Annotated in this window: 49 protein-coding genes and 1 other RNA gene (1 of these 50 running past the window's edge); 23 read left to right on the top strand and 27 right to left on the bottom strand. The window is 32.7% G+C overall.

Annotated elements, in window-relative coordinates; genetic code table 11:
• Positions 1-395, top strand: partial view of a hypothetical protein gene (locus BUB42_RS14900; protein WP_139257412.1) — the final stretch only. It extends 1,030 nt beyond the left edge of the window; 395 of the gene's 1,425 nt are visible here — the last part of the coding sequence; the start codon falls outside the window, past its left edge; its stop codon occupies positions 393-395.
• A 215-nt stretch (positions 396-610) separates the two neighbouring features.
• Here BUB42_RS14900 and BUB42_RS14895 read toward each other — a convergent pair whose 3' ends face one another.
• Positions 611-1,519 (bottom strand): SH3 domain-containing protein, encoded by a 909-nt coding sequence (locus tag BUB42_RS14895; RefSeq protein ID WP_073021788.1) that lies wholly within the window; start codon positions 1,517-1,519, stop codon positions 611-613.
• Positions 1,520-1,787: 268 nt separating this feature from the next.
• Here BUB42_RS14895 and BUB42_RS14890 point away from each other — a divergent pair, with 268 nt between their 5' ends.
• Positions 1,788-2,306: a GNAT family N-acetyltransferase gene (locus BUB42_RS14890; RefSeq protein ID WP_073021786.1), complete on the top strand. Its 519-nt coding sequence runs from the start codon at positions 1,788-1,790 to the stop codon at positions 2,304-2,306.
• 62 nt (positions 2,307-2,368) lie between these two features.
• Here the strand turns inward: BUB42_RS14890 and BUB42_RS14885 are convergent, their stop codons facing one another.
• The 3 genes from BUB42_RS14885 to BUB42_RS14875 all read right to left on the bottom strand — a co-directional run bounded on the left by BUB42_RS14885 (position 2,369) and on the right by BUB42_RS14875 (position 4,454).
• Entirely contained in the window at positions 2,369-2,752 is a 384-nt protein-coding gene (locus tag BUB42_RS14885) for a DUF3037 domain-containing protein (protein WP_073021784.1), read from the bottom strand.
• Complete coding sequence (locus BUB42_RS14880; protein ID WP_073021783.1) at positions 2,730-3,524, bottom strand: HipA family kinase; 795 nt, start codon at positions 3,522-3,524, stop codon at positions 2,730-2,732. The genes BUB42_RS14885 and BUB42_RS14880 overlap by 23 nt, the downstream gene beginning before the upstream one ends.
• 75 nt (positions 3,525-3,599) lie before the next feature.
• Positions 3,600-4,454 (bottom strand): NAD(P)H-hydrate dehydratase, encoded by an 855-nt coding sequence (locus BUB42_RS14875; RefSeq protein ID WP_073021781.1) that lies wholly within the window; start codon positions 4,452-4,454, stop codon positions 3,600-3,602.
• Positions 4,455-4,660: 206 nt separating this feature from the next.
• On the opposite strand from BUB42_RS14875, the gene BUB42_RS14865 reads away from it, so the two are divergent.
• The 3 genes from BUB42_RS14865 to BUB42_RS14855 all read left to right on the top strand — a co-directional run bounded on the left by BUB42_RS14865 (position 4,661) and on the right by BUB42_RS14855 (position 9,205).
• Positions 4,661-6,184 (top strand): S10 family peptidase, encoded by a 1,524-nt coding sequence (locus BUB42_RS14865; protein ID WP_073021796.1) that lies wholly within the window; start codon positions 4,661-4,663, stop codon positions 6,182-6,184.
• Between the two features lie 382 nt (positions 6,185-6,566).
• The gene (locus BUB42_RS14860; protein ID WP_073021777.1) at positions 6,567-6,746 is read left to right on the top strand and encodes a hypothetical protein; all 180 of its coding nucleotides are present in this window, start codon (positions 6,567-6,569) and stop codon (positions 6,744-6,746) included.
• A 164-nt stretch (positions 6,747-6,910) separates the two neighbouring features.
• Entirely contained in the window at positions 6,911-9,205 is a 2,295-nt protein-coding gene (locus BUB42_RS14855; protein WP_073021794.1) for a glycosyltransferase, read from the top strand.
• Between the two features lie 307 nt (positions 9,206-9,512).
• Here BUB42_RS14855 and BUB42_RS14850 read toward each other — a convergent pair whose 3' ends face one another.
• On the bottom strand, positions 9,513-11,132 hold the full coding sequence (locus BUB42_RS14850) for an ABC-F family ATP-binding cassette domain-containing protein (protein WP_073021776.1): 1,620 nt from the start codon (positions 11,130-11,132) through the stop codon (positions 9,513-9,515).
• Between the two features lie 573 nt (positions 11,133-11,705).
• Here BUB42_RS14850 and BUB42_RS14845 point away from each other — a divergent pair.
• Positions 11,706-13,175: an MFS transporter gene (locus BUB42_RS14845; protein WP_073021774.1), complete on the top strand. Its 1,470-nt coding sequence runs from the start codon at positions 11,706-11,708 to the stop codon at positions 13,173-13,175.
• Between the two features lie 88 nt (positions 13,176-13,263).
• On the opposite strand, the gene fsa is transcribed toward BUB42_RS14845, so the two are convergent.
• The 3 genes from fsa to ffs form a co-directional block, all read right to left on the bottom strand.
• Positions 13,264-13,920 (bottom strand): fructose-6-phosphate aldolase, encoded by a 657-nt coding sequence (fsa, locus tag BUB42_RS14840; protein ID WP_073021773.1) that lies wholly within the window; start codon positions 13,918-13,920, stop codon positions 13,264-13,266.
• 377 nt (positions 13,921-14,297) lie between these two features.
• Positions 14,298-15,101, bottom strand: coding sequence for an SDR family oxidoreductase (locus BUB42_RS14835; protein ID WP_073021771.1), 804 nt, complete (start codon positions 15,099-15,101; stop codon positions 14,298-14,300).
• 118 nt (positions 15,102-15,219) lie between these two features.
• Positions 15,220-15,317: signal recognition particle sRNA small type (gene ffs / locus BUB42_RS14830), an RNA gene on the bottom strand.
• An 88-nt stretch (positions 15,318-15,405) separates the two neighbouring features.
• Here ffs and BUB42_RS14825 point away from each other — a divergent pair.
• Together BUB42_RS14825 and hutI are read left to right on the top strand one after the other, a co-directional pair.
• Complete coding sequence (locus BUB42_RS14825; RefSeq protein WP_073021769.1) at positions 15,406-16,482, top strand: glutaminyl-peptide cyclotransferase; 1,077 nt, start codon at positions 15,406-15,408, stop codon at positions 16,480-16,482.
• A 12-nt stretch (positions 16,483-16,494) separates the two neighbouring features.
• Entirely contained in the window at positions 16,495-17,733 is a 1,239-nt protein-coding gene (gene hutI / locus BUB42_RS14820; RefSeq protein WP_073021767.1) for an imidazolonepropionase, read from the top strand.
• A 50-nt stretch (positions 17,734-17,783) separates the two neighbouring features.
• Here hutI and BUB42_RS14815 read toward each other — a convergent pair whose 3' ends face one another.
• Entirely contained in the window at positions 17,784-18,668 is an 885-nt protein-coding gene (locus BUB42_RS14815) for a hypothetical protein (protein ID WP_073021765.1), read from the bottom strand.
• Between the two features lie 92 nt (positions 18,669-18,760).
• On the opposite strand from BUB42_RS14815, the gene BUB42_RS14810 reads away from it, so the two are divergent.
• Together BUB42_RS14810 and BUB42_RS14805 are read left to right on the top strand one after the other, a co-directional pair.
• On the top strand, positions 18,761-19,801 hold the full coding sequence (locus tag BUB42_RS14810; RefSeq protein ID WP_073021763.1) for a formimidoylglutamase: 1,041 nt from the start codon (positions 18,761-18,763) through the stop codon (positions 19,799-19,801).
• Positions 19,802-19,928: 127 nt separating this feature from the next.
• Positions 19,929-21,182, top strand: coding sequence for a DEAD/DEAH box helicase (locus tag BUB42_RS14805; protein WP_073021762.1), 1,254 nt, complete (start codon positions 19,929-19,931; stop codon positions 21,180-21,182).
• Positions 21,183-21,324: 142 nt separating this feature from the next.
• Here BUB42_RS14805 and BUB42_RS14800 read toward each other — a convergent pair whose 3' ends face one another.
• The 3 genes from BUB42_RS14800 to aroC all read right to left on the bottom strand — a co-directional run bounded on the left by BUB42_RS14800 (position 21,325) and on the right by aroC (position 25,133).
• The gene (locus BUB42_RS14800; RefSeq protein ID WP_073021760.1) at positions 21,325-22,638 is read right to left on the bottom strand and encodes a dicarboxylate/amino acid:cation symporter; all 1,314 of its coding nucleotides are present in this window, start codon (positions 22,636-22,638) and stop codon (positions 21,325-21,327) included.
• Positions 22,639-22,785: 147 nt separating this feature from the next.
• Complete coding sequence (locus BUB42_RS14795; protein ID WP_073021758.1) at positions 22,786-24,075, bottom strand: dicarboxylate/amino acid:cation symporter; 1,290 nt, start codon at positions 24,073-24,075, stop codon at positions 22,786-22,788.
• Positions 24,072-25,133, bottom strand: coding sequence for a chorismate synthase (gene aroC / locus BUB42_RS14790; RefSeq protein WP_073021757.1), 1,062 nt, complete (start codon positions 25,131-25,133; stop codon positions 24,072-24,074). Before aroC ends, BUB42_RS14795 begins: the two co-directional genes overlap by 4 nt.
• Positions 25,134-25,414: 281 nt before the next feature.
• Here aroC and BUB42_RS14785 point away from each other — a divergent pair, with 281 nt between their 5' ends.
• Positions 25,415-25,927: a hypothetical protein gene (locus BUB42_RS14785; protein WP_073021755.1), complete on the top strand. Its 513-nt coding sequence runs from the start codon at positions 25,415-25,417 to the stop codon at positions 25,925-25,927.
• A gap of 58 nt (positions 25,928-25,985) precedes the next feature.
• Here BUB42_RS14785 and BUB42_RS14780 read toward each other — a convergent pair whose 3' ends face one another.
• The 9 genes from BUB42_RS14780 to BUB42_RS14740 all read right to left on the bottom strand — a co-directional run bounded on the left by BUB42_RS14780 (position 25,986) and on the right by BUB42_RS14740 (position 34,628).
• A complete protein-coding gene (locus tag BUB42_RS14780; RefSeq protein ID WP_073021753.1) occupies positions 25,986-26,414 on the bottom strand; it encodes a protease complex subunit PrcB family protein in 429 nt (142 codons plus the stop codon).
• 76 nt (positions 26,415-26,490) lie between these two features.
• On the bottom strand, positions 26,491-27,624 hold the full coding sequence (gene bshA / locus BUB42_RS14775; protein WP_073021752.1) for an N-acetyl-alpha-D-glucosaminyl L-malate synthase BshA: 1,134 nt from the start codon (positions 27,622-27,624) through the stop codon (positions 26,491-26,493).
• Positions 27,625-27,734: 110 nt separating this feature from the next.
• A complete protein-coding gene (locus BUB42_RS14770; RefSeq protein ID WP_073021750.1) occupies positions 27,735-28,352 on the bottom strand; it encodes a phosphatase PAP2 family protein in 618 nt (205 codons plus the stop codon).
• 209 nt (positions 28,353-28,561) lie between these two features.
• Complete coding sequence (locus BUB42_RS14765) at positions 28,562-29,044, bottom strand: ABC transporter ATPase (RefSeq protein WP_073021748.1); 483 nt, start codon at positions 29,042-29,044, stop codon at positions 28,562-28,564.
• A gap of 45 nt (positions 29,045-29,089) precedes the next feature.
• Positions 29,090-29,881 (bottom strand): (Fe-S)-binding protein, encoded by a 792-nt coding sequence (locus BUB42_RS14760; RefSeq protein WP_073021746.1) that lies wholly within the window; start codon positions 29,879-29,881, stop codon positions 29,090-29,092.
• 42 nt (positions 29,882-29,923) lie between these two features.
• On the bottom strand, positions 29,924-31,258 hold the full coding sequence (locus tag BUB42_RS14755) for a 4Fe-4S dicluster domain-containing protein (protein WP_073021744.1): 1,335 nt from the start codon (positions 31,256-31,258) through the stop codon (positions 29,924-29,926).
• Positions 31,259-31,263: 5 nt separating this feature from the next.
• The gene (locus BUB42_RS14750; protein WP_073021742.1) at positions 31,264-32,229 is read right to left on the bottom strand and encodes an MlaD family protein; all 966 of its coding nucleotides are present in this window, start codon (positions 32,227-32,229) and stop codon (positions 31,264-31,266) included.
• 50 nt (positions 32,230-32,279) lie between these two features.
• Positions 32,280-33,413 carry an N-acetylmuramoyl-L-alanine amidase family protein gene (locus BUB42_RS14745; protein ID WP_073021739.1) on the bottom strand — a complete coding sequence of 378 codons (1,134 nt, stop codon included), beginning with the start codon at positions 33,411-33,413 and terminating at the stop codon, positions 32,280-32,282.
• 48 nt (positions 33,414-33,461) lie between these two features.
• Complete coding sequence (locus BUB42_RS14740; protein ID WP_073021738.1) at positions 33,462-34,628, bottom strand: N-acetylmuramoyl-L-alanine amidase family protein; 1,167 nt, start codon at positions 34,626-34,628, stop codon at positions 33,462-33,464.
• A 133-nt stretch (positions 34,629-34,761) separates the two neighbouring features.
• On the opposite strand from BUB42_RS14740, the gene BUB42_RS14735 reads away from it, so the two are divergent.
• Together BUB42_RS14735 and BUB42_RS14730 are read left to right on the top strand one after the other, a co-directional pair.
• On the top strand, positions 34,762-37,461 hold the full coding sequence (locus BUB42_RS14735; RefSeq protein ID WP_244533943.1) for a putative LPS assembly protein LptD: 2,700 nt from the start codon (positions 34,762-34,764) through the stop codon (positions 37,459-37,461).
• A gap of 203 nt (positions 37,462-37,664) precedes the next feature.
• Positions 37,665-38,045 carry a Rid family detoxifying hydrolase gene (locus BUB42_RS14730; RefSeq protein ID WP_073021736.1) on the top strand — a complete coding sequence of 127 codons (381 nt, stop codon included), beginning with the start codon at positions 37,665-37,667 and terminating at the stop codon, positions 38,043-38,045.
• Positions 38,046-38,239: 194 nt separating this feature from the next.
• On the opposite strand, the gene BUB42_RS14725 is transcribed toward BUB42_RS14730, so the two are convergent.
• From BUB42_RS14725 to BUB42_RS14710, 4 genes are all read right to left on the bottom strand, one after another.
• On the bottom strand, positions 38,240-39,091 hold the full coding sequence (locus BUB42_RS14725) for a BadF/BadG/BcrA/BcrD ATPase family protein (RefSeq protein ID WP_073021734.1): 852 nt from the start codon (positions 39,089-39,091) through the stop codon (positions 38,240-38,242).
• A gap of 96 nt (positions 39,092-39,187) precedes the next feature.
• Complete coding sequence (gene gap / locus BUB42_RS14720; RefSeq protein WP_073021732.1) at positions 39,188-40,192, bottom strand: type I glyceraldehyde-3-phosphate dehydrogenase; 1,005 nt, start codon at positions 40,190-40,192, stop codon at positions 39,188-39,190.
• A 73-nt stretch (positions 40,193-40,265) separates the two neighbouring features.
• A complete protein-coding gene (pfkA, locus tag BUB42_RS14715; protein WP_073021730.1) occupies positions 40,266-41,252 on the bottom strand; it encodes a 6-phosphofructokinase in 987 nt (328 codons plus the stop codon).
• A gap of 359 nt (positions 41,253-41,611) precedes the next feature.
• Entirely contained in the window at positions 41,612-46,045 is a 4,434-nt protein-coding gene (locus BUB42_RS14710) for a translocation/assembly module TamB domain-containing protein (RefSeq protein WP_073021728.1), read from the bottom strand.
• 200 nt (positions 46,046-46,245) lie between these two features.
• Here BUB42_RS14710 and tsaD point away from each other — a divergent pair, with 200 nt between their 5' ends.
• The 7 genes from tsaD to BUB42_RS14675 all read left to right on the top strand — a co-directional run bounded on the left by tsaD (position 46,246) and on the right by BUB42_RS14675 (position 53,056).
• Positions 46,246-47,268 carry a tRNA (adenosine(37)-N6)-threonylcarbamoyltransferase complex transferase subunit TsaD gene (tsaD, locus tag BUB42_RS14705; protein WP_073021726.1) on the top strand — a complete coding sequence of 341 codons (1,023 nt, stop codon included), beginning with the start codon at positions 46,246-46,248 and terminating at the stop codon, positions 47,266-47,268.
• 3 nt (positions 47,269-47,271) lie between these two features.
• Positions 47,272-47,976: a 16S rRNA (uracil(1498)-N(3))-methyltransferase gene (locus BUB42_RS14700; RefSeq protein WP_073021724.1), complete on the top strand. Its 705-nt coding sequence runs from the start codon at positions 47,272-47,274 to the stop codon at positions 47,974-47,976.
• Positions 47,977-47,989: 13 nt separating this feature from the next.
• Positions 47,990-48,628: a DUF4159 domain-containing protein gene (locus BUB42_RS14695; RefSeq protein ID WP_073021722.1), complete on the top strand. Its 639-nt coding sequence runs from the start codon at positions 47,990-47,992 to the stop codon at positions 48,626-48,628.
• Between the two features lie 550 nt (positions 48,629-49,178).
• Positions 49,179-50,123 carry a zinc metalloprotease gene (locus BUB42_RS14690; RefSeq protein WP_073021721.1) on the top strand — a complete coding sequence of 315 codons (945 nt, stop codon included), beginning with the start codon at positions 49,179-49,181 and terminating at the stop codon, positions 50,121-50,123.
• Positions 50,124-50,208: 85 nt separating this feature from the next.
• The gene (locus BUB42_RS14685; RefSeq protein ID WP_073021719.1) at positions 50,209-51,300 is read left to right on the top strand and encodes an AI-2E family transporter; all 1,092 of its coding nucleotides are present in this window, start codon (positions 50,209-50,211) and stop codon (positions 51,298-51,300) included.
• A gap of 2 nt (positions 51,301-51,302) precedes the next feature.
• Positions 51,303-52,481, top strand: coding sequence for a THUMP-like domain-containing protein (locus tag BUB42_RS14680; protein ID WP_073021717.1), 1,179 nt, complete (start codon positions 51,303-51,305; stop codon positions 52,479-52,481).
• 5 nt (positions 52,482-52,486) lie between these two features.
• Positions 52,487-53,056 carry a hypothetical protein gene (locus tag BUB42_RS14675; protein ID WP_073021715.1) on the top strand — a complete coding sequence of 190 codons (570 nt, stop codon included), beginning with the start codon at positions 52,487-52,489 and terminating at the stop codon, positions 53,054-53,056.
• Here the strand turns inward: BUB42_RS14675 and BUB42_RS14670 are convergent.
• Positions 53,053-53,703 carry a M15 family metallopeptidase gene (locus tag BUB42_RS14670; RefSeq protein ID WP_084118357.1) on the bottom strand — a complete coding sequence of 217 codons (651 nt, stop codon included), beginning with the start codon at positions 53,701-53,703 and terminating at the stop codon, positions 53,053-53,055. The two genes, BUB42_RS14675 and BUB42_RS14670, sit on opposite strands and share 4 nt — an antisense overlap.
• A 107-nt stretch (positions 53,704-53,810) precedes the next feature.
• The gene (locus BUB42_RS14665) at positions 53,811-54,209 is read right to left on the bottom strand and encodes a DUF2452 domain-containing protein (RefSeq protein ID WP_073021703.1); all 399 of its coding nucleotides are present in this window, start codon (positions 54,207-54,209) and stop codon (positions 53,811-53,813) included.
• Between the two features lie 390 nt (positions 54,210-54,599).
• On the opposite strand from BUB42_RS14665, the gene BUB42_RS14660 reads away from it, so the two are divergent.
• Genes BUB42_RS14660 through BUB42_RS14650 form a run of 3 tightly spaced genes read left to right on the top strand, consistent with a single transcriptional unit; the run spans position 54,600 to position 57,535 of the window.
• On the top strand, positions 54,600-55,433 hold the full coding sequence (locus BUB42_RS14660) for an alpha/beta hydrolase (RefSeq protein ID WP_084118356.1): 834 nt from the start codon (positions 54,600-54,602) through the stop codon (positions 55,431-55,433).
• Between the two features lie 58 nt (positions 55,434-55,491).
• The gene (locus tag BUB42_RS14655) at positions 55,492-56,502 is read left to right on the top strand and encodes a dipeptide epimerase (RefSeq protein WP_073021702.1); all 1,011 of its coding nucleotides are present in this window, start codon (positions 55,492-55,494) and stop codon (positions 56,500-56,502) included.
• Positions 56,503-56,509: 7 nt separating this feature from the next.
• Positions 56,510-57,535 (top strand): aminotransferase class I/II-fold pyridoxal phosphate-dependent enzyme, encoded by a 1,026-nt coding sequence (locus tag BUB42_RS14650; RefSeq protein ID WP_073021700.1) that lies wholly within the window; start codon positions 56,510-56,512, stop codon positions 57,533-57,535.
• The last annotated feature ends 136 nt before the right edge of the window (positions 57,536-57,671 follow it).

Raw genomic sequence — 57,671 nt, 5'->3', positions numbered from 1 at the left:
AACAAATTGACAAAATTGGGCTTGATATCAATTTTCACAAACATAAAAATCACGGCATTGAGTTTAGAATGTTTGATTATTTTGAAGAAACGCATTTAAAAGAAGTATTACAATTTCTTATTTTCATTATGGATCATGCTTTAATGATTGAAGTTGATAATCCAATTTGCAATTTAGAATGGAATAACTTCACCTTTGAAGCCATTGTTCACGGCAAAGAAACAATTGTACCTCAAGATTTTATTGCGATTTTAGAAGATATTTTACATATAAAAATCGAATCGAATGATCCGATTGAAATCTACAACCAAATCTACCTCACTTTCCATGATACGTATTATGAAAACGGTTTTTGCAGCTCGTTACTAATTAAGAAAGATACAGTTTTAGCATAAACCGCAATAGTAAATAAAGTAAAAGACTTCTTTAGGATCATTTATCCCGAAGAAGTCTTTTTTTTTGTTCATTTATTATTAGTTTAAAGAAGTGCGTTTTAGCCATAAAGGCTCGAAGGCACAAATTTAAAATATGTTTTGAGAGTCTTTGCAGCAATTTTCATTAAAAAAGATTTATGTACAAATCTATAAATTATTGAAAATCAATTTACTCTTTAATCGTGATAGTAAAAAATAGCTGATGAATACCCTTTTTCAGGATCTTGATTTGCCCACCAATCTTTTCTTTCTTCTGCAAAATAGTTGTAATTGTCGTATCCCGCTTGTGATTGCAGCGGATAAATGACTTTACCATTTTCACGAAAAGCTTTGTGATCGTCCGTTTCTGGAACAACAACAACAATATGACCGGATTTATGAATTATAAAACGCTTTGCAGAAATAATTCCGACTCCACCATTTTCATTGACCATTTTTTGTAAAGTATCGACATCTTTTACTTTTTGCCATCCAAAATCGCTCGACGATTCTACATACCAATCATATAGATAATTAGAATAAAACGGTTTTACGGTATCGTCAAAAATTAGCGGAACTTCATTTCCCTTTTCTAACTCTACAATTGCTTTATCAGTCCATCGCAACCTTGGAATGTAAACCCTGTTAAAAAAGCAATAGTCAAAAGTGTAGACATTACAGTAGGTATCGGCTTCATCTTTCTCGTATCTAAAACTTTTTGAGACATCTAGAATGTCGATTATATTTTTTATCGTAGCAAGCCTGGAAGTTAGACTAGTTAAATCTCTGAATGGAATCTTAGGATTACCAATAGGTTTGTAGGTTTCAATTTTTGTATCTAAACTTGATAAAGGACTGGCTTCAAAATTAGGAATCTCGATATCAGAATTTTTTAAAGAATTTGAATCAAAAAGCTCTAAATCATCGGCAGCCACATATCCTTCCTTGTCAGTATTTAAAAGCTTCACTTTCCACCAAAGTGAGTTGGTTTTCTCCATTAATTTAACGGTATGCCTAAAAGGAATTTTGGTTAAAACTGTAGAATTATTCTTCGTGGGAGGAAAATCGATCAAATCGACAGACGAAGTTGCTACTCTATATTTCATATTAACTTAATTTAACATCTCAATTATATTTTGGCAAAATACTAAAAACAACTAAGAAAGTACTATTTCGTGCTGTATTTTTACAATAAAATTATAATTGAAAGCTTGCAAGTCGAATAATATGATTTTCTTTGCTAATGCAAAATCACCATTTCCTTATTCAAAAATAAAAGAACTACTAAAAATTTGATAGAAAACGTGCATTGAGGAACTTTCAATGTTCTTTTTTTACCTTTGAATATTCAAAATTATAATTTATTTCATTTTCATGATTACAAAAGCGCTATTACTCGACGTTGCCGAATTAAACAAACTAATCAATTCAGCTTATCGCGGAGAAACTTCAAAAAAAGGATGGACAACCGAAGCAAACTTACTAGAAGGACTGCGAACTACAGAGCAAGAATTAGAAGAAATAATTACAAATCCTAAAAATACGATACTAAAATTCCAGGAAAATAACGTTACTATTGGTTGTGTTTTATTAATTGAAAAAGAGGATCAATTGTATTTAGGAATGTTGACTGTTTCCCCTGAATTACAAAATAGTGGAATTGGAAAACAATTATTACTACACGCGGAAACATTAGCTTTAGCAAAAGGTTTGTTAAAAATTGTAATGACTGTCATTTCGGTTCGAGAGGAGCTTATTTCATGGTACAAACGCAATGGATATAAGGATACAGGAGAACGAGAGCTTTTCCCTGACAGCGATGTTCATATTCCAATTTCGACTATACCATTAGAATTTATTGTTTTAGAAAAAGTGCTAAATTCAGATAAGTAAGTTTATATTACATTTTTTGTAAATCATGGCACTGCTTTGCTAATTTTTCTCTTTCATCAATTTTACAACACCATTTCTTCAAATAGATGTTTTGCTGTTTGTTCTAAATCGATGCTCAATCCCGAATGTGGCCTTGATGTTTGAATCACAGAACTGCGCAAAGCAGTCAACCAACGGAAACGTTCTGGCATCTCAAATTGGGCTATTGGTCCGCCATCTTTGGCTCCATGTGCTATTTTCTGGAAGGAATCTAAGTTTAATTGTAGTTGTTCCAAATCTAATTCGCTCGAAAATAATCTCATTTTAGATTCTTCAATACAAAAAAGCATCTTTATAAATTTGGCTTTTTTACAAAAAAGTATAACACCCACATTTAGGAACTCTTCGCGCTCTACCATTGGCACAACTCGGATTACTGCATACTCATATAAGTGTTTTTCTTGCATTTTGTGCTTCATTTATAAAGATTTCGGAATGGTTTAATCGCATCAATAAAAACTGAAGATAGACTTCACGAATCATTTCGGGAGTATCATCGCTATCTTCCCAAACGAGCCATTCTTGAGGTATCAAATTAACAATAGATTGCAGGACCGTTATTGATAAAATGGCTTTAAATTCCGAATCTACTTCTTTCAAAGCTGATGCTTTAGGTAATAAAACATGATCTTTGATTAATGCAAAGGGACTTTGTGCGTGTTTTTCCCAGTTAGTCCACGAATGATGAAAATACAAACAGGCTCCATGATCGATGAGCCATAGTTCTTTGTGCCAAACCAACATATTAGTATTTCTAAAAGTTCGATCCACGTTAGTAATAAAAGCATCTAACCACACAATTTGCGACGCCAGTTTAGCATCAACAACAGTTACAACGGGGTCATAATTGATAGCTCCCGATAAATAATGCAAAGCCAAGTTAAGTCCTTGACTTCCTTGTAATAAATCTTGAATTTCTTCATCAGCCTCGGTGCGTCCAAAGGCTTCATCCAGATTTGCAAAAACGAGTTCTGGCATTTTAAATTTTAAAACCCGCGCCACTTCTCCACCAATAAGTTCAGCAATCAGCGCTTTTACACCATGACCTGCGCCTTTAAATTTTAAAACATATTTAAAATCGTCGTCGGCTTCCGCCAATGCAGGCAAAGAACCACCTTCGCGCAAAGGAGTAATATATCGAGTAACATTGACAGTTCTTAGATGGGGCTTATTTTCCATAACCTAATTTTAAAGGTGCTTTTTAGACCGCGACAAATTTACATATAACTAGGATTAATTTTATGACTCCCTGTGTTATTTCGTATTTATTTCTAATGTTAAAAACGCTTTTCCAATATTTTTGATAATATCAGAAGCAATAAAAGATTGAAACCCAGTTTCTGGCAGCGCAATATCAGCAGTCAAGCCGTGTAGATAAACTCCAATAATTGCTGCGTCTATAGCATCGTAGGATTGGGCTAATAAACTTGTAATCATTCCTGTCAAAACATCTCCACTTCCCGCTGTTGCGAGTGCGGCATTTCCTGTGCTATTTTCATAGACAGTTTCGGCATCAATAATATGAGTTGGAGCGCCTTTCATTACAATAATCAAATTATATTTTTTAGAAAAAGCAATGGTTTTACTAAATTTTTCTTCATCCGTTTTCCATTTACCAATTAATCTTTCCAGTTCTTTTGGATGCGGCGTTAGAATCGTTTTGGATTTTAATAATGAAAGCCACGACTTGTTCTGCGATAAAATATTTAAACCGTCAGCATCAATTACTAAATGAATTGCATTGGTTTGTAAAAATTGATGAAAGGCGTTTTGCGTGGCTAACTCCTGCCCCATTCCCGGTCCAATTCCAATAGCCTCAGGAATAATTTCAAATGTTATATTAGAAATACATTTAACCTCAACATCGGTCAAGACCATAACTTCTGGAATAGATGCTTGCACAATTTCGTAGCCACATTCGGGAATAAAAGCGGTCACTAAACCGCAACCTGTTTTTAAAGCAGCTTTAGCAGATAAACAAGCAGCACCTATTTTTCCATAACTTCCAGCTATGATCAGCGCATGACCTTGAATACCTTTATGCGTGAATTTGTCAATGGGTTTATAGCGTTTTAAAATGGCTTTTTGATCGATTTTAATGAATATCATAAGAACTTTATTTTTATTAAAATTACGTTTTTTAAAAGTAAAATGTATTCCTACCAGTTTTAATTTATTAGAAGATATTTTTGAAAATGAATACGAAACGTATATTATCCTTTATTTTCGAATAGATTTCCGTTCTTTCTTATTATTAATTGAAAAATCAATACTTTAGTATCATTATAACAAATTATAAAAAACACAATAAAAGCATGAAAAAAATATTCTTTTTATTATTGGTAACGGGAATTTTAAATCAATCTTATGGTCAAGAAACGAAAGACTCAAAGACTAATTCTAAAGAAATTGAATCCGCCTCTAATCTAGTATTTAATCCTGATCAAAGTGTTGTCACTCAGCATAACACTATAATCAAAGGACAAAAAGTTTCATATAAAGCAACCACCGGCACAATGCCTGTTTGGGACGAAGAAGGAAAAGCAATTGCGGGATTATTTTATACATATTACGAACGTTCTGATATTAAAGATCGTGCTTCAAGACCTCTGATAATCTCGTTTAATGGCGGTCCAGGATCAGCCTCAGTATGGATGCAAATTGCATATACAGGTCCAAGTTTGTTAAATGTAGATGATGAAGGTTATCCTTTGCAGCCATATAGCATAAAACAGAATCCATTTTCAATATTAGATGTTGCTGATATTGTTTTTGTAAATCCAGTGAACACCGCTTACTCAAGAGCTACGAGCAAAGAAGTTCCTAAAACAAAATTTTTTGGAACAAATGCGGATATAAAATATTTAGCTGACTGGATTGGCGGCTTTGTAACACGCACAAATCGATGGGCCTCTCCTAAGTATTTAATTGGCGAAAGCTATGGAACTACCCGCGTTTCTGGGTTGGCGCTGCAATTGCAAAATAATCAATGGATGTATTTAAACGGCGTTATTCTAGTTTCTCCAACTGAATTGGGAATTACCCGCGGAGTTGCCACCGATGGAGCTTTGAAACTTCCATATTTTGCTGCAACAGCATGGTATCATAAGATGTTAAGTCCCGATTTGCAAAACAAAGATTTGACAAATATGCTCCCAGAAGTAGAAGATTTTACAATGAATGAATTGTTGCCTTCCTTAAGTAAAGGCAGTTCACTTAGCGAGCAAAAAAGAAAAGAAATAGCCGCAAAAATTGCGCGATATTCTGGAATATCGGAGAAAGTGGTAATGCAAAATAATCTTGATGTCCCTTTTAATTATTTCTGGAAGGAGTTGCTGAGAGATCAAGGTTTTACTGTGGGTCGGTTAGACTCCCGGTATAAAGGAATTGATCGAAAAGATGCTGGAGAGAGACCTGATTTTAATGCCGAATTAACTTCGTGGTTGCATTCTTTTACTCCTGCTATTAATATGTATTTAAGGAATAATTTAAATTATAAAACTGATTTTAAATACAATATGTTTGGCTCTGTAAGCCCTTGGGATCGATCAAATGATTCTACGGGAGAGAATTTGCGTCAAGCGATGGCACAAAATCCCTATTTAAATGTAATGGTTCAGGCAGGGTATTACGACGGCGCCTGTGATTACTTTAATTCAAAGTATAATTTATGGCAAATGGATCCAAGCGGAAAATTAAAAGACAGAATGAGCTGGAAAGGATATAGAAGTGGACACATGATGTATCTAAGAAAACAAGATCTTGAAACAGCCAACGAGGACCTTAGAGAATTTATTAAAAATTCATTACCAAAAGAAGGTATGCCAGCAAAATATTAAATAGCATTAAACATATTACGAGAAAGACAAACCAAATTATTTTTGCTTTGTCTTTTTTTTATGTCTAAAAAGAAATTGTAATTTACCTTTTATTGAACTTTACCAAACAGTAAACATTACTCCAGCGCCTTTTTAAAAAACGACTCATTAAGATCTTAATTAGCAATTTAGTAGCTTCAAAAATAGTAGTGTTTGATTTTCAGTAAATTTTGCAAATCATACCATAAATTCTATAAATGTTTTTTAGTCTTTCTTTTTAATTTTGAAATAATCAATTTTTGTAATTGTTATGAAAGATTTAAAAGCCACAACGGATCGAAGCAAGGGCAAAAAATTATAAAAATTTAAATTAGGTGCAGCCTAATTATAAAATTGCAGCTTAATGAATTTTAGTTGCTTTTGCAAAACAAAAGGCGAAGATAAAGTTGCTAAAATTTTATCGGTAAAATTAGTCGAAGAAAAACAAACTGATGAAACGCAAAGTAAATCTGCTTGTGACTCAATTAATTTTAAAGCTGCTGCCAAAAATATGGGCAAAGAAAATGAAAATATTAATAAATAACTGATAAAAATAATATCTTAAATTAAAAAACAGGAATAAATGTGCAGGTCAGGGACCAAATTAAACCCTTGATAGGAGTTGATTAATTCTTGTTAAGGGTTTAAAAACGAATTACTAAATCATTTATGACTGAATGCTTACTAATAAACAAAAACACAAACAACATGATTACAGTACCAAACACTTCAAAAATCGTTTTCCTGTCTACTTTTCCTCCTACACAATGTGGTATTGCTACTTTTACCCAAGACACTATTAATGCTATCAATAAAATTTATGGTAAAAGTATTAGTTGTGAAATTTGCGAAGTCACTTTTAAAGGATCGCCAAGTCCAGATTCTACTTATCATTTGCCATCTAAAGATATTGACGCTTACAAAAAGGTTGCAGTTGCTATAAATAAAGATCCTGACGTAAAACTGGTTCATATTCAGCACGAATTTGGATTATTTGGCGGACAGTTTGGTAATTATTTATTAAATTTCTTAACTGAAATTAAAAAACCTGTTGCTTTTACTTTTCACAGTGTCATTCCTAATCCTGATTCTAATCTAAAAGCTTTAGTTCAATTAATGAGTAGCTATTCAAAAGCTATTTTCGTTATGACTAATAAGTCAAAGAAAATCCTCTTAGAAGATTATAATATCGATGAAGACAGTATCGCTTTTGTTCCGCACGGGACGCACTTGGTAGATTACGAAAATTCAGAAAAAGCAAAAGTTAAGTTGAAATTAGAGAATCGTTTAATTTTAACCACATTTGGACTTTTAGGTGAAGGGAAAAATATCGAAACTGGACTCAAAGCGCTTCCTAAAATAGTTAAAGAATTTCCAAACGTACTTTATTTAATCCTTGGAAAAACACATCCAAATACAATAGTTGACAATGTAGATGTTTATAGAAATTCATTAAAAGTAATAGTCGAAGATTTAAATTTGCAAAATAATGTTCGTTTTGTGAATGAATATCTGAAGGTGAACCAGTTAATAGATTATTTAAAAGCAACAGATGTTTATTTATTTACCTCTAAAGATCCAAACCAGGCAGTTAGTGGAACTTTTTCTTATGCAATGGGTTGTTCATGTCCTATTGTTGCTAGTAAAGTACCTCATACCCTTGAAAGTTTAACTCCTGATATTGGAATTTTAGCTGATATTCAAAATGTAGATCAATTTGCAAATGCGACACTAAAATTGCTCTCTAATCCAGAGCTTCGGACTTCAATGGCTTTAAACGCTTACGCAAAAACTACTAAGACCTCGTGGGAAAATACCGCTATAAAACATTTACGGGCTTATCAAAAAATTGCAAGTGATTTAGATATAGTTAAAATTACGTATCCCGAAATTAAAATGGATCATCAAAAAGCGATGACAACCAAATTAGGAATGATTCAATTCGCTAAAATCTCAGAGCCTGATTTAGATTCAGGATATACAGTAGACGATAATGCCAGAGCTCTAATTTCAATTTGTAAGCATTACCAATTAACAAATGATCAGTCTGACATTGACTACATGAAAACGTATGTGAATTTTATAGAAAGATGTCAACAAACCGAGGGAAATTTTATAAATTATGTTGACCAATATGATGTTGTAGAGCCGCGAAATATCGATGAAAATTTAGAAGATTCTAATGGTCGTGCGGTTTGGGCTCTTGGATATTTATTGACGTTGCATAACCATACGTTGCCGTTTTCGTTGATATATAAAGCTAATCTTTGCATTAATAAATCGTTAAATGCTGCAAAAAAATTGAGCTCGCCCAGATCCATCGGTTTTACTATTAAAGGATTATGTTACTTATACAGTTACATACCGTCAATGCCATTAAAAAATATTATCGACGAATTATCCGAAAAACTAAAAGTATTATATGTAGCTGAAAATTCTACAAACTGGAGATGGTTTGAAAATAAGTTGACTTATGCGAACAGCGTTCTACCAGAAGCGCTTCTTGCTTCATATTTAGTAACCGGCAAGGACAGCACAAAAAAAATAGCTATAGAATCAATGGATTTTTTGATTTCAAAAATGTTTGTCGATGATAAATTTAAGATAATTAGCAACAAAGGCTGGCTTAGCAAAGGTGCGATTGCGCATCAATACGGAGAACAGCCAATTGAAGCATGCTATATGATGAACGCGTTAGATCTATTTTATAAATCTTTTGGAGATCTAATCTATAAAAAATACTTACTGCTCGCATTTGACTGGTATTTAGGAAATAACCATTTAAATCATATTATGTACAATCCTATCACTGGCGGATGTTATGATGGTTTAGAAAAAGAAAATGTAAATTTAAATCAAGGAGCGGAGTCAACAGTTTGCTATTTATCGGCTCGACTTCTTGCAGAAACCTATATACCAAAAAAGAAAAACAGTTACATTACAAAAGTGAAAAGTTTTACTAATAGAAAAGAAATAGCTTCTTTTATTCAAATTATAAGTTAGATATTTCTTTAATTTGACTCAATTTTATTTAATCTTTAATACTAAAAATGTAGAATGTAAATTTTTTTGATAAAAAACCGCAAATCTAAGGTGAAAGAATAAATGGAAATTTAATTGCCCGTTTTTTACCTAACAGTGTAATTACACAAATTATTATACACACAGACTGTGAGTCTTGGATAAAAGGTAAAAATTTTATAATAAAAAAGAGCGATTAAATAAGATGTAATTCTTATTTAATCGCTCTTTAATAAATATTGAAGAAGAGGGAAATTTTTTATAAATCTTTGCTATTAATACCGTTTATTTAAACCGTGTACATTTTAACTCTTAATTCTTGTACTTTTTCATCGTCAAGGTAATCGTCAAATGTCATGTAGCGATCAATAGCTCCATTTGGCGTTAATTCTATAACTCTATTGGCAACAGTTTGTGAAAATTCATGATCGTGAGTAGTAAATATTACAGAACCCTTGAAGTTTTTTAATGAGTTATTAAAGGCAGTAATCGACTCTAAATCCAAGTGATTCGTTGGCTCATCCATCATTAAAATATTAGCTCTTTCCATCATCATTCTAGACAACATACAGCGCACTTTTTCTCCTCCTGATAATACTCGGCACGTTTTCAAAGCTTCCTCTCCTGAAAAAATCATTTTACCTAGGAAACTTCTAATGTTTACTTCATCTCGTTCCTCTTCTGTTTTTACCCATTGACGCAACCAGTCTACAAGTGTATCATCACTTTCAAAAAAGGAATGATTTTCTACCGGTAAGTAGGCCTGATTTGTGGTAACACCCCAATCGTAAGTTCCTGAATCTGCATTTTTATTTCCATTAAGTATTTCATAAAAAGCAGTTGTGGCGCGAGAATCTTTAGAAAATAGAACAATCTTATCTCCTTTTGCCATATTCAAATCTACATCTTTAAACAAAACCTCTCCTTCGATTGAAGTACATAAATTTTGAACATTTAATATTTGGTCTCCAGCCTCACGCTCTTGATCAAAAATTATTGCTGGGTAACGACGACTTGATGGTTTTATCTCAGAAATATTCAACTTACTAATCATCTTTTTACGTGAAGTAGCTTGCTTAGACTTAGCAACATTCGCAGAAAATCGACGAATAAATTCTTCTAATTCTTGTTTCTTTTCCTCGGCTTTCTTATTTTGTTGAGCACGCTGTTTTGCGGCTAATTGACTTGATTCATACCAGAAAGTGTAATTTCCAGAGTAGTGATTAATTTTACTATAATCAATATCAGAAATATGAGTACAAACTGAATCTAGAAAGTGTCTATCGTGCGAAACTACAATAACGGTATTTTCATAATTCGCTAAGAAATTTTCTAACCAAGCAATCGTTTCAAAATCCAAGTCATTTGTAGGCTCATCCATAATGAGTAAATCCGGATTTCCAAATAAAGCTTGCGCCAAAAGCACACGTACTTTAATTTTCCCCTCTAAATCACCCATTAAAGTATAATGATGTTCCTCTGTAATTCCAAGATTTGAAAGCATCGAGGCCGCATCTGAATCAGCGTTCCATCCATTCATTTCTTCAAACTGCACTTGCAACTCCCCTATTCTATCGGCATTAGAATCATTGTAATCTAAATACAAAGCATCCATTTCTTTTTTGATCGCATATAAGGTTTTATTACCCATCATTACGGTTTCAAGAACAGTGCTTTCGTCAAACATATTGTGGTTTTGGTTTAAAACCGACATGCGTTTTCCTGGTTCTAAATGGATGTGTCCCGAAGTAGGATCCATTTCACCTGCAATTATTTTAAGAAAAGTAGATTTTCCAGCGCCGTTAGCTCCAATAACTCCATAAATATTACCGTGTGTAAAGGTTGTATTTACTTCGTCAAATAAAATTCTTTTGCCAAACTGAACTGATAAATTATTTACTGTTAACATGAATATCTTTTTATAAAATTTTTGCAAAAGTACGAAAAAATTAGCGAAATATATTTACTTGGAAATACCTTAACAACTGCTAAATGCAACTAACAGATTATAATCATTTATTTTCCTAGATAACTATTTGCAATTTGTTAATTGAGCGAAAAGAAATCCCCATCAGATAATCGAAAAGGTTTTAGGAAAAGCGAGATACTAAATGACATTAATTTTTAAACAAAATTGTTACCTAAAGTCAATGTTGCAATTTACAAAAGCTGAATTAAATTAGTAAAATGTCTATTGTCTCTAATGGCCAACTATAACAATAAAAAAAGAGGCTAAAAATTAACAAGTAAAAAAGCTCAATTGTGTCAAATAAAATTTGGAATTAGGTACGATAATAATAAAACTAAGCAAATCAATTTGATATATTTAAGCTAAAACTGAGAAATAGTCAAATAAAGATGATGAATTGAAAAAAAAATGATTATTCTATAATTATAATCACATTTATTCTTTTTTATTTTTTTTTAGTTTAGTTAACAAATATATTTACGGTCTTCTATACAATATAACTAACGAATAATTATGAATTCAGAAAATTTGCAGACAAAATGGGGACAATTTATATCCCTAATTATAGTATTCTTCTTTTGGGGATTTGTTGGCTCTGCCAATGATATTTTAATTCCAGTATTTAAAAAAGTATTTACTTTATCACAACTTCAGTCTCAATTAGTTGCTTGGGCGTTTTATGTTGCTTATTTCGTAGGTTCACTAATATTTTTTCTGGTTTCATTAAAGTCGGATGTGTTACAAAAATTTGGTTACAAAAAAACATTATCAGCGGGATTGCTTCTTTCAGCAGTAGGCTCATTTTTATTTATTCCGGCTGCGACAATGGAAAGTTTTCCTTTCTTCTTGACTGCTTTATTTACCGTAGGTTTGGGATTTTCTATTCAGCAAATTGTTGCAAATCCTCTCGCTATAAAAATGGGAAGCCCAGAGACTGGTGCGCACCGATTAACTCTCGCAGGAGGTTTAAACTCTTTTGGAACTACAATGGGTGGTATTATCTTAGCTATCGCGCTGTTTGGGATGGGAGATAATAAAAAAACTAATCTATCACTAGAGGATATTAAATTACCGTTTATCATTTTAGGTTTAGCATTCATTGGAGTAGCAATCTTTATGTATTTTTCTAAAATTGAAGATCCAGCTAAACAAGAAGAGGCAAAAACCGACGATGCGCCAGCTACGTTTAGAATTTTTGATTATCCCCAATTGTATTTAGGAATGTTAGCCATCTTCATTTACGTAGGTACCGAAGTGACTATCATTAGTAATTTACCCGCACTACTTCACACGAGAGAATTTGGTGGAATCTTAGAAGATGCTATTTCGCCGTTTATTGCTTTATATTGGGGAAGTTTAATGATTGGGCGTTGGAATGGTGGAGTAAATGTCTTCAACACAACAAATTTAGTTAATACGGCATTAAAATTTATTGTTCCAGCGTTGGCATTTGGAGTCATTATAGGAGCTAATGTCTTTGCTGCACATGATGTTTCTGCTTTTTATATTTATCCTCTTTGGATTTTACTTTTTATTGCAGTCAGTTTTGTGGGTGGAAAAAATGCTGGGAAAACATTAATGCTTTTTGGAATCTCTGGTTTAGCAATGATGTTTGCTGGTTTAGTAGTCTCTGATACCGAAATTGCTAAATTTTTCTTTATTTCAGGTGGTTTATTCCTATCAATCATGTGGCCTTCAATTTTTGATTTAGCGATTGCTGGATTAGGCAAAAATACAGGAAAAGCATCTTCATTTTTAATTATGATGATTCTGGGTGGTGGTGTAATTCCTCTTGTTCAAGGAGCAATTTGCGATTTAGATTTAACAAACCCAAGCGGAATAGTGGGAATTTCATACACACATTTCTCTTACGTCGTACCACTCGCTGGTTTTGCCTATTTAGCATTTTATGGCTTTTACTGTCCTAAAATATTACAAAAGCAAGGAATATACCAAATTAAGAGTGAAGGTGGCGGACACTAATAATAAATAAACCAAAATCAAACCAAAAAAAAATCCGATTTGCGTAAAGGCAAATCGGATTTTTTTGTTGTAAGTAATAAAGTAGTACTTATTTATTTCCCTTTTCAAAATCGGCAACAAACTGCGCCAATCCTATATCAGTCAATGGGTGTTTCAACAATCCATAAATTGCTGAAAGTGGGCCAGTCATCACATCAGCACCAATTTTAGCGCAGTTCACAATGTGCATCGTGTGACGCACTGAAGCAGCAAGAATTTGAGTTTCGTAACCGTAATTGTCATAAATCAATCTTATTTCTTCAATTAAAGCAAGACCGTCAGTAGATACATCATCTAAACGACCGATGAACGGCGAAACATAAGTTGCACCAGCTTTTGCAGCTAATAAAGCCTGCCCCGCCGAAAACACCAAAGTAACATTAGTTTTAACACCTTTGTCCGAAAAGTATTTAGCAGCCATAACTCCTTCTTTCGTCATTGGTAGCTTCACAACAATTTGCTCGTGTAAGTCGGCTAATTCTTCTCCTTCTTTTATCATTCCGTCGTAATCTAAAGCATTTACTTCGGCACTTACATCGCCATCAACAAGATTACAAATGTCAACATAATGCTTCAAGATGCTGTTTTTACCTGTAATTCCCTCTTTGGCCATCAATGTCGGGTTTGTAGTAACGCCATCTAAAACGCCTAAAGCTTGTGCTTCTTTAATCTGAGCTAAATTAGCCGTGTCAATAAAAAATTTCATACTATATAATTTAATTGTGTGTGTTCTATTTGGGCGTGACCTTTCAGCTAGCTTCGTCGTTCCTCCTGGCAGCTTCGGGTCGGGCTTTCCGCTACAATCTTTTCCTAAAAAGGAAAAGGATTTTCACTACAATCCCTCACGCAAACAAATTCTGTGCAAAATTACAACTTAAATTTACTTAACTAAATTGTTTTTATTCAATTCTTTAAGTTCATCTCTGATTTCCTCAAGAACATTAAGCATATCCTCTTTATAAAGTTCATTATTACTAATAATAGCATTGATCCATCTCACAACTTTAAATATTATTAAACTAAATAAAACAAGACATAACAACAATCCTAAGTCGGGCAAGAAGTCCTCAATTTTTTCCGTAATTATATTTTATAATGGTTCATCAACATTTTTTCGTACACTTTGTCAGGCAAAATTCTTTTTAAAACAATGGAGAATTTTTGCATAAAAGCGCCTACTTTGTAGTGAATTTTAGGGCTTGGATCTTGTATAATTTTGTAAACAGCTTCCGCCATTTCATTAGGATTACTGCCGCTATTGACATGCTCGTCCATAGTTTTTAAAGTGTTACCATAAACACTCTCATAAGCCGAACCTTTTATTACTGGAGCATGAAAACGTCCCGACGCGATATTAGTGGCAAAATCACCTGGTGCAACATTTGTAATGTCAATACCAAAGGATTTTACTTCCATTCGTAAACTTTCAGTAATGAGTTCTAAAGCTCCTTTTGAAGCAGAATACACACTTCTATAAGGTAAACCCATATATCCAGCGATAGAAGTGATATTAATTATTAATCCTGATTTTTGCACACGCATTTGCGGCAACACGGCTTTCATTACTTCAATAGGTCCAAAGAAATTAGTCTCAAAATTATTTTTGATTTCTTCCATTGGAATTTCTTCCAAAGGCCCAGTGATTCCAACACCAGCATTATTAATAACAATATCTAATCCTCCAGACGTAGCTATTATTTTGGCCACAGCCAGCTGAATCGAATCTACGTTTCGAACATCTAAAGCCACTAAAGGAAAAACCGAATTTAGTATTCGTTGTGGATTTCTACTGGTTCCATAAACCGTAAAACCTTTATGGTGTAAAAATTCACCTATTGATTTCCCTATTCCTGATGAACCGCCTGTGATAAGAACTACTTTACTCATTTTATTTCTTTTAAAAATACGAAACATCCAAAAATAAAAAAATCTTCCTAATGGAAGACTATTATTACATAAATTCTTTGGTAAGAACCTTATTTTCCACATAGAGCAGATTAAAAAAAAATGGCAAGCGACCTACATCGCACCGCTCAACCACGTACCCTTGCTATGTTCCCATCCTGGGGGAGTCTGCAGGAGCTGGTCGTGTAGGACTTGCCGGTGCAAATGTACAACACTTTTTATATTTTTGCAATACCTTTGTCCCTTTAAAATATCGTTGTATATTGTTCTATCAAATATTTAAATTATGAAAAAATATAACTTCCTATCTATCATTTTATTAGGAATTACGTTAGCCAAATGTGGTGATACAAAAAAAGGAGTAAATTCGATATTCACTATTGATAAAACTGCTTTTAAGGAACAATATCAGCCGCAAGAGTCGTTACAAATAGGGATTTTAAACCCAAAAAATAAGGCTGTAGATAGTATTATCTATTTTGTAAACGATAAAAAAATAAATGCAAAAAAAAGTAGTGATAAAATAACATTTGAATTAAAGGATCAAAAATTAGGATATCAAAATATAAAAGCACTAGTATATTTTGCTGGAGAGAATAGCGAAGCAACCTCCAGAATTGAGCTCGTTTCTAACGTGCAACCTAAATTATTGAAATATACAATTGTAAATACTTATCCACACGATTATCAAGCGTATACACAAGGTTTAGAATTTTATAGGGATACCCTTTATGAAGGAACCGGAAACGGAAGCAATGCTTCTGGCAAAAAAGGAATTTCTAGTTTAAGAAAAACAAATTACAAAACAGGAAAAGTATATAAGAAAGTGGAATTAGCTGATCAGTATTTTGGCGAAGGAATAACAATTTTAAACAATAAAGTGTACCAACTTACTTGGCAAAACAATGAAGGATATATTTACAATGCCGATACTTTCAAGAAAGAAAAAACATTTCCCTATTTTAAGAAAAAACTAGAAGGTTGGGGGCTTACAAATGATGGCACCTACTTATACCAATCTGATGGGACAGAGAAAATATGGAAATTAGATCCAGAGACTATGAAAGAAGTAGATTATATAAACGTTTATTCCTACGAAACTAAAATAAAATCAGTAAATGAACTAGAGTGGATTAATGGAAAAATCTATGGCAATATCTATCAAAAAGATGCAATTGCTGTTATAAATCCTGAAACTGGTGCTGTAGAAGCTATAATTAATCTTGTTGATTTAAAAAGTAAAGTTTCTCAATTACCAGACACTGATGTACTAAACGGAATTGCCTATAACCCTAAAACAAAAACCATTTTTATTACAGGAAAGAACTGGGATAAAATGTTTGAAATTAAGGTTTCCGAATAATTTGCCATAGCAATGATCACATTAATTACCAATATCAAAGAATTACTTCAGGTTCGAGAAATATCCGTCGATAAAGTATCTGGGTCAGAAATGGCACATCTTCCAACAATAAAAAATGCTTTTTTGTTAATCGAAGATGACCGCATCGCTGGCTTTGGCGAGATGGAAAATTTGCCTGCAATTGAAGCTGATAAAATTATAGATGCAACCGGCAAAATGGTATTACCCTGCTGGTGTGACAGTCATACGCACATAGTTTATGCTGGAAATAGAGATCAGGAATTTGTAGATCGCATCAATGGATTGAATTATGAAGAAATTGCCAATCGCGGTGGCGGAATATTAAATTCAGCTAAAAAACTGAATGGCACTACCGAAGAAGATATTTACAATCAATCCAAAACTCGTTTAGAAGAAGTAATGCGTTTAGGAACTGGAGCAGTAGAAATAAAGTCAGGATACGGATTAACAGTCGAAGGGGAATTAAAGATGCTTCGAGTTATTCAAAAATTATCACAGAATTATCCCATTACCATTAAAGGAACTTTTCTAGGTGCGCATGCAATTCCTTCAGAATATAAGGAAAATCGAAAAGGATATATCGACTCTATCGTAAATGAAATGCTTCCTGAAATTGCTAAAAACAAATTAGCTCATTATATAGATGTGTTTTGCGAAACCGGATATTTTACTGTCGAGGAAACGGAGAAAATTATCGAAGCTGGGATTAAATTTGGCTTAAAGCCAAAAATTCATGTCAATCAATTCAATTCTATTGGGGGAATTCAATCAGGAATAAAATACAATGCACTTTCGGTAGATCATCTTGAGATTATGACAAAAGTGGATATTGAGTCTTTAAAAAATACCGAAACCATGGCTGTAGCATTACCTTCATGTTCTTACTTTTTGAGTATTCCCTATACGCCAGCGAGAGAAATGATTGCAGCAGGACTTCCGTTAGCGCTCGCAAGCGATTACAACCCAGGTTCCACTCCATCAGGAAATATGAATTTTGTGGTCGCAACAGCTTGTATAAAAATGAAAATGACACCAGAGGAGGCTATTAATGCAGCAACTATAAATGGCGCTTATGCAATGGGAATTTCAGAAACTCATGGAAGCATCACGATTGCAAAAAAAGCAAATCTTATTATTACAAAGACTATTTCCTCCTTTTATCAACTACCGTACTCTTTTGGTAGCAATCTAATTGATAGTGTGCTAATAGAAGGCAAAATAGTATCATAAAAAAAGAGGAGCATTAGGCTCCTCTTTCTCAAATTCAATAATAGAATTGATTATCTTAAATTAAAACTTGTTTTTGAAACTAATTGATCTTTATCAAAAATATTAATGAAATAAGTGCCTTTAGCAAAATCTTTCCCTTTTAGATCTTCGGTAATTTGAACTGTTTTGTTCTCATAATTTACGTTAGTTAAAAAACTGTAAGTTAAAACACTGTCCCCAAAATTTTCTGTTTTCTTATCACCTATTACATTATTTTTACCATCAATAACTTGAACATAGTAAGTTTTTGTACCTGATTTGGCAATTGCATTTTCTGCGATCGTAAATTTAACTCTTAGAACATCAGCTTTACTCGCTTTATCTGTTTCAATTACTTTACCAGAACTACGTAATTTAAATGCTGACCCGCTAGTATTCAAAACAGTTAATTTTGAACCCATTTCAACCGCTTTAGACAATTCATCATTTTGTCCAGTTAAAGCTTCTACATTTTTTTTAGTCTCGCCTAGGACAACCATTGTACTATCACGCTCTGTTGTAAGTGTCGTGTTAGCCAATTTTAGGTTCTCGTTTTCAGTCATCAAAACTTTCATATTTGCTTGAAGCGACTTAAATTGTGATTTGTACTTCGATAATGAAGCAACGTCACCTTTTGACTTACTTAATTGGGACATTAGGCCAACCACTTTATCTCGTTCTAAGATTAATTCATCGGACATAGAAGTGTTTTCAGAAATAGCAGCATCGTAAGTCGATTTCAATTCTTGTAAATCTTTCATTACCGATTCTTTTTCGGTCATTGTACTAGTTAATTCTGTTTTTACAACATCTGCGTCAGATGTCATTTTGAATATATAAACTAAACTACCTACTAATAAAATAGCTAAAACTGCTATTACCGCCTTAAGACTTGAACTGCTTTTTTGATTTTCCATCTGGTTATTTTTTTTTCAAATTTAATAATATATAACTATCTATTAACGGAACTTAACAAATTATAGTATTTTTGACTAAAAATATTTTCTTGATGGAAAAAATCATTCCCTTTACAATTAAAGATCTGGCAAAAATTACAAACCACAGAAGTGGAGAAATAAAATTTGGCGAGAAAATGATAACTGTTCCTAAAGATGCTGATGCTTTTGAATTTATAAAAAACTCTGACGCAAAATATGTGATTTTTGGAATCCCCGAAGATATTGGAGTACGGGCAAATTATGGCCGACCAGGCACCGCATTAGCTTGGGATAGTGCAATAAAAAGTATTGCAAATATTCAGCATAATCGCTTTTGCAAAGGCAATCAAATAATTGTTTTAGGACAATTAGATGTTAGTGATTTGATGAAAAATGTAGAATTATTAAATTTTCATGACATTGATGATCGCTCTAAACTAAGCCAATTAGTAGATAAAATTGATAAAGATGTTTCACATATTATTTTCAAACTTGTTAGTGCGGGAAAAATACCTATCGTAATTGGAGGCGGACACAATAATTCTTACGGAAATATAAAAGGTGCGGCTCTTGCCAAAGGAAAATCAATAAACGCTATAAATTTTGATGCGCACTCTGATTTCAGAATTTTAGAAGGACGCCATAGTGGCAACGGTTTTTCCTATGCGTATGAAGAAGGATTTCTTAAAAAGTACTTCATCTTTGGATTACACGAAAATTATGTCTCAAAAAGTGTTTTGGACGTAATAAAAAAATTGGACGATCGGGTTTGCTATAACACCTATGAAAGTGTTGCAATTCGCAAAGAAAAGGAGTTTAATCTTGAAATGGAAAAAGCACTCGAATTCATTGGAAAAGATTTTTATGGAATTGAAATTGATTTGGATGCGATTCCTAATATTCCTAGTAGCGCTATGACTATTAGTGGTTATTCTATAGAACAACTTCGACAATTTATATCTTATTTTGGAAAAAACAAAAACGCCACTTATTTGCATATTTGTGAAGGGGCACCAGAATTAGGAGAAGAAAAAAACAATAACTTGGTAGGCAAATTAATTGGATATTTAATAACCGATTTTATAAAATCTAACTCAATAAAACCAGATTAGGTAATGCTTGCTTGATTAAAAGTTACTGAAACATATTTCACTTGAGTATCAATTTAGCATCAAAAATATTAATCCTATCTTTGCGGCACTATACATGTACTTATTGCATGATATTTAAACTTAAAATATGTTATTCGAAGATTTATCACTCTCAAAAAGTATTCAAAAAGCTGTGTTCGAGCAAGGCTACTTAGAAGCAACACCTATACAAGAACAAGCAATTCCAATCGTTTTATCGGGACGCGATATGATAGGCTGTGCGCAAACAGGAACTGGAAAAACAGCTGCTTTTGCAATTCCAATTATTCATCAACTTCATAGAATTGTAGGATCCTCTAAAAAAGCGAGCCCAATTCGTGCTTTAGTAATTACACCTACCAGAGAATTGGCAGTTCAAATAGGTCAAAATTTTGATCAATATGCAAAATATACTAATTTAGTTCAACTAACGATTTTTGGTGGGGTTTCTCAAGTGCCTCAGGTGGAAATGTTAAAAAAAGGAATAGACATCCTGATTGCAACTCCTGGACGTTTGCTTGATTTAGTGAAACAAGGTTTTATAGATTTAGATCATTTACATACACTAGTTCTTGACGAAGCAGATCAAATGCTGGATATGGGATTTGTAAATGATGTCAAAAAAATCGTGAAATTGACGCCTAACAATAGACAAACACTTTTGTTTTCTGCAACAATGCCAGTAGCTATTAGAGAGTTGGCCGAAATGTTTTTAAAAGATCCCGCAACAGTTAGCGTTTCTCCCGTTTCATCAACTGCCGAAAATGTAGAACAACGCGTTTATTTTGTTGAAAAAGGAGAAAAAAGGAATTTATTGTACCATTTAATAAAAAACGAAAATTTAGCTAATGTTTTGGTTTTTTCTCGAACAAAACACGGAGCTGATAATGTTGTCAAAGCGCTGCGCAAACACGACATCGCTGCTGAGGCAATTCACGGAGATAAATCTCAAAACGCAAGACAGCGAGTTTTAGATGGTTTTAAAAATAAAGAAGTTAATGTTCTGGTAGCTACTGATATTGCAGCAAGAGGAATCGATATTGACCAACTGCCTTTTGTAATTAATTTTGATTTACCTAACGTTCCTGAAACCTATGTTCATAGAATAGGTAGAACTGGTCGTGCAGGGAATGCTGGTGTTGCGATATCTTTTTGTGGAAAAGACGAACATCAGTACTGGAAAGATATTCAAAGATTAATAAAAGTTGATGTTAAAATCGTGAGTGATCATCCCTACGGTTGGCATTCAGGGAGTCCTGAAACAGCTCCGGGAGTAAAACAAAATAATTCTAACAGAAGCGGTGCCGCACACAAGTCAAGAAAATCAGAAGTTTCTAAACAAAATAAAAAACGCTGGTATTAATTTCTAAGAATTAAATATTTTGCTGCAAGCTCTGATTTTCGAGAATTACCTATTTAATATTTTATTACAGAAATAATTTCGTCGTTCGAATTTTGACAGAAGTTTGCGATTTGATAGTATAAAAAAATGCCTATTGCGAAAGCTAATAGGCATTTTCATTATATAAAATTTCAATTTTAGACTCGATTGGATTCACGCTCTCAGTATCAGCCTCCCACTTTCCCACAACTGATGTTGCTAATGCATTTCCTAAAACATTTGTTGCGCTACGAAACATATCACAAAAATGATCAATGGGCAATATTAAAGCAATCCCTTCAATAGGAATGTCAAACATACCACAAGTTGCTGCAACAACTACTAAACTTGCACGTGGAACACCAGCAATACCTTTACTAGTAAGCATCAACACAAGCAACATTGTCATTTGAGTTCCAATATCTAGATCGATTCCATACGCCTGTGCTATAAATATACTGGCAAAAGTCATGTACATCATACTCCCATCTAAATTAAAAGAATATCCAAGGGGAAGCATAAATGAAACAATCTTATCTTTTACACCAAAACGCTCTAGCTCCTCTGTTAATTTTGGAAAAACAGCCTCGCTACTTGTGGTTCCAAAAGCGATAATTAATGGACTAACAATTCTTTTGAGTAAAATAGTCATTCTACCTTTCAGAAAAATATATCCAACAACAATCAGCACAACCCAAAGCGAGGAGATTCCGATAAGAAATGAACCAAAAAACTTAAAATACGTAATGGCTAACTCTTGAAAATCACGGACTGCAAATACTCCAGCGATGGCTCCAAAAACTCCAATTGGTGCAAACTTCATTACATAGTTAACCATTTTTAAAATTATATGCGAAATTTTTTCAAAAGCATGCGTAACCGGTTTAACATAATCTCCTAATGAAGCCGCTGCTAAGCCAAAGAAAATAGAGAAAATTACGATTTGTAAAATTTCATTAGTCGCCATTGCCTCAAAAATACTTTTAGGCACTATATGCTCAATAAAATTTTCAAAGGAAATATTTTGCGTTTTAGCAGTAACTTCTGATGCGGAAGCTAGATCGATACTTGGTAAATTAAGTCCAACGCCTGGCTTCAAAGCATTTACAAAAAACATTCCCAGTAATAATGAAACAAAGGAAGCTGTAAAAAACCAACCCATAGCCTTACCCCCAATTCTACCTACGGCTTTAATATCACCAAGTTTAGCAATTCCCACAACCAAAGTGGTAAATACTAAAGGCGAAATTATCATTTGAACTAGTCTAATAAAGACCGTTGCTAAAATTTTTATTTTTTTACTAAATGCTTGAGCGTCTTCTGGAGAAATGAAGTTGTGGATACAAATACCCAAAACAGCACCTAAAACCATTGCTATTAATATTTGACCTGTTAATCCTGAAAAAAACGATGGTTTCTTATCGGTATTGCTGTTCATTAAATGATTGATTATTAAATTGGCACCGAAAGTACTATTCTTTTTTCATCTATCAAACAAGCATTTAAATTATTATTAAAAACAGGAATAGAAATAAAAATAGCACTAAAACTATAATTTACTACCGTCAAATCATTTTTGTGGGAGTTAAAATTTTCGCTCTTGAAGATCATCTGGACTTCTCAATTTTCCAACTGAATTTCCAACAATAGCGCAAACTGCTGAATCGCTTGTTACATTAACCACAGTTCTGCACATATCTAACGGCCTGTCGATAGCAAATATTAGCGCTAAACCAGCTTCTGGAATTCCTGCTTGACCTAATACAATTACAAGCATCACCATTCCTGCACTTGGAACAGCTGCTGAGCCAATAGAGGCCAAAGTTGCTGTAACTACGATCATCAGCTGCGTGGTTAAATCTAAATGAATTCCCATAGCTTGTGCAATGAACACAGCTGCAACGGCTTGATATAAACTGGTTCCATCCATGTTTACGGTTGCGCCTAGTGGTAATACAAAACTTGTAACTTCTTCATCAACGCCTAGGTGTTCAGTAACTCGTTCTAAAGTTACAGGTAAAGTCGCCGCACTTGAGCTAGTCGAAAAAGCAAGCAATTGAGCGGGAGCAATAGCCGAAAAAAAGCGTCTAGGACCTACTTTAGCAAAACTATAAAGTAACGTCGGATATACAATATATGTCATTATTAAAAGACCAAACAATACAGTCAATCCATAAATGGCTAAGGCTCCAAGAGTTGTGAAATCGGGGATTTCTACCATCAAAGCCGCCATCAAAGCGAAAACGCCTATGGGTGCGGCAAGCATAATAATATCAATAATTTTCAGAATAACTTCGTTTAGACCTTTAAAAAAATCAACCACAGGTTTCGACTTTTTTTCATCAATTAAAATTATTCCGATACCTAAAAGAATGGTAAATAAAATTACTTTTAACATACTTGCATTATCAGTTAATGCCTGAAAAAAATTCTCTGGAACCACATCCACTAATGGTTGCAAGGGTCCTTGATTCTTAGCCGACTCCGCCAGCTGAATTTTTGCATTAGCGTCACCATTAAAACTTGTTAAAAGAGTATCTCTAGAAACTTCATTTATATAGCTTCCAGGTTTTACAATATTTGCTAAAACTAAACCAATCGAAACTGCTGTAACAGTTGTAAATAAATACAGAGCGACTGTCCTTCCGCCTAATTTAGATAATTTAGAAATATCTTTTAAATCAGCAAGACCAGTTATTAAAGAAACCACAATCAGTGGCACAGCAATCATTTTTAAGAGATTTATAAAAATAGTTCCAAAAGGTTTGATCCAGTCCGTTACGGCACCAACCATCTGGAAATTCTTCATCAATATCCCAAATAACAACCCGAGGATCATCCCTATCAATATTTTCCAATGTAGGGCCAATTTCATTTTAAAGTTTTATTTATTAAATAAAAATCAGCTAATACTATGGCTGCCATCGCTTCAACTATAGGTACAGCGCGGGGAACAACGCATGGATCATGACGTCCTTTTCCAGTCATTTCGGTAATATTACCTTTGTTATCTAAGGATTCTTGTTTTTGCATTATAGTGGCTACTGGTTTAAACGCAACACGGAAATAGATATCCATTCCGTTGCTGATACCCCCTTGAATTCCACCTGATAAATTAGTTTTTGTAGTGCCGTCATTATTATAAAGATCATTGTGCTCGCTCCCTTTCATTTTTGACCCTTCAAATCCGCTGCCATATTCAAACCCTTTTACTGCATTTATCGAGAGCATTGCTTTTCCAAGTTCGGCATGGAGTTTATCAAAAACCGGTTCCCCAAGTCCAATAGGAACATTTTGAATAACGCAAGTAACAGTTCCGCCTACTGTGTCACCTTGTTTTCTAATATCGCGAATATAATCTTCCATAACAACTGCCATTTCTTCATCAGGACAACGAACTGGATTATTTTCGGTTTTTGAAAAATCTAAGTCTTGGTATGATTTATCTAAAACAAGTGGTCCAACTGATGAAACGTAAGCATTAATTTTAATTTCTGGTAAAATTTGCTTGGCTATTGCTCCTGCAACTACTCTACTCGCTGTTTCTCTTGCTGAACTTCGTCCTCCACCTCTATAATCGCGTATTCCGTATTTTTGTTCATAAACATAATCAGCGTGACTTGGTCTAAAATTATCTTTTATATGAGAGTAATCATCTGACTTCTGATTGGTGTTTGGAATAATAAAGCCTATTGATGTACCAGTAGTTTTACCTTCAAAGATTCCTGATAAAAACTGAACGTCGTCTGGTTCTTTACGCTGCGTAACAATTGCCGATTGACCTGGTTTTCGACGAGCCATTTCTGCTTGAATTGCCTCTAAATCAATTGTTATTCCAGAAGGACAACCATCTATAATTCCGCCTAGGGCTTCACCATGTGATTCTCCAAAAGTTGTAAGTCTAAATAGGGTTCCGTAGCTATTTCCTGCCATTATAGTTAGTTTTTAACAAAAGTACCACTTTACTTTCAGGTGCAAAAGTTTAAACTTTAAAGTTTTGAGAAACATTTTACAATTGTTACTAGATTTATAATGACAATTTTTCGCATTCTAATATTATCTTTTGTGTTATTCTGTCCAATTAACAACGTTTGATAAAAGTTCATTTAGTAAATTTGCTTTACTGTGACATGGGAATTATATAATTTTTAATATTAAAACTGTAACCTTCACTAATTCAAAAAAGCTATATTTGGTCCCTTAAAAACAAACTTATGAAAAAGATTATTTTATCAATTATAATGTTAGTGGCACTAGCATTTACAGCTCAAGCACAGGACATCTCAAAAAATGCTATTGGTTTACGTTTTGGCAGCAACGGCGGTTTTGGAACCGAAATTTCCTTTCAAAGGGGATTGTCTAAGAACAATCGTTTAGAATTGGATTTAGGTTGGAGAAACAGAAATAACTACAATAATAATGATTACAATGACAACGCTATCAAATTAACAGCTCTTTACCAATGGGTATGGAATATTGATGGTGGATTCAACTGGTATGCTGGTATTGGTGGAGGTGTAGGAAGTTACAATAGAGATTATGATGACAACAGAAATTATGATAATAATGTTTTTGCATTTGCTGCTGGAAATATTGGTATCGAATATAACTTTGATATTCCACTATTGCTTTCTCTTGACTTCAGACCAGAATTTGGTGGAAATAGCGGATATTATAAAAATAATTATGGTTCAGATGTGGCGGTAGCACTTAGATATCAATTTTAATAGTACAACTGAATTTTTAAAATGTTAGGCTGCTCTCAATTGAGCAGCCTTTATTTTTTTATTTAAAAAGAATCGCTTTTTTCGAATTGATTTGTACAACACAAAACGGATTAGTTAGAGCTTGAGTTACCATACTTCCCTGTTCAGGAATTGTTTCTTTGACAGTGACGATTATATTAGTAGCTGTTTCAACAACCGTCTCAATTCCTATTTTGTATCCACCACTAGATTTTTCTCCCATATTTAAAATAATGAAATTAGCATTTTGAATGTCAGTTGTACTAATTTTATTCTTTAAATTTTCGTCATTTTGTAACATTGCAATTTCATTCGCTTCAGAAAGTATTTCAAAAAATCGAATAGACGCTCCCCCGTTTTCTTGTTGAGACAAAACCTCATATAATTTATTAGGCTCAGTACTTTTTACAGCCGTGCTGCTGCATGATGATATTGTAGCTAAAACGAATAATAAAATTACTTTTTTCATTATTTAAAATTTAGATTGGTTTTACACTTATTAGTCCAACTCATTTTGCGTTGACAATAGTAATTTAGTTTGCAATTTATAAATATTTATTTATTGCTTTTTGATATAATGCTTCGTACAACGGTAAAATATTTTGAATATCAAACTGCTTCGCCACAGCCAAAGCATTATCTTTAAATTCTTCGAGCTTTGAATCGTCTGTTAGAATTTTTAATGCATTTTCTGCCATTTCTTCTACATTTCCAACATCACTTAAATATCCCGACACTCCTTCAAAATTTACCTCTGCTAAACCACCCGAATTACTAGAAATTACGGGAACTCGACAGGCCATTGCTTCTAATGCGGCTAGACCAAAACTTTCCGTTTCTGATGGAAGTAGAAACAAATCGGTTAAGCATAAAATCTTGTCAATTTCATTACTATTCCCAAAGAAAATGACCTTATTTTCGATACCTAATTCTTGGCACAAATGCTCTGCTTTTTCTTTTTCAGGACCATCGCCCACCATCATCAGTTTGGCGGGGATTTGTTTTTGAATATTATAAAAAATCTTGATTACATCAGGAATTCTCTTTACCTTCCTAAAATTACTAATGTGAGTAATGATGCGCTCACTTGGCTCCGCCATTACTGAACGTTGGCAAGGAACATCTGATTCTACTCGATTTTTAGTAATTTCGATAAAATTCGGGATAACTTCAATTTCATTTTTAATATTGAATAATTCAAGGGTAGCATCCTTTAAACTTTGGGAAACCGAAGTTACAAAATCTGATTTATTGATACTAAATGTCACTGCTGGTTTGTAAAATGGGTGATTACCCACTAACGTAATATCAGTACCGTGCAAAGTTGTAACCATTGGAATATTTATGCCCTCATCTTTTAACATTTGTTTTGCCATATATCCTGCGTAAGCATGCGGAATGGCGTAATGCACATGAAGCAATTCAATCTTATACAGCTTTACCATATCTACTAACTTGCTTGAAAGCGCTAACTCATAAGGCTGGTAATGAAATAATGGATACTCAGGAACATTTACCTCATGGTAATGAACATTTTTACTTAAAAGCGCTAAACGCACTGGTTGACTGTAGGTTATAAAATGAATTTCGTGACCACGACGTGCTAATTCTAAACCTAACTCTGTGGCTACTACTCCACTTCCACCAAACGTAGGATAACAAACTATTGCTATTTTCATGTATGTAATTTAATAAAACGAAAATACTAAAATAGCGGTGAAGTTCTACTGAAATAAAGTTAAACTTATAATTGCTTACAAATCAGCAATAAATTTTTTTAACACCATATTTATCCCTTTTTCAGTCTCTTTTTATTAATCCACTTATTCATTTTATAGCTTAAATATGCAGAACCGCTTCCTACAATCGCACCAGTTATAACATCTGATGGATAATGAACTCCTAAATGCATACGTGAATATCCAACAGCCGATGCCCATACAAAAGAAGGAGCAATAACATACCATTGAGGATATTCCATACTTAACGATGTTGCTGTAGCAAAAGCGGTAGAAGTATGACCAGAAGGGAATGCATAGCCGGTTGATGAATAAGCTTGATCAATATCCGGATATGTAACATAAGGTCTTTCACGTTTTGTACTATGTTTTAGAGCTGTTGTGATAAATGCCGAAACTAAAAAAGTTTGTCCTATAAACAAAGCTTGTTTTTTGACGGTGCTATCTTTTTTAATCAATCCTATCGAATAAATGATTACTGGAGCTGCTATACCAATAGGAACAACGCTATTTGAAATGGCCTTAAAAGCAGGATCAAGTGCCGTATTTCTATTTTTATTGAGACTGCGCAATAAATCTATATCAGCATTTTGAGAATGAGCAAAACAACTGAAAAAATAAATAAGAACTACGTAAATTTTTAATATTAATATTTTTTTGAATTTCATTTATTGTTCGAATTTTTTAATTTGGAAATGTGGTAAAGAAATCTAATTTAGACTTCAAATAAAATGTTTTTACATAAAAAAGTCCAAATAATATAATACTATTATCTGGACTACTTTGCAATTATTCAATAATCAAAAAGAACAATGTGCTTGCACACCATTAGGTTTTCTGCAGTCAATTTCTCAAACCACTCGCTATATTTTTCCATTTAGAAAAAACGACTGTGCCAGCTGTCAATAGCAGGTACTTCCCAAGATTCATTAAATTCCTCTATATTATTTACTAAATTATTAAAAACTACTGTGTTTTCAGTAACTGCTTTATCTTTAACCATTTTTTTGAAGTCTATAAGTGGCTTATGAGCAATATGTTCGCCCAGCTTAAAAGTGACATTCATCTTGTCTAATAAATCCACACTGTATTTTTTTTCTAACGCTTGAATAAATTCTACAGATGAGTCTATAGAGCAACCTGATGCAGCTTGAACGTCTTGATTAACGGCAAGAATAATAAATCGATTGTATTTTAGCAAATAAGAAGCTTCTAAGCTAGTGCCATGCGCTGCCCACTGGTCTAAAAAAGATTTTAGTGCAATTTCTATTTCAGAAAATTCTGTATCTGAGAATTTTCTATTCGATTGATAAATCCAAATTTTGGACTCTTCAGGTAAATTTTCGAAAGGAACGTACATGATATTTGTGTTTTATTTAAAATAAAAATTTCGAAAGCAACATTTTTATAAATCCTGCGCATTAGCGATCAGCTCAGCGATATCCATAACTTTTACATCACCTTCTTTTTCTTTGTTCTTGATTCCATCGGTCATCATTGTATTACAAAAAGGACAGCCTGCTGCAATTATTTCAGGTTTAGTTTCTAATGCGTCTTCGGTTCTTTCAATATTAATTTCTTTATTACCAGCTTCTGCATCTTTAAACATTTGTGCGCCACCTGCACCACAACATAATCCATTCGCTTTAGAACGCTTCATTTCCACTAATTCGGCGTCTAATTTTAGGATTAATTCTCTTGGAGCCTCGTAAACATTATTAGCTCTTCCTAGATAGCAAGGATCGTGAAATGTAATTCGCTTACCTTTAAATTGACCGCCTTCTATCGTAAGTCTTCCATCGTCTAGTAAAGATTTTAAGAATTCCGTGTGGTGAATAACTTCATATTTCCCACCTAATTCTGGGTATTCATTTTTTAAAGTATTAAAACAATGTGGACAAGCGGTCACAATTTTTTTTGCTTCATACGCATTCAAAACCTCGATGTTCATCATTGCTTGCATTTGAAATAAAAATTCGTTTCCAGCTCTTTTAGCAGGATCACCGGTACAACTTTCTTCTGTGCCTAAAACAGCAAAAGATACGTTGGACCTATTTAAAATTTGCACGAATGCTTTAGTAATTTTTTTTGCTCGATCGTCAAAACTTCCTGCACAACCTACCCAAAACAACACTTCTGGTTGCTTACCTTGAGCCAACATTTCAGCCATCGTTGGCACTATTAAATTCTCTGACATATTTTTTTGTTTAAAATGGTATAATAGCCTATTTAAATAATTTTAATTTTCGTTTTTCCAGTTCAATCGGTCCTGTTGATTGTACTGCCATGGAGCACCATTATTTTCTATGTTACTCATCATCGCATTAACTGGCATTGGAGCGGCACTTTGTTCCATAACTAAGTAACGTCTCATATCCATAATTATAGATAGCGGACTAATATTTACGGGACATTCCTCAACGCAAGCATTACACGAAGTACAGGCCCATAATTCTTCTGGAGTGATGTAATCGTTCAGTAAAGATTTATTATCAGGAACAAAAATACCTTTATTAACATCGATATTTTTGCCTACTTCTTCCAGTCTGTCCCTAGTATCCATCATAATTTTACGCGGAGACAGTTTTTTACCAGTAATGTTTGCTGGACATACCGAGGTACATCGACCGCATTCTGTGCAAGTATATGCATTTAATAATTGGACCCAGTTAAGATCTTGAACATCGCTAGCTCCAAATTTGGCTGGCGCAGCATTTTCATCTACCGGGGCGGCTGCAAAAGGATCAGCAGAAGGATCCATCATTAATTTTACCTCTTTCGTAACCGATTCCAAATTATCAAACTGACCTTGAGGGTGCAAATCTGCAAAATAGGTATTAGGAAAAGCCAACAAAATATGCAAGTGCTTTGAAAAGTATAAATAATTCATAAAAATCAAAATTCCAGCAATATGCAACCACCAGAATACTTCATATAGAACCATGACTAGTTCATTAGACAATCCGTTAAAGATAGGTTCGATAAATTGACTGACAGGAAAAAATCCAGCTTTGATATAATGTGAAAAACCACCAGGAACATTTTGTAAATGCAAGTCGGAGGCATTCATTAACAAAAATAATGTCATTAAAACTACTTCAAAGTACAAAATATAATTACCATCATTTTTTGGCCAGCCTTTTAAGTCAGAACTTACAAATCGTTTAAGCTTTATAACATTTCTTCGTGACCAAAAAGCAAAGACTGCAATTAAAACTAAAGCGGCTAAAATTTCAAAAGAAGCAATTAGAACATCATAAGTCGTTCCCAGAAAAGCAAAAATACGATGGGTGCCAAAAAGCCCATCGATGATGATTTCCAACAGTTCAATATTTATAATTATAAAACCTAAATAAACGATCACGTGAAGTAGTCCCGCAATTGGTCTTTTTATCATTCTTGATTGTCCAAGTGCAATCATAGCCATATTAGCCCATCTTGCTTTTGGATTATCATAACGATTTACTGCAGTTCCAAGGTTGATGTTGCGTCTTATTTTTTTAACGCTACCATAAAAATAACCGAAACCAAAAATTAAAAGTATGGCAAATAAAATATTGTCAAGATAACTCATGAGTACTAATTGTTAGGTGTTGCTAGTGAATCTTTTTCAGGTGCTACGTAAGGTTTATTCTTTTTTCCAAAAACAGAAATATTGACATATCGTGTAGGATGCAACCTAACATCTTGTAGCAGCAATTCTAGTTCTTTGGTCGAAGTTTTAATGTTTTGATAAAATGCTTCATCATTTAACAATTTGCCCATAGAACCTTTACCGGCCTCTAGTCCAATCATAATTCCATCTACTCTAGCCAATGTTTTATTTAAATTTTTTACGGTTTTTCCAATATCAGCTTTGTTCAGTGAATCAGAAATCTTAGAAAAATTATTGCTTATTTTATTAAAATTAGTAATTGTTCCTTTGATTTGATTTTTATTCTCAGCCAATAAGCTATTTAAACTCTTTGAAGCACTGTGAAATTGAGCAACGGTCTTACTTAATTCTTCTAAAGTTAATTTTAAATCTTGTTGTCCTTTTTGATCTAAAACATTATTTAATCCAGAGATTAGCACCTCCGTGCTGGCTAAAACTTTTTCCAGTTTTTCTTGAAGTGGTGCAAGCTGATCTCCTACTTTGTCTGTAAGACCTAATTTTATTCCTGCAGTAAATTTTTGACCATTGACAGCTAAAGTCTTGTCATTAAAATTAGGAATGATGGCAATTTGTTTTCCTCCAATAAATCCAGGCTCATAAATAGAAGCGACGCTAGATGCAGCGATTGGAAAATCAGTTTTTAGTTGCAGTTGTACTAATAACACTCCAGTATTAGGATTAATAGTGATAGAACTTACTTTACCTATAACGAGACCATTGAGAGTTACGGGTGCCGATGTGGCTAATCCCTCAACACTTTTATACTCCACGTAATATGTTTTGTAATTTATAAAAAGGTCTTTCCCTTTTAGAAAATCGTATCCCCAAATGAATAAAAGTATTGACGCTACGACTAAGATAGCAGCTTTAATTTCTCGTGTTATTTTCAAAATCTATGTATTTTTTACAAATTTAATATAAAATATTTGACTTGTAGTTATTATTTTAATGCTTCTTTAATAGGAATGTTTTTTCCATTTTTGAACGCAATTATATACGCTGAGGGGTATCCTTTCGACTGTACTAAATCTAAATCTTTTTTTGCTGCACCGTAATTTAAAGTTTCCCCGTATGAATATTTAAAAAAAGTTCCATTACTTGTGCGCATGGAAACATTGCTCAAACCTTTAAAATTATAGGACTTTAGGGGTATGTCTTGTTTTCCAGCGGCGAATTGTATCTTAAAAACTAAGTTAGATTTTTGATTTTCTGATATTTTAGGTTCAGAAAACTTTGCTGAATCATTTTTCGTTTTTTCATTTGTTTGAGCATCAACACTGTTTTTAAAAACTCTGCCAGAACTACTTCCAAAATATTCTTTTTTGTAATCAATAATAGCAGCTGCAATAGCTTTGGCCATTGCTTCTTGCCCTGCATTCGAATTGAGATAGGATCCTTCTTTGTTATTTGATAAAAATCCCAGTTCAATTAATACACTTGGCATGTATGCAGCATCTAAAACCCATAATGGAGTTTGCTTTATTCCTCTGGATTTTCTTTTTAAATCATTTTTAAAATTACTTTCAATTTTTGAAGCTAACACAATGCTTCTATCTAAATAATCTTCCTGCATCATTTTTAAGCCAATTAGGGTTTCTGGATTTTTTGGATCAAAACCTTTATAAGTTTGCTTATAATTTTTTTCTAATAAAATTACTGAATTTTCTTGTTTTGCAATTTCTAAATTTCCTTTACTTCTTGTTAGTCCCATAACAAAAGTTTCAGTTCCAAAGGGCACAGGATTTTTGACAGAATTGCAGTGGATTGACACAAATAGATTTGCATGGCTACTGTTAGCCTTTTTTGGTCGATCAACTAACTCTATAAACACATCAGTTTTTCTAGTGTGAATAACTTTTATATTTTCTCTTATTAAATATTTTTCTAATTTCAATGTTGTTTTCAGTGCTATTTCTTTTTCAACAAATCCGTGGTAGGAATTACCCGGATCTTTACCACCATGTCCTGCATCTAAAATGACTGTAAAATTTGTGTTAGACTGAGCGAAAGAAATTGCGAAGCAGAGCAAAAACAGAAAAAACAATATTATTTTAATCTTTTTATATAATTTCAAAGTGGAACTTTTTATATTTTTGTTCAGGCTCAGTAATAACAAAACCGATTATTTAATTATGTCTTGAATATTGATTTTTTCACCGTCTCTAAAGGCAATTAAATAGGCATTATTAAACCCTACGGATTTTGCCTTTTGCAATAATTGTTTTGCCTCCTGATAATTAGTGGTCTCACCATACATATATTTATAAAAATTATTTTCGAAAACAGAGGAAACATTATCCAACCCTTTAAAATTTTTGGATACTACTTCTATACTTTTTTGCGTTGCTACCAATTGTACTTTAAAAATAATCTCTGTATTAGCAGCAAGATTTTTTTTCGTTAGCTGCCCATTTGCTTGCGTTATAGCTTTGTCAGCAACGGCAATAACTTTTGCTTCTGCTTCTTTTTCCGCTGCTTTTTGCGAAGGTAATTCTCCTGCTTCTGGCAAATCATCAGCGCCAAAGTATTCTTTTTTGTAGCTCACAATTGCACCGGCAATAGCGGTAGCAACCTCATTTTGCCCTTCTTCACTATTCAATCGATTTCCCTCGACCGTGTTAGAAATGAACCCAGTTTCTATTAATACTCGTGGCATGTAAGCCTTATGTAAAACCATAAAAGGCGCTTGCTTGACTCCGCCGCCTCGAATCTTTTTTCCTAAATCAGCAAAACCATCTTCTATTTTACTTGCTAATGCAATACTATTATCTAAATATTCCTCTTGCATTAAAGTCATTCCTATCATTGTCTCTGGAGAATTGGGATCGAATCCTTCGTATTTTTGCTTGTAATCTTTCTCTAAAGTAATTACTGAATTTTCTTTTTTTGCAGCCTCTAAATTGGATGCAACTTTACTCAAACCCATAACATACGTTTCAGTTCCATCGGCAGCCACATTTCTATTAGCGTTACAATGTATTGAAACAAAAATATTAGCATTAAATCTGTTTGCTATATTTGCCCGCTCGATAAGATCGATAAAAACATCAGTTTTTCTAGTGTAATTTACTTCCATTTGGGGTATTGCTTCTAATATCTTGCCTACTTTAAGAACAATTGACAACGCTATATTTTTTTCGATTCGGCCCTCGTAAACTGCACCATAATCATGAGCACCATGACCTGCGTCTAAAGTGATTTTAAAGGAGTTTGATTGACTGAAAACTACAGTCGAAAATAGTAATAGAAGAAGAGTCGATACGACAGTTTTGTTATATATTTTAAGCATAAATCGATACGTTAATTTAATTAAAAGACTATCTCTATAAATTTATTTATTTGACTATTTTTGCCAACTAATAATATGTAATTTTGTCTTGTCAAAAAACAAGCCATATTTTACAAAAATAGCATTAAAACCTTTGTATACAAACTTATTTAATATCGTTTTACTATCATTTTTACTATCATTTAGTTCTGGTAATTTATACTCCCAGGATATAGTAAAAAAAAAGAAGGCATTATCTTCTAGTAAACAAACCAACAATCCCATTATAAAAAAGACACTAGCACTAGATTCGATAGCATTAGCTAAAAAAGAAAGTGATACTACAAAAATAGATAGTGTCCAACCTAAAAAAGCGTTTCTTGATGGAAAAGTAAAATACAAAGCAGAAAAATATGTTAGAATTGAACAAAAGAAAAAATTAATAACCTTGTACGATAAAGCAGAGCTTTATTATCAAGACATCGAATTGAAAGCAGGGAAAATCGTAATGGATTACGAGAAAAATGAGGTGTATGCAGGCCGAATTCGCGATTCTACGGGAGCATTTACGCAGTATCCAAACTTTAAACAAGGTGCTAATGTCATAGAGCCAGATTCGATTAGGTTTAATTTTAAAACCAAAAAAGCATTAATCTACAATTCAAGATCAGAACAAGGCGAGTTTAGAATTAAAGCGGCAATTACAAAGAAAGAGAATGATTCCGTTTATTTTTTAAAAGGCGCCATCTTTACCACGTCAAAAGATGTAGATAATCCTGAATATTACTTTCAAACTAATAAAGTGAAGTTTATTCCAGGTAAGAAAGTGGTAACTGGATTAACTAATATGGTCATCGCTAATGTTCCTACACCCATTGCCTTGCCCTTTGCTTTTTTTCCAATGGGCAAAGAAACAAGTGTTTCAGGTCTAATTTTACCAAGTTATAACGATTCTAATCAACGTGGATTTTCGCTGCAAAACTTAGGATATTATTTTGCTTTAAGCGACCATTATGACTTAACGGTTCTTGGTGATTATTTTACAAATGGCAGCTATGCGATGCGTTTTGAATTGAGTTACGCTAAAAGATATAATTTTAGGGGCAATGTAAACGTAAGATTTGAAAATTTAATAACCAGTGAACGTGGTTTCCCCGATTATTCTAAGCAAAGCATTTACAATATTCAGTGGTCTCACTCTAAAGATTCGCAATCTAGTCCCAATTCCAGCTTTTCTGCATCAGTCAATCTTGGAAGTAGTAAATACTTTCAGCGTTCGATCAACGTAATAAATATTGGTGGAAACCTTAATAACACTTTGAGTTCTTCAATATCGTACTCAAAGAATTTTACGAGCGTTCCTGAGGTACGAATGTCGTTGACTGCAACTCACTCGCAAAACACGCAAACAGAAGAGATCAATATGACCTTGCCTACATTGCAGCTAAGTGTAGATCGTGTCTATCCATTTGTAGGTAAAGATGGTATTCGAAAGGGATTTTTTAAAAATATTAACTTACAGTATAATTTAAATGGTCGAAATAGTATTGTAACTACCGACTCTTTATTTTTTAAACCGCAAATGTTTAGGGATGCAAAAGTGGGTTTTCAACATAGCATCCCTTTAAGCACCAATTTTAAATTATTTAAATATTTTAGCGCCTCAACAGCTTTGAACTATGAGGAAATTTGGACCACAAAAACCATTGATCGGAGCTTTGATACAGATCAAAACATAGTTACTGATAAAATAATTAATGGTTTTGATGCTTTTAGAACTTATTCGTTCGCTTCTAGTCTAGGTACAACTATTTATGGAACTTTTAATTTTGGTAAAGACAAAAAAATAAAATCTATAAGGCACGTCATGAGACCATCTGTTTCTTATGGATACACGCCAAGCTTTGAAAGATTTTACGATACGTACGCCACTGATGGCAGCGGTAGTATGAATAAACAATACACCCGTTTTGAAAATGGAGTGTATGGTGCGCCTGGCTTAAATAATTCCAACAATTTAGGATTTGATTTAAGTAATACTTTTGAAGCAAAAGTTACTGATCGAGACAGCACAAAATTAGAACCAAAAAAGATAATGTTGCTCAATAACTTAAACCTTTCTACAAGTTATGACTTGAATGCTGATGGAGTCAACACACTAGCTTTCTCTCCGGTTAGAGTAACAGGTGGAACCCTGTTATTTGATAATAAAATGAATGTCAATTTTGGGGCGACTTTAGACCCTTACGCAATTGACAATTCAGGGCGACGAATTAACGTATATAATATTGATAACGGAGGAAGTCTTTTTCGAATGACCAGTTCGAATTTGACATTAAATTATTCGCTGTCAAGCAAAGGAAAAGATGATCCGAAGAAAGAAAAAAATGTTCAAGGTGAACGTAACGGTGGCCGAGATGACGATTTATTTGGTACCAATACAGACTTAGGTGACAATAGAAGAAGCCTTTTTAATGAAGATGATGAAACCGACGGTGAGGATGCAATTTCAGAATTTTTTAACTCTAAATTGCCGTGGGATATGACTTTTGCGTATTCATTAACCTATGGTAATGAAAATAGGGAAAATAAAATCATAGGAAATTCAATTATGATTTCAGCCAACGCTGACATAACACCAAAATGGAAAGCTGGTGTTTCTACTGGCTATGATTTTGTTCAAAACGGAGTTACATTTACGCAATTTCGTTTTGAGAGAGATTTACTAAGCTGGAGAATGGATTTCAATTGGTCGCCTTTTGGAAACAATGCGAATTGGGGTTTCTTCATTGGAATAAAATCTGGTGTTCTTAGCGATATAAAATGGGATAAAAGAAGCGTAATTACTCGATAAAACTATTGCATTCTGTTCTTCTTTAAATTATCAGGCGAAAACAATAGAACTTAAAAACAATAATTGTAGCTACTAAGTCAAAAAGAGTATTGTAAAAAACAATTTTGGAAGTGAAAAAATTCTAGAAAAAAATTTCCAAATACAGTGAACGATTTGCAATCTTAATCAGGAGAGCTTTTTAAATTAATAAAAAAATATAAAAAATGAAACAAATAATTTTTACCGAAAAAGCACCAGCACCTATAGGACCTTACAATCAAGCGGTTCTTAAAGGAAATACTTTGTATACTTCTGGTCAAATAGCGCTTCACCCAGAAACTGGAGCCTTAATTACAACTAGCATAGAGCTTGAAACAGAACAAGTGATGGAAAACATGAAAGCTGTTTTAGCAGCGGCTGGAATGACATTTGAAAACGTTTTAAAAGCCACTATTTTTATTATCGATATGAATGATTTTGCTAAAATAAATACGGTTTACGGATCTTATTTTAACGAAAAAACCGCTCCAGCTCGTGAAACGGTTCAAGTGGCCTGTTTGCCAAAAAACGTAAATATAGAAATTTCTATGATCGCTGCTTTGTGATTAATTTTTAGTCCTTAGTCCAATATTCCTTTGTCCTTAGTAATTAGTCCTTAGTCTTTAAATGTACTTAGTTATTTGTCTTTAGTACTGCTTCATTTAGTTGCACTGACTATTACTTTGATGATGAGTACTTTATGTTAAATTGCGAAATTTAAATTAAGAAGACAAAAAGTTAACAGCTCAACATCACAAAACTATTTATTAGCCACATGATACGCTATTAATCCATCAATAGGTCGTCTTAATACATTACCTAATTTTAGGTCGTATTTATTAAAAGTTTCTTGTAATTCTTCTTTCAGATAAAATGCAATTGATCCTACAAAGTGAACAGGCACATCCTTACAATTATCAAATTGTTTGATATAATTTTTTACAAAAGATTTCATGCCTTTATAAATAATTTTTTTACAAAATTCGGTTTCTTTATGTTGGATTAGAAATTTTGCAAAAGTTGCTAAGTAAGCGTTTGGATTCGCTTCCTTATACAATTTACTTTTTATTGCATCGGGATCAACATTATAATCTTTTTCAAATTGTTCCGCTAATTCCTTCGGCATTTTATTGAAATAATATTTTCTAATTAGCTCTTTCCCAAAAACATTACCACTACAATCATCCATTATGATATATCCTAGTGATTGTACTTTTTGGTGCAATTCCTTTCCATCAAAATAGCTACAGTTAGAACCTGTTCCCAATATAGAAACAATTGCTTTATCACCTTTTGGCGTTGTAGCATAAACAGCGGCATAAGTGTCTTCTTGAACAGATATGATTGCATTTGGAAAATAGGTTTGAAAAATTTGAGACAGTTCAATTTTCATTCGATCTGTTCCGCAGCCCGCTCCGTAGAAAAATAAATGCGTTGCTTCTTTTTTATTTTGTAAAATATCAAAACGATCATTTAGTCGATCGATAATTTCATGCCCTTCTAATACTTCAGGATTTAATCCTAATGTTTGTGTTGTAAATAATACTTTTCCTTCGTCATTTATCGCAATCCAATCGGCTTTGGTAGAACCGCTATCAACTATTAATTTCATATTCTCTGATTTTTGGTAAAAAGTTTGTAATGGAAATTTGTTTACAAAATAAAATCCCGTTACTAATAAATAACGGGATTATAAATATAGAAAAAATTATTTTAAACCAGCGATATGCACTGATAAGTCAATTAATTTGCTTGAATATCCGTACTCATTATCATACCAAGATATAATTTTGAAAAAAGTTGAGTTCAGTCCGATTCCGGCATTTGCATCGATGACTGATGTTCTTGGATCAGAAACAAAATCCTGTGAAACCACTAAATCCTCAGTGTAACCTAAAATACCTTTCATTGTAGTTTCAGAAGCTTTTTTCAACACAGCCATAATTTCTTCATAAGATGTTTCTTTAGCTACTTTTACAGTTAAATCTACTGCTGAAACATCAGTTGTAGGAACGCGAAAAGCCATACCAGTTAATTTTCCATTTAATTCTGGAATAACCTTACCAACTGCTTTTGCGGCCCCTGTTGAAGAAGGAATGATGTTGACTGAAGCTGCTCTACCGCCTCTCCAATCCTTTTTAGAAGGACCATCAGTTGTCATTTGGGTTGAAGTAGTTGCATGAACAGTTGTCATTAAAGCTTCTACTATTCCAAAATTATCATTTATAACTTTAGCTAATGGAGCTAAACAGTTAGTAGTGCAAGAGGCATTTGAAACAATTAAATCAGATGCTTTTGCAGTTTCGTGATTAACTCCCATCACAAACATTGGAGCATCAGCAGAAGGAGCCGAAATAATTACTTTTTTAGCACCACCTTTGATATGCTCATTGGCAGTTTCAATTGTAGTGAAAAATCCTGTACACTCAGCCACTACATCAACATCAACTTCATTCCATTTCAAATCAGCTGGATTTCTTTCCGCAGTGATTCGAATGTTTTTTCCGTTGACAAATAACTTTCCTTCATTTACCTCAACAGTTCCATTGAAACGGCCGTGAACTGAATCATATTTTAGAAGATAAGCTAAGTGATCTACATCTAATAAATCATTGATTGCAACCACCTCAACATTATCTCTATTGAAAGATTCTCTAAAAACAATTCTTCCAATTCTTCCAAATCCGTTTATTCCTAATTTTACTTTTGACATTTTAGTTTACTTTTTTATTTGTTTTTTATTAACTCTTTATAAAGCTTGATTTATTAAAAAAAACTTCAACAACTTATGTGGACATGATGTCCGAAACACGTAATAATTCTCTATCAATTTCTGTTTTTCCTTTAATGGCTTGCTCTAACGGAGTCAAGGAAATTGTATCGTTTTTTAAACCAACCATGTAATTTGACTTCCCTTCTAATAATGATTCTACTGCTTTGACACCCAATCTGCTTGCAAGAACTCTATCAAAACATGAAGGAGAACCACCGCGCTGCATGTGTCCTAAAACAGAAACTCTAACATCATATTCAGGTAAATTTGTTTCAACATAATCTTTTAATTCAAATACGTTTTTGCCTATTTTATCTCCCTCTGCAATAACAACAATACTTGAAGATTTGCCCGATGCTTTACTTTTTTGTAAAGATTCTAATAGCCGTTCTAAACCTAAATCTTCTTCTGGAATTAGAATTTCTTCTGCTCCTGCGCCAATACCAGCGTTTAAAGCAATATGTCCAGCATCTCTGCCCATTACTTCTACAAAGAATAATCGGTTGTGCGAACTTGCAGTATCTCTAATTTTATCGATGACATCAACAACAGTATTTAATGCAGTATCGTAACCTAGAGTATGACTGGTTCCAAAAATATCGTTATCAATTGTTCCAGGAATACCCATTATTGGAAAATCAAACTCTTTGTTGAATTGTAATGCTCCTGTGAAAGATCCATCTCCGCCTATAACAACTAAAGCATCAATTCCAGCTTTTAAAAGATTTTCATGCGCTTTTTTCCGGCCATCAACTGATTTAAAATCAGTAGATCGAGCTGATTTTAATACCGTACCTCCCTTATTCACGATATTGTTTACGCTTCTAGGTCCCATATCCTTGAAATCTCCCTCAATCATTCCTTGGTAACCTCTATAAATTCCTATACATTCTATATGATGATAAGCACATGTTCGCACAACCGAACGAATCGCTGCATTCATACCAGGCGAGTCTCCTCCCGAGGTTAGAACGCCAACTTTTTTAATTATTTTTGGCATTATTTAAAGTATTAAAGTGTAAAATTAACAAACATAAACCACTTTCAAAGCTGCGGTTTTAATAAAGTGAACACGTAAAATAAATTCAAACGTTTTCGTTAATAAGTTTTCCAAAAACCAAAAAAAGTACAAATAACTTAATAAAACTAAAAATTAATGAATTAAAATTTAATAATATTTAATTCCGCAAATTTTTTTAATAAATTTAACAATAAAAGTATTTGTCAGCAAATCAGAAGTTGTAGAAGATAATAGATCAACCCCTAAGAAAAATTTTAAAATTTATTGGTGTTCTTTTAAGCACTTACGAACTGTAATGTTCAAAAAAAAATTGTAAACTAAATTTAATTGTGGAATAACTAATATTCGTCAGGGATTAATCCTTCTTTGTTATTCTTAACTTTTTCAGGATTTGTTTTTTTAGATCGTTGAAAATTAATATAATCTGGAGATAAATTTGAATCTTGATCTTGAGCAGATTCAGTTGATACCCTATCAAATTTAAGATTTCTGAATATTTGATTAACAAATTCTTTAAAAGTATCAAAATCCACTTCATAAGAAACCCCTACCCCTTGCGTGTAACCAATTCCTTGACCAACGTAATTAATATCATTTTCTTTATTAAAAATTCGCAAGTTAAGCGTTCCGTCTTCGTTTACGCGAAAAAGAGCTTCAACATCACCCACAATTGCAGACTCGTTGATTCCTCCAAAAGGCACCCCTAATTTTCCATTAATAGTAATTCGATCATTAATTTTAGAGGAAATTGTGGCAACAAATCGACCATCTGTTTCCCTGCCAATTCTTCTATCAGCACCAATAAAATTTAGACCTACCTTAAACTTGTCGTCGTCACTTTGAATAATTCCACCCAAAATACTCGATGCTGTTTCAAATAAACTACCAGAAAGATCGGATTGGCTTACTCCCTCCGGACTTAAAAATCCTCCCGAAGATAATAAATACAGTGCCTGAGTTTGCCTAATATCTTTGTCATTTAATTTGTATTGAATTTCAGATTTTAATACAGAAGTCACCGTTGGAAATTCAATATTAAAATCAGGTTCTGGGCTTGTTAAATCGCCTCTAACTCCTATTACAACTTCAACTGGAACTTTAGTATTAAAAGAGGAGTTTTCTAACAATACAGCAGGATTCGCAGTAGTTTTATAAACGGCTTCAAGATTAAGCAATGCCTTCATCGGGTTTCCTTCCCAAGTAATTGAGCCACCTTTTTTAACTTCAAATTTCTTGTCTATTAAACCACCATATTTAAAATTATAGGTTCCTTCATAAGCCTGGAAATCGCCCCACATATTAAATTTCCCTAATGTATTTATTTTAAAGAGTAAAGATCCGAAACCTTTACCACGCATTCCATGACCTGTATTTCTATCTAAAATTACTTCAACTTCGGCGTCTGGTGTGATATCAAAATCAAATTCTAACTCGAGTCCGTTGTAATTTCTAGTATTATCAACAATACCATTTGCAAGATTGTATTTTTCTTTTTCTGTGACAAAATGAAGAAAAATATTATCACTAACGCTTTCCGCATTGTTGATTGGGATTTTGACTGCAGTTCCCTTCTGTGATTTTGCAGCAACTTTGATAAATAACGAATTTGTTGGTCCTTTGATGGTAGCCACTCCATCAATAAATACCGTTCCGTAATAGGCTGCATCCTCTGAATCTTTAGTGTCTAGCGCTAACAATCTCTTTGAATTTATTGTCAAATCTAATTTCCAATCGGTAAAATTATTGTGTTCTATAAATCCATTTAAGTTACCTTTCGTCGCATATTTAGTATCAGTGAGAGTATTATTTCTAAAAAGAAAACGCTCATCCGTTAAGTCAATTATTGTGTTGTCACTTAATCCATAATCCACATTAAGGTATGGAATAGTGATTCCAGCTTTATCTAAAAAGAGACGTCCATTTATATTGGGTTTTTTAAGATTCCCCGCTATCATTGCATTCCCTGAAATGGAACCTCTAATATTTGATAATACATTTCCACCGAGTGAGTTAAGCGTTGCAACATTAAATTGGTCTAATTTTACATTTAAATCCAGAATCGTTTCTTTATTAACAATTTCAAAACTACCATCTGCGTTGAACGACTCTACATTTTTATTTTCTAAATTAGAATTTATTTTAAATTTCTTTAGACTCTGATCGCCTTCAATATTAAAATTAAGAACTCCGAGTTCTGTTTTATTCACATTCAATTTATCAATCACAATTGAAGCCGTTGGTTGAAAAACAGCATTATTTTGTTTAAAACTTACCTCACCATTAATATTTCCTTCAAGTATAAACTTTTCATTTGTAGGCGTAATTTGATTTAAATCGACATCCTTAAAATTCAGTTTTAGATCTTTGACATTCGATCCTTTGAATATTCCTGCGAGCGCTATCGATTGATTTTCATGAGTGAGCAAAATATTGTCAATATTAAAATTCTCAAATGATTTATCAAAAACGATTTGATTATCGGAAGCTTCCTTTTCATTTAAAAACCACAAATAATCTTTAAATTTTATTTCTGATTTGCTAATGCCAACTACATTTTTGTTTTCTTTATTTATGGTATGATATAAATTCAAATTATAATAATCTTCGGCATTTTTACCACCTTTAAATTCTGATCGAAAGTACAATGTATCTTTCATCGTAACGTTTATCAAACTAAAGTCACGTATTTTATAATACTTAGTTTTTATGCTATCTAGCTCAATATAAGCATTGTACAAAGGGTTTTTATTGTCTATTGACACATTTATATTATCTACTACATTTTCAGAAGCTATAATTTGAGGAGAGTTAAAATTAAGTTTGAATTCTTGGTTATCAGAATTCATGTTTCCTTTTATAATTGTATTTGCAGCTATTGAAATTTCTGGAAAAAAGATTTCAATAATCTTATTATAAATTGAGAAATTAAATTTTAAAAATTGTCCTTTTTTTACTTTGTTCGGTTTAAAATTAGTGTAAAGACTTCCAAAAGAATTTTTTACTAAATTCTCAAGTTGATTGAATTCATACTTTCCAATAATTTCGCCTTGGACAATATCTGGAGAATTTACAGTAATAGTTCGAACTCGGCTGGCATCAAAAATAGAATTGATCGAAAAATCATCAAAACTGTAAGTATCTTTTACATTTTGATATGATGTTTTATTGATGTAAACATTACCTTGAAAATTTTCTATGTTATTTCCTGATGCTTGCACCACCACATCCCCTTTGAAAATAGCAATTGAATCTTTTATTAGTTTTAATTTACTCAAGTCAGCATTTTCAACTTTGATATCAAAATCATAACGACTATCCTTCTTACTCAAATCTAATAATCCATCAAAAGTCATTTTTAAGTTAGGATCATTAATTGCAATTTTTCCAGTATAATTTGGACTCTCGAGTGTTCCATCAACAATAATATTGGTATAGTTATAATTTTTAAAATCGATATTGCTTACGTTACCTTTGATTAATGTATTCAGATACTTTTGCTTGAAACCTTCGCCGTCAACATCAATATTTAAAGTAACTTTTCCTAAATCTTTTTGTTCCAATAGTGTTCCAATATCAAAGTTTTCTAAGATTACATTCCCCACATAAGATGCTTTATCAATTTCATTTATGTTTTGAATTGCTAATTTTGAAATTACATTTCCTAGTTCAGTGCTAATCGAAACATTAGCTTCAACGGTAATTGTAGAGACTTTAGTAATTCCAGAAGCGGTAAACCGGCCCAACTTCTTCAAAGAACTAGGTAATTTATTGCCTAAAATATTGGGCAAAATCATCACTAAATCCTCATATCTCGACGATAATTTAGAAAAACGAGCATACATCGAGAATTGCTGACCTTTCTTAGCGAAGAGATTTTTAAAGTTTATGTCGCCTATAATTTCAGTATTGCGATCATCAATTAATTTCAATTTTTGCAATTTCAAGTTATTAAGCGTCCCCTTAATACTTGTTTTCAATCTAAAATGTTGATTTTTTCCAATTTCTTTATAAAAATGTCGAATATCATTGGAAGCAATGGAAGCCGACTTCAACTTAATATCAAATAAAACTTTATCGTTGAAATTTGTAAAATCTTCTCTTTTATATTTTAATATTACTGTTCCTGCAAGTTTTGATTCCTTTGTTAGTAAATCAAGATTTAATAATTTTATATTTTTCTTAGTATAAAAGAATTTTGATTTTAGATTTTTCACATACAAACCTCTAAAATCAAGAAACGACATTGTATTGATATCCGTTGTTACGTCAGGTCCAAATATTAGAAAGTTAGTTACAGATGCATTTAATTTAGTAAAATCGACATCTTTTGGATTGTCTCTATTTTCATCTGTTAATATAAAATGTCCATTGTGAATTTGTAATTTATTTGCTTTGAGCAAAAATTTTCTTGTTGATGGTTTACCGGTCTCAAAAGCTTTTATAAATTTATCTAGGTTCGTTTCCTTTTCGTTTTTATAAGTTTTCAAATTAAAAAGAAGACCGTGTAGATCCAGTCCATCAAAAATCAGGTCTCCATCTAACAACTTTTTACCTTCTAAAACGGTTGTTGCTATTCGTTGCGAATAAATTAAAGTGTCTTTACGATGGTCGCGAATAAGAACATCTTTAAATTTAATTCCGCCAAAAACGGATATAGCAACTCCATCAATTGAAATATTTGTACCAAAGTCCTTATTGATACTTTCTGTAAAATACCTAGCTATCCTCGTTTGAACCGCAGGTAAAGTAAGAGTAATAGCAACAACTAACAAAAGCAGAATTAAGCCAATGAGGGAACGAAATACTATTTTTACTATTTTTTTGATACCTGTTGAGTGTTTATTTTTCGTACTATTTTATTTTGGCTTTAGAAACGGGAAGCCTTTAATAAAAATTCTTTAATTTTGGCCTTTGATAAAAAAATATTGTGTCTTAAATCCTGTCAAAAGTAATTCAAAATTTGTGCTTTTTTATGCAAAATCCCGAGGTTTTTATTCTTGCCATCGAAAGTTCCTGTGATGATACCGCGGCCGCCGTTTTACAGAACGATAAAGTACTGTCAAATGTTGTGGCAAATCAGCTGATTCATACACAATATGGCGGTGTAGTTCCTGAACTGGCTTCACGTGCACATCAGCAAAACATTGTTCCTGTTATTGATGCAGCAATTCGCGCAGCAAATATCAATAAAGAACAGCTATCTGCAATTGCATTTACTCAAGGTCCTGGATTAATGGGATCACTTTTAGTAGGTAGCTCATTTGCTAAATCAATGGCTTTGGCATTGCAAATCCCGCTGATTGCTGTAAACCACATGCAAGCACATGTTTTAGCTCATTTTATTGCTGAAGATGGTTATGATAGACCAACTTTTCCTTTTTTGGCTTTGACCATAAGCGGCGGGCACACCCAGATTATAAGAGTAAATGATTTTTTTGACATGAAAGTGATTGGAGAAACTACTGATGACGCCGTAGGAGAAGCTTTTGACAAAAGTGCAAAAATTTTGGGTCTTCCTTATCCTGGAGGACCATTGATTGATAAATTTGCTCAACTAGGAAATCCAAGAGCATTTGCATTTACTAAACCCAAAGTTGCTGGATTAAACTTTAGTTTCTCCGGATTGAAAACAGCAATTTTATATTTTATCCAAAAGAAAAAATTAGAAAATCCAAACTTTGTGGACGAAAATCTAAATGATATTTGCGCTTCGATTCAACAAACAATAATCGAAATATTAATGGATAAATTGAAATTAGCTGTCAAAGAAACTGGAATCAAACAAATTGCGATTGGTGGAGGCGTTTCTGCCAATTCAGGAATTCGAAATACCTTAAAAGCTGCAGAGGTTAGCTACGGATGGAAAACATTTATCCCAAAATTTGAATATACAACAGATAATGCTGCAATGATAGGAATTGTAGGTTATCAAAAATTTTTAAATCAAACATTTGAAACTTCAGCTGTCGTTTCTAAAGCAAGAATACAATTATAAATTATGCAATTATTTTACAATCCTAACATTGACAATACCACTGAAACCATTGCTTTTGATAAAGAAGAAAGTAAACATATAATAAAAGTACTGCGTAAAAAAGACACTGATATACTTTATGTGACAAATGGTTTAGGCTTTTTATTTAAAACAGAAATCACTTTAGCATCGGACAGCAAATGTACGGTGCGGATTATCTCATTTGAAAAGAAACCTGCGACAAAATTTGGGCTACATCTTGCTGTGGCTCCAACAAAAATGAATGATCGTTACGAATGGTTTCTAGAGAAAGCAACAGAAATTGGTATTCAGGAAATTACACCAATTATATGCGATCGCTCTGAAAGAAGGTCAATTAATAACGAACGATTTGACAAAATCCTTCTAGCCGCAATGAAGCAATCAAATGAAGTGTACTTACCAAAATTAAATCCAGCAGTTACATTCAAAGAATTTATAAATCAAAGCAATGAAGATGTAAAATTAATTGCTCATTGTGAAGAAACAGGTAAGAAAACCTTAAAATCAGTTGTAAAGCCAAATCAAAATTTAACAATTATGATAGGTCCAGAAGGTGATTTTTCCGAAAAAGAAATTGAATTGGCTCTGACCCACAATTATGTTCCAGTCACATTAGGAACAACACGACTTCGAACTGAGACTGCGGCAATTGTAGCTTGTCACAGTGTAGTTTTTATCAACGAGTAAATTACATTTATCCATGAAAAATATATTTTATCTTGTTATACTTTTTTCTATTCCGTTATTTTCACAGGAAATTGCGTTATTAAAATATAGTGGAGGCGGCGATTGGTATGCCAACCCAACTTCATTACCCAACTTGATAAAATATTGCAATATTAATATTAACACTCGGATTAAAACAAAACCTGCAACAGTAGAACCAGGTAGCCCTGATTTGTTTTCTTACCCATACATTCACATGACAGGGCACGGAAATGTAGTTTTTAGCGATGCTGATAGTAGTAATCTTAAAAATTATTTAATCGCTGGCGGGTTTTTACATATCGATGATAATTATGGGATGAATGAATATGTTCGAAAAGAAATAAAAAAAATATTCCCCAATAATGATTTGGTCGAAATTCCAGCCACACATTTAATTTTCCAAAAACCATATCCATTCCCAAATGGTTTGCCCAAAATTCATGAGCATGACGGCAAAAGACCGCAAGCTTTTGGAATTTTTATTAAAAACAAACTCGTTTTAATGTACACCTACGAATGCGATTTGGGCGATGGCTGGGAAAATGCTGAAGTGAATAATGACCCTAAAGAAATTCGCGATAAAGCATTGAAAATGGGCGCAAATATCATTAGTTATATTTTTTCCAATTAGATGCAGACCCTTTTTTAGTCTATTACCTTTTTCTTAATATCATTCCTACTGTTTTGAACTTGTTGTTCCCCTCCTCTTACAACTACAAAAATTTTAAGATTATTATTTAATTTTCACGAGCAACGATTACCAATTTAGAAAGCTGTTTTCTAAACATTTTTTCAAAAAAATTTTTGACGAATTTAGTCTTCACTAATAAAGAAATTTTTAAACACACTATCATTTAAACTATTGTATAAATTAAAATTAGTAGTATTCTGTTTTCCAAAATTATACGTTCGTAATTATGATATTTGGTTTTACGTGAAATATCAAATCAGACTTTAAAATTTTGACAAAATCTTTGAATTACAGTTGTAAAAAAAATAAAATTGAATCTTTACTGTAAGATTTGTATTGTTTTAAAAAAAATATTTTTTACGGAAACCCGTAAAACAGCGTTTTAATGTTAAAAATTCCAAACAAATGTTTTTCCAAATTGTTTATTAAAAATTTTGTTATAAAATTGTTAAATAATTAACCAAATCTATTAATTTATAACAGTTTTATTATGAAAAAAATCTTTTTATCAGTGACAGCAATGATGTTATTATTCTCCTGTCAAAATGACACAACCGAAATGGCACCCGAAACAAGTGCAGTGTTAAAACGTGGCTGCGCCTCAAGCGATGTATTAGCAGCTCAAATTAAAGCTGATCCCTCCTTAGCGCTAGCAATGAACAAAATCGAGAATTTTACTAACAATGCTATGACATCTGGACGTTTAGTTAACGGTAAAGTGCAAATTCCAGTAGTTGTCAATGTATTATATAGAACTGCTAGCGAAAATATTTCACTAGCGCAAATTCAGTCCCAAATTGATGTTTTAAACAGAGATTTTAACGCACAAAATACTGATTTTTCATCAGTTCCTACTTTATTTTCAACAGTGAAAGCTAATGTGGGAATTTCATTTGTATTACAAAACGTGGTAAGAAGAGCAACAACTGTGCAATCTTGGACGACAAATGATGCAATGAAAAGATCAGCGACAGGAATCACTCCTACTACTCCTTCAACGGTACTTAACATGTGGGCTTGTAATTTAGGCGGCGGTATTTTAGGATATGCGCAATTTCCAGGGGGAGCATCATCAACTGACGGAGTGGTTATGGATAACAACGCTTTTGGATCAACAGGATCAGTGTCAGCGCCTTTTAATTTAGGAAGAACTGCAACACATGAAGTAGGTCACTGGATGAACTTACGCCACATTTGGGGCGATGCAAATTGTGGAAGCGATTTTGTTTCAGACACTCCAACACACAACGAAGCCAATTATGGAGTGCCAGCTTATCCAAGTTTAAGCTTGTGCACGGGAAATCCTGTAGAAATGACAATGAATTATATGGATTACACAGATGATAGAGGAATGTATATGTTCTCAAACGGTCAAAAATCTAGAATGGCTGCTTTATTTGTTTCAGGTGGAGCAAGAGCAAATTTCGGAATTTAATTTTCTATCTTTTTTTCTATTTTTTAGAATTGAAAACTCGCTACTTGTAGCGAGTTTTTTTATATTTACAAATTAAAAATAGATCATGACCACATCAAAAATAATTTCAAACGGGATTTTACGGGCACTTCTAACTATAGCCGTTGTAATGATCGCATTATTTTTCTTATATAAAATTCAATCTGTTTTAATATATCTCCTTGTAGCACTTATTCTTACGTTAATTGGAAATCCTTTTTTAGATTTTTTTAAAAGAAGATTAAAATTCAATCACGTTTTTGCTACAATCGCAGTTTTAGTTATTTATATTCTTGTAATATCTGGATTCATAATGTTAATAGTACCATTGATCCTATCGCAAGGAGAAAATTTATCATTACTAAATATCGCATCAATTGAAAATAAAATTATCCTTCTTATTAATCAAATCACTGTTTTTTTAGAAAGTCATCATATTGATTCAGCACAACTTCTTCAAGAAGCAAATATTACTTCGAAAGTAAATTTAAATTTTATTCCCAATTTTTTAAATGTTCTTTTAGGCACGATAAGTAGTTTTGGAGTGGGACTGGGATCGGTGCTATTTATTACTTTTTTCTTTTTAAAAGATCGTAGAATCTTTATTTTAGGCGCACGAAAATTGATTCCGAACAGCCATGAAGATCAAATTTTAAATTCATTAGAAAAGACTAATCACCTATTGTCACGTTATTTTATCGGTTTGTTATTTCAGTTGTCTATTGTCTTTTTACTTTACCTTATTGTATTATTTATTTTCGGAATTCCTAATGCACTAATTATCGCACTCTTATGTGCAGTTTTAAACATCATCCCATATATTGGGCCTCTAATTGCATCATTTTTAGCAGCTTTACTAACAATGTTGAGCAATTTAGGAAGCGATTTTCAATCAGAAATTTTACCTACAACAATTTATGTTCTCATTGGATTTTGGATTGTCCAATTGATTGATAATAATCTATCCCAACCTATTATTTTTTCAAACAGTGTAAGCTCGCATCCGCTAGAAATTTTCCTAGTTATCCTCTCCGCAGGTTTTCTTTTTGGAATATTAGGAATGATAATTGCCGTTCCGCTTTATACAATAATTAAAGTTACAGGAAAGGAATTTTTTCCAGAAAACACGGTTATTAAACTTTTAACTAAAGATATATAATTGTGGATCAAATGATTCTAAAGCCCGAAATTCAGGCATTTGTAGATAAAAATGTAGGCGAAAGTATTTCTAAATTGGCACTACAAAAAAATCCATTTCCTGACGTTGATTGGATAAAAATTTTAAATCAAATTGAAGCCAAAACAAAAGCAAAAGACAAATTGCCAACTTGGTTTTCTACTTCTTCAGTGATCTATCCAAGAAAAATTTCGATAGAACAAACCTCATCAGAGAAAGCCGCATCTTTTAAAGCTTCCATCATTGCCGGTGAAAGCTTGATTGATCTTACAGGCGGTTTTGGAGTGGATGATTATTTTTTTGCAAAAAAAATAAAAGAAGTTGCACACTGCGAGCTCGATAGCGAATTGTCTGAAATTGTAAAACATAATTTCAAGCAGTTAAATATAACCAATATTTCATGTTACGCTGGAGATAGCGCTCAAACATTAAAAACTTTAGACAGAAAATGGGATGCCATTTATATTGATCCTTCGAGAAGAAACGATGTTAAGGGAAAAGTTTTTATGCTAAAAGATTGTTTGCCAAATGTTCCAGAAAATCTAGAGTTTTATTTTAAATATTCAACTGCAATTTTCGTAAAAACTGCTCCACTTCTCGATATTTCGGCAGGAATATCTGAGTTGAAACTTGTAAAAACAATATATATTATTGCTATTGATAATGAAGTCAAAGAATTATTATGGGAATTAGAGGCTTCATTTTCTGGAAATACGACAATTAAAACGATAAATATTTTAAAAGATAGTTCCGAAAAATTTGATTTTATACTCAATAATTTAAAAACAAATGTCCCGTATTGCCTTCCTCAAAAATATTTATATGAACCTAACAGCGCCATTATGAAATCTGGCGGCTTTGATGAAGTAAGTGCTTTTTTTAATATCAACAAACTCCACAAGCACTCTCATCTATACAGTTCCGATATTTTAAAACCATTTGCTGGAAGAACATTTATAATACAACAGTCGATATTATATCATAAAACGGAGATGAAATCTTTTTTAGCAAACAAACAAGCTAATATTACCACAAGAAATTTTCCGGAAAGCGTAGAAAGCATTCGGAAAAAATGGAAAATTAGAGATGGAGGAAATATCTATTGTTTTTTTACTACTGATATGAATAATGAGAAAATAGTTCTAATTTGCACCAAAAAATAATACTGATGAAAAACTTTATTGCACTGATTTTATTTCTTTCTAGTTTCAATCTTTTTGCCCAAAAACCATGCGATTACAGCACCAATGTGAACGATTCCATTGGAACATATAAATCAACAAAAGAATATATTATTAGTGAAAAACATTTTGGAGGAAACTCGAGTTACGTTTTTTACTCTTTAGCTTTAACGGATGGAACGCCGTCATTGAACGTGCAACTTTTATCAAAGAGCAAAGAATTTATTAAAGCTAATTGTTTTGATAAAAATTCTAAGATATTTTTACAATTAACAAATGGTAAAATTATAACTCTGTTACATAATGAAGAGGAAAATTGTGGAACAATGCTACGCGACGATAATGGGTTTGACAATCGGATTAATTCTGGAACTTTTTTGTTTATTAAAGGTAGTTTTGAAGAGTTAAAACAATCAACTGTTTCGTTAATGCGAATAAAATATTTGACAGATATCGAAGATTATGTGCTATCGAAAGAACTTAAATCGGAACTTGATTCTACTGTTTATTACCCTGAAAATTACTTCATAGATAACATAAGATGCATTGAAAACTAATCACAGTTCCATTTTACATTAGAAACATTGTCTTTTAATCCCGATTTCAAATTGTAATGCCACCATTCAGAATCGAATGGACTAAAGCCACTACTTTCCATTACGGATTTTAAAAGCTTCCTATTGTTTTTAATTTTATTTGATAATTTTTTATAATTATGAGCCGCTTTTTCTCCAAAAAAATCAAAAGAAGTTCCCATTTCCAGCTCAGCGCCTTGAAGATCTACAAGGGTAATATCGACTGCTCCGCCTCGATTATGTATTGAACCTTTTGCAGGATTTGCAACATATTTAGGATTAGAAACAATAGCCCACATTTTTTTTTGAATCTCCAAAGGCCTGTAGCAATCAAAAATTTTAATACGATATCCTTTTTTGATAAATTTTTTATTGGCATCGATTAAAGCTAAAACAGTTTTTAATCGGAGATAACATTCCGCGCAATCATATACTTTTGCTTTTAAGAAATTATCTGCAGTGGCATATTTCATATCGTAAGCAAAATCTTGGCTGTAATCCTTTAAATTCACAAACGAAGTATCTTTAATAATCTGTGGCTTATTTTCAAGAATACTTTGCTGTGCGCTTACGGAAAACGCTGGTAGAACCATTAAACCAAGCAGAAAGGATTTTATAAAACAACTCATAAAAGTATAATTTGTATAAAAATAGACTTTTATGAACTGCTTTAATATAATTATTTGGAAAAACTATTTTAAAATCAAATTTTAAAATGAACTTACTCAAGAAATGATCACGGTAAATGAATCCATTTTTTTTCACTATTTAACTTAAATGTTCCTATGTGTTCCTTATTCCATTCTTTTGGTCCTATTAGAGAGAGAAAATCAAATCCCTCTTGGCTACGATATAAATGATAAATTTCACCAATAACAGGTTCGAATGAAAATTTAGAATTGTAAACAAGTTCGTTCCATTCAAATTCTTCAATTAAACTTTGATATTGCGCTTTAAGTTCGTCAAACTTACTTGCAAACTGCTTGTTAACATTCGTTATTCCCCTGCTTTTCCACGACACTAAATCATCGACTCTTATTGCTGGCGCTCCTACACTTGTGCCATAAGGCAAAATACTAGCATTGTAGCCATCAGTTTCAGAGTACACAATATTATCTGGTTTTTTATCCTCCATTTTAAAAGATCATTAATTAATATATTTGTAATTTCCACCAAAACTAAATCCTAACAAACAACTATTGGCTCAATAAACTTTAGAAGTCTTGTAGAAATTACTTTTTTTGCAAAGATAAAATTTATTTTTTTGTTTAACGTTGTTTATTTAAAGATAAACAAAACTAAAATCAATTTTTGAAAATTATAAAGAACATCTTTAGCTTAACAGTTGCAATTTGCTTTGAGTAAAAATTTAGAAACGTTAATTTATGTTAGATTTTGGAATAATGAGTATTTAAGCAACGAAAAGAAATCATTTTTAAAAGTAAAATTCTGTTTTCAACTATTTTATTGATCTAATTATTATTTTTATAATAAATTTAAAAAACCAAACGTAAAATTTAGTAATATGATTCAACAACGTTTACTGCTTTTATTAGTACTTTTTACTAGCTTGGAACACAGTGCCCAAAATTTTATTTTAAACACAGATTTAGCAAAAAATAGTTCGGCGTCACAAAATGTAACCACCTTCATGATTGATGCACCGCAGCTAAAGTCAAATAAGAAAATCTGGGTTTATTTACCTAAAAATTATACGTCTTCAGATAAAAATTATAATGTAATTTATATGCAAGATGCTCAAAATTTATTTGATATCTCCACTTCTTACGCAGGAGAATGGAACGTAGATGAAAAATTAGATAGCTTAAGTGCTCCCATTATTGTGATAGGAATTGAACATGGAAATGAAAAACGGCTTGAGGAATTGACTCCATTCACTAACGAGAAATATGGCGGTGGAAAGGCAGATGCTTACTTAGATTTTATTGTAAAAACATTAAAACCACATATTGACAAAACTTACAGAACAAATAAAAAGAAAAAAAATACAACCATAATGGGAAGCTCGCTCGGCGGTCTCACCTCCTTTTACGCAGTTTTGAAATACCCAGAAATTTTTGGAAAAGCTGCTGTTTTTTCTCCATCATTTTGGATTAATAAAGAAATTTATGCTATAACTGAAAAATCTTCGAAAATAAAAACGAAAATATATTTTCTTTGTGGCGATAATGAAAGCGAAGACATGGTTGGCGATTTAAATAAAATGGAACTATTGCTAAACAGAAATAGATGCTCTTGTTTAAATTTAAATAAAAAGAAAATTATAAAAGGTGGACAGCACAATGAAAAGCTATGGCGAGATGGTTTAGTAGACGCTATAATTTGGCTCGGTTACTGAATTAACTGAGTATTTTAAAAAGAAAAGGCAATTATTTTAGAAATTAAATAAAAATATAATGGAACTAATTCTCAAAGAATTCAATCTTAAATTAAAACACACATTCACAATTTCAAGAGAATCGATAGATTTTCAACCTTCGTTAATTGTCGAATTAAGAAATAACGGGTTTTCTGGTTTTGGAGAAGCGACCTCTAACCCATATTACAAAACGACTGTTTCAGTTATGATACAGGATTTAGAAAAAATTCGCAATTTGATTGAGAGTGTAAAAAACGAAACACCAGATAGCTTTTATGATAAAATGTATCCCCATTTAAAACACGATATGTTCGCTTTGTGCGCGCTGGATATGGCATACAATGATTTATATGCCCGCCAAAAAGGCAAAAAGTTGTACGATTTATGGAAATATGACATCGGTAAAAATCCGTTGACAGATTACACAATTGGAATCGCATCAATAGAAAAAATGGTAGCAAAAATGCAAGAACTACCATGGCCGATTTATAAAATTAAATTAGGAACTAGTGAAGATATTGCCATTGTAACAGAACTTAGAAAACACACGAATGCTATTTTTAGAATTGATGCAAACTGCGGATGGACAGTTGACGAAACAATAAAAAATGCTATTGAACTAAAAAAATTAGGAGTAGAATTCCTGGAGCAACCACTAAAAGCAGATAATTGGGAAGAACACAAGGAGGTTTTTAAACATTCCGTATTACCAATAATCGCTGATGAAAGTTGCATTATTGAGGAAGATGTGGCAAAATGTACGGGTCATTTTCATGGTATAAATATAAAATTAGTAAAATGTGGCGGATTAACTCCAGCACGAAGGATGATTATAGAAGCTAAACAATTAGGTTTGAAAACAATGGTGGGTTGCATGACTGAATCTACAGTAGGAATATCAGCAATTGCGCAGTTACTGCCACAACTTGATTATGTAGATATGGACGGAGCACTACTTTTAGCCAAAGATATTGCAACAGGAGTGACAATAGATTTTGGTAAAATATCGTATTCTGACCTTGATGGAACTGGTGTGACTTTAATCTAAATTTAAAATGAAAGTTGATCAATTTCCAGATAGAATAATTCATATAAACAACGAAGATTATTTATACTTTGGGGGAACTGCCTATCTGGGCTTGCCAACAAATCCAGAATTTCAGCAATTATTGTTTAAAAATATTGTTCGTTGGGGAACCGCTTACGGAAGTTCTAGAAGTGCCAATGTAAAATTATCTGCCTATGAGAACGGAGAAAAATTTTTAGCTCGGTATATAAACGCAGAGTCGGCACTCACTGTTTCATCAGGAATGCTCGCAGGAAAATTAGTTCTAGAAGTTTTAAAACGGGAAACAGACTACTTTTTTCATTTTCCAAATACACATAATGCCATAAAGATAGCTGGCAGTTTCCCTTTTTTTATTGACAAAAAGCTTAATCCCCGTTTGTTAGATTCCGTTATTGAAAAAATTACCATTCTTACCGATTCTGTTCCTTCCTTGAAAACACAGCCAATTGATCTCTCAATCTTAAATAAAATTTCTAAAAATAAAGAAATAACATTGCTTATTGACGAATCACATTCTTTAGGAATTTTGGGTAAACAAGGACGCGGAATTTACTGTAACATTGAACTTCCCAATATTAAAAGAAAAATTATGATCGCCTCTTTGGGTAAAGCGATGGGCTTATCCGGAGGCGCAATTGCAAGTGATTTGGAATTTATAAATCAAATAAAAAGTATCGATACTTTTGTTTCCAGTGCCGGAATGAATCCTGCATTTGTACAAACACTAGTTGACGCTGAACCAATTTATATCGCACAGAATAAAAAATTAAGAGACAGTTTAACGTATATAAAAGCAAATTTAATTACCAACAAAAAAATTCTTTTTGATGCTGATTATCCTCTTATTTACCCAAAAATAGCAGCAATTAATTCCATTTTACTTGCCAATAAAATCATAGTTACCAATTTTCAATATCCAACAGGAAACAAGGAGCTGAACCGAATTGTCATCACCGCCAATCATAGAAAAGAAGATTTAGATGTCTTAATTAGAATTTTAAATAAAAGCTAATTTAAACTTCATAGCAATTTTAATTTTTTTCTATAAAACGTTTAAGTACATGACAAAAAACTGAACATATTGTTTTCTAATGAATTAAATCCCGTTAAAAGGAATTTGGATAAATAATCTAATCCATATTTGAATA

It is taken from the genome of Flavobacterium micromati, assembly GCF_900129585.1.
In the GTDB taxonomy this organism is placed as follows: Bacteria; Bacteroidota; Bacteroidia; order Flavobacteriales; family Flavobacteriaceae; genus Flavobacterium; species Flavobacterium micromati.
This window is presented reverse-complemented; position numbering and strand designations above follow the sequence as displayed.

Excerpts from the sequence above, each read along its gene's own strand:
- BUB42_RS14660 (WP_084118356.1), top strand. The coding sequence starts at position 54,600 with ATGATTCAACAACGTTTACTGCTTTTATTAGTACTTTTTACTAGCTTG.
- BUB42_RS14855 (WP_073021794.1), top strand. The coding sequence starts at position 6,911 with ATGATTACAGTACCAAACACTTCAAAAATCGTTTTCCTGTCTACTTTT.
- hutI (WP_073021767.1), top strand. The coding sequence starts at position 16,495 with ATGATCACATTAATTACCAATATCAAAGAATTACTTCAGGTTCGAGAA.
- BUB42_RS14860 (WP_073021777.1), top strand. The coding sequence starts at position 6,567 with ATGAATTTTAGTTGCTTTTGCAAAACAAAAGGCGAAGATAAAGTTGCT.
- BUB42_RS14850 (WP_073021776.1), bottom strand. The coding sequence starts at position 11,132 with ATGTTAACAGTAAATAATTTATCAGTTCAGTTTGGCAAAAGAATTTTA.
- BUB42_RS14785 (WP_073021755.1), top strand. The coding sequence starts at position 25,415 with ATGAAAAAGATTATTTTATCAATTATAATGTTAGTGGCACTAGCATTT.
- BUB42_RS14670 (WP_084118357.1), bottom strand. The coding sequence starts at position 53,703 with ATGAGTTGTTTTATAAAATCCTTTCTGCTTGGTTTAATGGTTCTACCA.
- BUB42_RS14815 (WP_073021765.1), bottom strand. The coding sequence starts at position 18,668 with ATGGAAAATCAAAAAAGCAGTTCAAGTCTTAAGGCGGTAATAGCAGTT.
- BUB42_RS14700 (WP_073021724.1), top strand. The coding sequence starts at position 47,272 with ATGCAATTATTTTACAATCCTAACATTGACAATACCACTGAAACCATT.
- BUB42_RS14755 (WP_073021744.1), bottom strand. The coding sequence starts at position 31,258 with ATGAGTTATCTTGACAATATTTTATTTGCCATACTTTTAATTTTTGGT.
- aroC (WP_073021757.1), bottom strand. The coding sequence starts at position 25,133 with ATGGCAGGAAATAGCTACGGAACCCTATTTAGACTTACAACTTTTGGA.
- BUB42_RS14895 (WP_073021788.1), bottom strand. The coding sequence starts at position 1,519 with ATGAAATATAGAGTAGCAACTTCGTCTGTCGATTTGATCGATTTTCCT.
- BUB42_RS14695 (WP_073021722.1), top strand. The coding sequence starts at position 47,990 with ATGAAAAATATATTTTATCTTGTTATACTTTTTTCTATTCCGTTATTT.
- pfkA (WP_073021730.1), bottom strand. The coding sequence starts at position 41,252 with ATGCCAAAAATAATTAAAAAAGTTGGCGTTCTAACCTCGGGAGGAGAC.
- BUB42_RS14800 (WP_073021760.1), bottom strand. The coding sequence starts at position 22,638 with ATGAACAGCAATACCGATAAGAAACCATCGTTTTTTTCAGGATTAACA.
- BUB42_RS14890 (WP_073021786.1), top strand. The coding sequence starts at position 1,788 with ATGATTACAAAAGCGCTATTACTCGACGTTGCCGAATTAAACAAACTA.
- BUB42_RS14770 (WP_073021750.1), bottom strand. The coding sequence starts at position 28,352 with ATGAAATTCAAAAAAATATTAATATTAAAAATTTACGTAGTTCTTATT.
- BUB42_RS14650 (WP_073021700.1), top strand. The coding sequence starts at position 56,510 with ATGAAAGTTGATCAATTTCCAGATAGAATAATTCATATAAACAACGAA.
- BUB42_RS14885 (WP_073021784.1), bottom strand. The coding sequence starts at position 2,752 with ATGCAAGAAAAACACTTATATGAGTATGCAGTAATCCGAGTTGTGCCA.
- BUB42_RS14875 (WP_073021781.1), bottom strand. The coding sequence starts at position 4,454 with ATGATATTCATTAAAATCGATCAAAAAGCCATTTTAAAACGCTATAAA.
- BUB42_RS14810 (WP_073021763.1), top strand. The coding sequence starts at position 18,761 with ATGGAAAAAATCATTCCCTTTACAATTAAAGATCTGGCAAAAATTACA.
- tsaD (WP_073021726.1), top strand. The coding sequence starts at position 46,246 with ATGCAAAATCCCGAGGTTTTTATTCTTGCCATCGAAAGTTCCTGTGAT.
- BUB42_RS14760 (WP_073021746.1), bottom strand. The coding sequence starts at position 29,881 with ATGTCAGAGAATTTAATAGTGCCAACGATGGCTGAAATGTTGGCTCAA.
- BUB42_RS14675 (WP_073021715.1), top strand. The coding sequence starts at position 52,487 with ATGAAAAACTTTATTGCACTGATTTTATTTCTTTCTAGTTTCAATCTT.
- BUB42_RS14780 (WP_073021753.1), bottom strand. The coding sequence starts at position 26,414 with ATGAAAAAAGTAATTTTATTATTCGTTTTAGCTACAATATCATCATGC.
- BUB42_RS14865 (WP_073021796.1), top strand. The coding sequence starts at position 4,661 with ATGAAAAAAATATTCTTTTTATTATTGGTAACGGGAATTTTAAATCAA.
- BUB42_RS14685 (WP_073021719.1), top strand. The coding sequence starts at position 50,209 with ATGACCACATCAAAAATAATTTCAAACGGGATTTTACGGGCACTTCTA.
- BUB42_RS14665 (WP_073021703.1), bottom strand. The coding sequence starts at position 54,209 with ATGGAGGATAAAAAACCAGATAATATTGTGTACTCTGAAACTGATGGC.
- fsa (WP_073021773.1), bottom strand. The coding sequence starts at position 13,920 with ATGAAATTTTTTATTGACACGGCTAATTTAGCTCAGATTAAAGAAGCA.
- BUB42_RS14765 (WP_073021748.1), bottom strand. The coding sequence starts at position 29,044 with ATGTACGTTCCTTTCGAAAATTTACCTGAAGAGTCCAAAATTTGGATT.
- BUB42_RS14825 (WP_073021769.1), top strand. The coding sequence starts at position 15,406 with ATGAAAAAATATAACTTCCTATCTATCATTTTATTAGGAATTACGTTA.
- BUB42_RS14835 (WP_073021771.1), bottom strand. The coding sequence starts at position 15,101 with ATGAGTAAAGTAGTTCTTATCACAGGCGGTTCATCAGGAATAGGGAAA.
- BUB42_RS14690 (WP_073021721.1), top strand. The coding sequence starts at position 49,179 with ATGAAAAAAATCTTTTTATCAGTGACAGCAATGATGTTATTATTCTCC.
- BUB42_RS14880 (WP_073021783.1), bottom strand. The coding sequence starts at position 3,524 with ATGGAAAATAAGCCCCATCTAAGAACTGTCAATGTTACTCGATATATT.
- BUB42_RS14730 (WP_073021736.1), top strand. The coding sequence starts at position 37,665 with ATGAAACAAATAATTTTTACCGAAAAAGCACCAGCACCTATAGGACCT.
- bshA (WP_073021752.1), bottom strand. The coding sequence starts at position 27,624 with ATGAAAATAGCAATAGTTTGTTATCCTACGTTTGGTGGAAGTGGAGTA.
- BUB42_RS14740 (WP_073021738.1), bottom strand. The coding sequence starts at position 34,628 with ATGCTTAAAATATATAACAAAACTGTCGTATCGACTCTTCTTCTATTA.
- BUB42_RS14845 (WP_073021774.1), top strand. The coding sequence starts at position 11,706 with ATGAATTCAGAAAATTTGCAGACAAAATGGGGACAATTTATATCCCTA.
- BUB42_RS14725 (WP_073021734.1), bottom strand. The coding sequence starts at position 39,091 with ATGAAATTAATAGTTGATAGCGGTTCTACCAAAGCCGATTGGATTGCG.
- BUB42_RS14795 (WP_073021758.1), bottom strand. The coding sequence starts at position 24,075 with ATGAAATTGGCCCTACATTGGAAAATATTGATAGGGATGATCCTCGGG.
- gap (WP_073021732.1), bottom strand. The coding sequence starts at position 40,192 with ATGTCAAAAGTAAAATTAGGAATAAACGGATTTGGAAGAATTGGAAGA.
- BUB42_RS14805 (WP_073021762.1), top strand. The coding sequence starts at position 19,929 with ATGTTATTCGAAGATTTATCACTCTCAAAAAGTATTCAAAAAGCTGTG.
- BUB42_RS14655 (WP_073021702.1), top strand. The coding sequence starts at position 55,492 with ATGGAACTAATTCTCAAAGAATTCAATCTTAAATTAAAACACACATTC.